Origin of the sequence: Agromyces sp. C10, assembly GCF_023217995.1 — a bacterium.
Taxonomy (GTDB): domain Bacteria; phylum Actinomycetota; class Actinomycetes; order Actinomycetales; family Microbacteriaceae; genus Agromyces; species Agromyces indicus.
In genome coordinates this window covers 1-57671 of record NZ_JALPSX010000015.1, presented here as the reverse complement: position 1 = coordinate 57671, position 57671 = coordinate 1, and the positions used below count along the sequence as shown (strand labels likewise).

Annotated in this window: 52 protein-coding genes (1 of these 52 running past the window's edge); 48 read left to right on the top strand and 4 right to left on the bottom strand. The window is 72.1% G+C overall.

Going from position 1 to position 57671, the window contains the following annotated elements; translation table 11 throughout:
* The 5 genes from ruvB to M1L56_RS15620 all read left to right on the top strand — a co-directional run.
* Positions 1–535, top strand: partial view of a Holliday junction branch migration DNA helicase RuvB gene (gene ruvB, locus M1L56_RS15640; RefSeq protein WP_067947232.1) — the 3' portion only. 509 nt of this gene lie to the left of the window's left edge; the window shows 535 of its 1044 coding nt (coding positions 510–1044); its start codon lies off the left edge, out of view; the stop codon is at positions 533–535.
* Between the two features lie 67 nt (positions 536–602).
* Entirely contained in the window at positions 603–983 is a 381-nt protein-coding gene (yajC, locus tag M1L56_RS15635; RefSeq protein WP_248599937.1) for a preprotein translocase subunit YajC, read from the top strand.
* 66 nt (positions 984–1049) lie between these two features.
* Positions 1050–2792 carry a protein translocase subunit SecD gene (gene secD, locus M1L56_RS15630; RefSeq protein ID WP_067947236.1) on the top strand — a complete coding sequence of 581 codons (1743 nt, stop codon included), beginning with the start codon at positions 1050–1052 and terminating at the stop codon, positions 2790–2792.
* Positions 2792–3808: a protein translocase subunit SecF gene (secF, locus tag M1L56_RS15625; protein ID WP_248599936.1), complete on the top strand. Its 1017-nt coding sequence runs from the start codon at positions 2792–2794 to the stop codon at positions 3806–3808. The genes secD and secF overlap by 1 nt, the downstream gene beginning before the upstream one ends.
* 73 nt (positions 3809–3881) lie before the next feature.
* Positions 3882–6134, top strand: a complete 2253-nt coding sequence (locus tag M1L56_RS15620) for a bifunctional (p)ppGpp synthetase/guanosine-3',5'-bis(diphosphate) 3'-pyrophosphohydrolase (RefSeq protein WP_248599935.1) — start codon at positions 3882–3884, stop codon at positions 6132–6134.
* On the opposite strand, the gene M1L56_RS15615 is transcribed toward M1L56_RS15620, so the two are convergent.
* The 3 genes from M1L56_RS15615 to M1L56_RS15605 form a co-directional block, all read right to left on the bottom strand.
* Positions 6113–6676 (bottom strand): hypothetical protein, encoded by a 564-nt coding sequence (locus M1L56_RS15615; RefSeq protein ID WP_067947242.1) that lies wholly within the window; start codon positions 6674–6676, stop codon positions 6113–6115. The genes M1L56_RS15620 and M1L56_RS15615 overlap by 22 nt on opposite strands.
* Positions 6677–6767: 91 nt before the next feature.
* Positions 6768–8000: a DUF349 domain-containing protein gene (locus M1L56_RS15610; RefSeq protein WP_248599934.1), complete on the bottom strand. Its 1233-nt coding sequence runs from the start codon at positions 7998–8000 to the stop codon at positions 6768–6770.
* Between the two features lie 135 nt (positions 8001–8135).
* Positions 8136–8903 (bottom strand): peptidylprolyl isomerase, encoded by a 768-nt coding sequence (locus tag M1L56_RS15605; protein WP_248599933.1) that lies wholly within the window; start codon positions 8901–8903, stop codon positions 8136–8138.
* A gap of 126 nt (positions 8904–9029) precedes the next feature.
* On the opposite strand from M1L56_RS15605, the gene M1L56_RS15600 reads away from it, so the two are divergent.
* The 13 genes from M1L56_RS15600 to nusB all read left to right on the top strand — a co-directional run bounded on the left by M1L56_RS15600 (position 9030) and on the right by nusB (position 21540).
* Positions 9030–10412, top strand: a complete 1383-nt coding sequence (locus tag M1L56_RS15600; protein ID WP_248599932.1) for a replication-associated recombination protein A — start codon at positions 9030–9032, stop codon at positions 10410–10412.
* A 183-nt stretch (positions 10413–10595) separates the two neighbouring features.
* On the top strand, positions 10596–11219 hold the full coding sequence (gene rpsD / locus M1L56_RS15595) for a 30S ribosomal protein S4 (RefSeq protein WP_067947246.1): 624 nt from the start codon (positions 10596–10598) through the stop codon (positions 11217–11219).
* Between the two features lie 136 nt (positions 11220–11355).
* Positions 11356–11544 (top strand): hypothetical protein, encoded by a 189-nt coding sequence (locus tag M1L56_RS15590; RefSeq protein WP_067947248.1) that lies wholly within the window; start codon positions 11356–11358, stop codon positions 11542–11544.
* Between the two features lie 70 nt (positions 11545–11614).
* Positions 11615–14272, top strand: coding sequence for an alanine--tRNA ligase (gene alaS, locus M1L56_RS15585; RefSeq protein ID WP_248599931.1), 2658 nt, complete (start codon positions 11615–11617; stop codon positions 14270–14272).
* Positions 14273–14274: 2 nt separating this feature from the next.
* Entirely contained in the window at positions 14275–14742 is a 468-nt protein-coding gene (gene ruvX, locus M1L56_RS15580) for a Holliday junction resolvase RuvX (RefSeq protein WP_248599951.1), read from the top strand.
* A 109-nt stretch (positions 14743–14851) separates the two neighbouring features.
* Entirely contained in the window at positions 14852–16282 is a 1431-nt protein-coding gene (mltG, locus tag M1L56_RS15575) for an endolytic transglycosylase MltG (protein WP_248599930.1), read from the top strand.
* Positions 16283–17152: a shikimate dehydrogenase gene (locus M1L56_RS15570; RefSeq protein ID WP_248599929.1), complete on the top strand. Its 870-nt coding sequence runs from the start codon at positions 16283–16285 to the stop codon at positions 17150–17152.
* 24 nt (positions 17153–17176) lie between these two features.
* Complete coding sequence (aroC, locus tag M1L56_RS15565; protein WP_067947255.1) at positions 17177–18391, top strand: chorismate synthase; 1215 nt, start codon at positions 17177–17179, stop codon at positions 18389–18391.
* Complete coding sequence (locus M1L56_RS15560; RefSeq protein ID WP_248599928.1) at positions 18384–18923, top strand: shikimate kinase; 540 nt, start codon at positions 18384–18386, stop codon at positions 18921–18923. Before aroC ends, M1L56_RS15560 begins: the two co-directional genes overlap by 8 nt.
* Positions 18920–20008 (top strand): 3-dehydroquinate synthase, encoded by a 1089-nt coding sequence (gene aroB / locus M1L56_RS15555; RefSeq protein WP_067947257.1) that lies wholly within the window; start codon positions 18920–18922, stop codon positions 20006–20008. The genes M1L56_RS15560 and aroB overlap by 4 nt, the downstream gene beginning before the upstream one ends.
* Positions 20009–20048: 40 nt before the next feature.
* Positions 20049–20486 (top strand): type II 3-dehydroquinate dehydratase, encoded by a 438-nt coding sequence (locus tag M1L56_RS15550; protein WP_067947259.1) that lies wholly within the window; start codon positions 20049–20051, stop codon positions 20484–20486.
* Positions 20487–20563: 77 nt separating this feature from the next.
* On the top strand, positions 20564–21127 hold the full coding sequence (efp, locus tag M1L56_RS15545; protein ID WP_067947260.1) for an elongation factor P: 564 nt from the start codon (positions 20564–20566) through the stop codon (positions 21125–21127).
* Positions 21127–21540, top strand: a complete 414-nt coding sequence (nusB, locus tag M1L56_RS15540) for a transcription antitermination factor NusB (RefSeq protein WP_067947262.1) — start codon at positions 21127–21129, stop codon at positions 21538–21540. Before efp ends, nusB begins: the two co-directional genes overlap by 1 nt.
* On the opposite strand, the gene M1L56_RS15535 is transcribed toward nusB, so the two are convergent.
* Entirely contained in the window at positions 21541–22845 is a 1305-nt protein-coding gene (locus M1L56_RS15535; RefSeq protein ID WP_248599927.1) for a glycosyltransferase, read from the bottom strand.
* A gap of 228 nt (positions 22846–23073) precedes the next feature.
* Between M1L56_RS15535 and M1L56_RS15530 the strand changes: the two genes are divergently transcribed.
* The 30 genes from M1L56_RS15530 to pyk form a co-directional block, all read left to right on the top strand.
* Complete coding sequence (locus M1L56_RS15530) at positions 23074–23604, top strand: DoxX family membrane protein (RefSeq protein WP_248599926.1); 531 nt, start codon at positions 23074–23076, stop codon at positions 23602–23604.
* A 157-nt stretch (positions 23605–23761) separates the two neighbouring features.
* Positions 23762–24301, top strand: a complete 540-nt coding sequence (pyrR, locus tag M1L56_RS15525) for a bifunctional pyr operon transcriptional regulator/uracil phosphoribosyltransferase PyrR (protein WP_248599925.1) — start codon at positions 23762–23764, stop codon at positions 24299–24301.
* Positions 24298–25251 (top strand): aspartate carbamoyltransferase catalytic subunit, encoded by a 954-nt coding sequence (locus M1L56_RS15520; RefSeq protein ID WP_067947266.1) that lies wholly within the window; start codon positions 24298–24300, stop codon positions 25249–25251. Before pyrR ends, M1L56_RS15520 begins: the two co-directional genes overlap by 4 nt.
* Positions 25248–26621 (top strand): dihydroorotase, encoded by a 1374-nt coding sequence (locus M1L56_RS15515; RefSeq protein WP_248599924.1) that lies wholly within the window; start codon positions 25248–25250, stop codon positions 26619–26621. Before M1L56_RS15520 ends, M1L56_RS15515 begins: the two co-directional genes overlap by 4 nt.
* On the top strand, positions 26618–27181 hold the full coding sequence (locus M1L56_RS15510; protein ID WP_248599923.1) for a hypothetical protein: 564 nt from the start codon (positions 26618–26620) through the stop codon (positions 27179–27181). The genes M1L56_RS15515 and M1L56_RS15510 overlap by 4 nt, the downstream gene beginning before the upstream one ends.
* Positions 27174–28370 carry a glutamine-hydrolyzing carbamoyl-phosphate synthase small subunit gene (gene carA / locus M1L56_RS15505; RefSeq protein ID WP_248599922.1) on the top strand — a complete coding sequence of 399 codons (1197 nt, stop codon included), beginning with the start codon at positions 27174–27176 and terminating at the stop codon, positions 28368–28370. The genes M1L56_RS15510 and carA overlap by 8 nt, the downstream gene beginning before the upstream one ends.
* A complete protein-coding gene (gene carB / locus M1L56_RS15500) occupies positions 28370–31663 on the top strand; it encodes a carbamoyl-phosphate synthase large subunit (RefSeq protein ID WP_248599921.1) in 3294 nt (1097 codons plus the stop codon). Before carA ends, carB begins: the two co-directional genes overlap by 1 nt.
* Entirely contained in the window at positions 31660–32538 is an 879-nt protein-coding gene (gene pyrF / locus M1L56_RS15495) for an orotidine-5'-phosphate decarboxylase (RefSeq protein ID WP_248599920.1), read from the top strand. Before carB ends, pyrF begins: the two co-directional genes overlap by 4 nt.
* On the top strand, positions 32531–33499 hold the full coding sequence (gmk, locus tag M1L56_RS15490) for a guanylate kinase (protein ID WP_067947278.1): 969 nt from the start codon (positions 32531–32533) through the stop codon (positions 33497–33499). The genes pyrF and gmk overlap by 8 nt, the downstream gene beginning before the upstream one ends.
* Positions 33500–33508: 9 nt before the next feature.
* Positions 33509–33766, top strand: a complete 258-nt coding sequence (rpoZ, locus tag M1L56_RS15485) for a DNA-directed RNA polymerase subunit omega (RefSeq protein ID WP_067947279.1) — start codon at positions 33509–33511, stop codon at positions 33764–33766.
* A 13-nt stretch (positions 33767–33779) separates the two neighbouring features.
* The gene (coaBC, locus tag M1L56_RS15480; protein WP_374257016.1) at positions 33780–35057 is read left to right on the top strand and encodes a bifunctional phosphopantothenoylcysteine decarboxylase/phosphopantothenate--cysteine ligase CoaBC; all 1278 of its coding nucleotides are present in this window, start codon (positions 33780–33782) and stop codon (positions 35055–35057) included.
* Positions 35054–36247 (top strand): methionine adenosyltransferase, encoded by a 1194-nt coding sequence (metK, locus tag M1L56_RS15475; RefSeq protein WP_067947283.1) that lies wholly within the window; start codon positions 35054–35056, stop codon positions 36245–36247. The genes coaBC and metK overlap by 4 nt, the downstream gene beginning before the upstream one ends.
* A 16-nt stretch (positions 36248–36263) precedes the next feature.
* Complete coding sequence (locus M1L56_RS15470) at positions 36264–38204, top strand: primosomal protein N' (RefSeq protein ID WP_248599919.1); 1941 nt, start codon at positions 36264–36266, stop codon at positions 38202–38204.
* Positions 38205–38269: 65 nt separating this feature from the next.
* Positions 38270–39202, top strand: a complete 933-nt coding sequence (gene fmt, locus M1L56_RS15465; protein WP_248599918.1) for a methionyl-tRNA formyltransferase — start codon at positions 38270–38272, stop codon at positions 39200–39202.
* A complete protein-coding gene (locus M1L56_RS15460; protein ID WP_282573722.1) occupies positions 39199–40680 on the top strand; it encodes a transcription antitermination factor NusB in 1482 nt (493 codons plus the stop codon). Before fmt ends, M1L56_RS15460 begins: the two co-directional genes overlap by 4 nt.
* A 9-nt stretch (positions 40681–40689) precedes the next feature.
* Positions 40690–41385: a ribulose-phosphate 3-epimerase gene (rpe, locus tag M1L56_RS15455; RefSeq protein WP_248599916.1), complete on the top strand. Its 696-nt coding sequence runs from the start codon at positions 40690–40692 to the stop codon at positions 41383–41385.
* A 9-nt stretch (positions 41386–41394) separates the two neighbouring features.
* Complete coding sequence (locus M1L56_RS15450; RefSeq protein ID WP_248599915.1) at positions 41395–41658, top strand: phosphoribosyl-ATP diphosphatase; 264 nt, start codon at positions 41395–41397, stop codon at positions 41656–41658.
* 47 nt (positions 41659–41705) lie between these two features.
* Positions 41706–42545, top strand: coding sequence for an ATP phosphoribosyltransferase (gene hisG / locus M1L56_RS15445; RefSeq protein WP_248599914.1), 840 nt, complete (start codon positions 41706–41708; stop codon positions 42543–42545).
* Positions 42546–42554: 9 nt separating this feature from the next.
* Complete coding sequence (gene hisF / locus M1L56_RS15440; protein ID WP_248599913.1) at positions 42555–43316, top strand: imidazole glycerol phosphate synthase subunit HisF; 762 nt, start codon at positions 42555–42557, stop codon at positions 43314–43316.
* Positions 43313–43741, top strand: coding sequence for a phosphoribosyl-AMP cyclohydrolase (hisI, locus tag M1L56_RS15435; protein ID WP_082847050.1), 429 nt, complete (start codon positions 43313–43315; stop codon positions 43739–43741). Before hisF ends, hisI begins: the two co-directional genes overlap by 4 nt.
* Complete coding sequence (locus M1L56_RS15430) at positions 43738–45273, top strand: anthranilate synthase component I (protein WP_248599912.1); 1536 nt, start codon at positions 43738–43740, stop codon at positions 45271–45273. The genes hisI and M1L56_RS15430 overlap by 4 nt, the downstream gene beginning before the upstream one ends.
* A gap of 4 nt (positions 45274–45277) precedes the next feature.
* Entirely contained in the window at positions 45278–45964 is a 687-nt protein-coding gene (locus M1L56_RS15425) for a Trp biosynthesis-associated membrane protein (RefSeq protein ID WP_248599911.1), read from the top strand.
* Positions 45965–45999: 35 nt separating this feature from the next.
* Positions 46000–46230 carry a DUF6704 family protein gene (locus tag M1L56_RS15420; RefSeq protein WP_067947304.1) on the top strand — a complete coding sequence of 77 codons (231 nt, stop codon included), beginning with the start codon at positions 46000–46002 and terminating at the stop codon, positions 46228–46230.
* A gap of 3 nt (positions 46231–46233) precedes the next feature.
* Positions 46234–47004 (top strand): indole-3-glycerol phosphate synthase TrpC, encoded by a 771-nt coding sequence (trpC, locus tag M1L56_RS15415; protein WP_248599910.1) that lies wholly within the window; start codon positions 46234–46236, stop codon positions 47002–47004.
* 1 nt (position 47005) lies between these two features.
* On the top strand, positions 47006–48211 hold the full coding sequence (trpB, locus tag M1L56_RS15410) for a tryptophan synthase subunit beta (protein ID WP_067947308.1): 1206 nt from the start codon (positions 47006–47008) through the stop codon (positions 48209–48211).
* Entirely contained in the window at positions 48208–48993 is a 786-nt protein-coding gene (trpA, locus tag M1L56_RS15405) for a tryptophan synthase subunit alpha (protein ID WP_310520711.1), read from the top strand. The genes trpB and trpA overlap by 4 nt, the downstream gene beginning before the upstream one ends.
* Positions 48994–49057: 64 nt before the next feature.
* Entirely contained in the window at positions 49058–50047 is a 990-nt protein-coding gene (gene lgt, locus M1L56_RS15400) for a prolipoprotein diacylglyceryl transferase (RefSeq protein ID WP_248599908.1), read from the top strand.
* 167 nt (positions 50048–50214) lie between these two features.
* The gene (gltB, locus tag M1L56_RS15395; RefSeq protein WP_248599948.1) at positions 50215–54738 is read left to right on the top strand and encodes a glutamate synthase large subunit; all 4524 of its coding nucleotides are present in this window, start codon (positions 50215–50217) and stop codon (positions 54736–54738) included.
* The gene (locus M1L56_RS15390) at positions 54731–56188 is read left to right on the top strand and encodes a glutamate synthase subunit beta (RefSeq protein ID WP_067947317.1); all 1458 of its coding nucleotides are present in this window, start codon (positions 54731–54733) and stop codon (positions 56186–56188) included. The genes gltB and M1L56_RS15390 overlap by 8 nt, the downstream gene beginning before the upstream one ends.
* A 71-nt stretch (positions 56189–56259) precedes the next feature.
* Positions 56260–57671, top strand: a 1412-nt coding sequence (gene pyk, locus M1L56_RS15385) for a pyruvate kinase (protein ID WP_067947319.1), incomplete at its 3' end; no start/stop codon positions are given.

Here is a 57671-nt window from a genome sequence, read left to right as displayed (position 1 = left end):
GAATCCGCTCCGCGATCGCTTCGGGTTCACGGCGCACCTCGAGTTCTACGACGAGGCCGAGCTCGAGCAGGTGCTCGCCCGCGCGGCGACCATGCTCGGCCTGCCCATCGGCGCCGAGGCCGTCGCCGAGATCGCCGGACGGTGCCGCGGCACGCCCCGCATCGCGAACCGGCTGCTGCGCCGGGTGCGCGACTACGCGCTCGTGCACGGAGGTCACGCCGACGTGGACGCGGTCCGGGCCGCCCTCGAGCTCTACGACGTCGACCCGCTCGGGCTCGACCGTCTCGATCGCGCCGTAATGATGACGATCCTCACTCGATTCGGCGGTGGGCCGGTCGGCCTCAACACCCTTGCGGTCTCGGTGGGCGAGGAGGCCGAGACCATCGAAGCGGTCGTCGAGCCGTTCCTCGTCCGGATCGGCCTGATCACGCGGACTCCTCGCGGCCGGGTGGCGACGCCCCAGGCCTGGCGGCACTTCGGACTCGTCCGCGAGGGCGAGGACGCCGCCGCGACGCTCCCGATCGATGACCTATAATCCTTGGAGGCTCCAGCCTCCCCGCCCTTGACTGTGCGCACCGCGCACTCCGGAAGGTTCCCACCCCATGGTCTTCGATCCGTTCACCATCATCATGCTCGCCGTCCTGGCGGTCCTGATCTTCTTCATGTTCCGCAATTCGCGGAAGCGGCAGCAGGAGATGCGCGACCTCCAGTCGAAGGTCGTGCCGGGTGCGCAGGTGATGACGAACTTCGGGGTGTTCGGCACGATCCTCTCCATCGACGAAGACGAGAACAAGGTCGAGCTCGAGGCCGGCCCCGGCACGGTGCTCACCGTGCACCGCCAGACCATCGCGCGCGTCGTCGACGCGGTCGAGGCGCCCGTCGCCGGCTCGACGCCCGTCATCGAGACCGAGCCGGAGTTCGGCGAGCGCGCCGACGAGACGCCTCGCGACGACACCCCCGACACCAAGAAGTCCGAAGGCTGAGCGACCCGAAACCCGACGCTCGGCCCGCGCGATGCTGCGCGGACTCCTGCACAGAAAGCAGAACACGTGGCTGCACCATCCAAGCGGTCCTCGCGACCCACGCCCGTCCGTAAGGCCTGGCGCTCCCTCACCTGGCTCGGCGTCCTCATCGTCGCGCTCTTCGGCATCAATGCCGCAGGCGTGATCTGGGGCGACGGCTCGTGGACGCCGAAGCTCGCGCTCGACCTCGAGGGCGGTACGCAGATCATCCTCGAGCCGTCGGTCGCCGACGGGGAATCGGTCTCGCAGGAGCAGCTCGACCAGGCCGTGTCGATCATCCGCCAGCGCGTCGACGCGTCCGGCGTCTCCGAGGCGGAGATCAACACGCAGGGCGGCCAGAACGTCGTCGTCGCGATCCCGGGTGAGCTCGACGAGCAGACCCGAGCGCGGATCGAGTCGTCCGCGAAGCTCGAGCTGCGGCCCGTTCTGCTCGCCGACGCGGCGACCAACCAGTCGATCGACCCGAGCGCCAGCCCCGAGCCCGAGGATGGCGCCGAGGAGGAGCTCGAGTCCACGCCCACGGCCGAGCCGACCGACGCGAGCGACCCCGCCTGGGTCACGCCGGCGCTGCAGGACCAATTCAACACCTTCGACTGCGCCGCCGTCGACGAGAGCGGTGCGAACGTCGCCCCCGCCGACGAGCCGCTCGTCACCTGCGACGCGACGCGCACCATCAAGTACCTCCTCGGTCCGGTCGAGGTCGGCGGCGAGGACATCGTCGACGCGACGAACGGCATGGTGCAGACCCAGACCGGCGCCACGACCGGCCAGTGGGCCGTGAACATCGTCTTCAACGAGCGCGGCGCCGAGCAGTTCGCCGAGGTCAGCCAGCGGCTGTTCGCGCTGAACGGGCAGACCCCGCGCGACCAGTTCGCGTTCGTACTCGACGGCGCGGTGCTCTCCGCCCCCCAGATGAACGGCGTCATCACCGACGGCCGTCCGCAGGTGACCGGCAGCTTCACGCAGGAGTCGTCCAAGGCGCTCGCCGACCAGCTGAAGTTCGGCGCCCTGCCCATCAGCTTCGAGGTCCAGTCCTCCGACACGATCTCCGCCACGCTGGGCACGTCGCAGCTGCAGGCGGGTCTCGTCGCCGGCCTCATCGGCCTCGTCCTCGTCGTCATCTACACGCTGTTCCAGTACCGCCTCCTCGGGACGGTGACGATCGCCTCGCTCATTATCGCGGGCGTGATCACCTACCTCACGATCACGATCCTGTCGTGGCGCGAGGGATACCGGCTCTCGCTCGCGGGCATCGCCGGACTCATCGTCGCGATCGGCTTCACTGCCGACTCGTTCATCGTGTACTTCGAACGCGTGCGCGATGAGCTCCGCGACGGCCGGCCGCTCGTCGGCGCGGTCGAGGCCGGATGGAAGCGCGCGCTCCGCACGGTGCTCTCGTCGAAGGGCATGAACCTGCTCGCCGCGATCGTGCTGTTCATCCTCGCGGTCGGCAGCGTGCGCGGCTTCGCCTTCACCCTCGGTCTCACGACCGTGATCGACGTGATCGTCGTGATCCTCTTCACCCACCCGATGCTGCAGCTGCTCGCGCAGACCCGCTTCTTCTCGAGCGGCCACCCCTGGTCGGGCCTCGACCCGAAGGCGCTGGGCGCGGTCTACCGCGGTCGCGCCGAGTTCCGGAAGCCCGTCCAGGTTCCCGCGACGAAGGTCGCTTCGAGTTCGCGCGAGGCGCAGCGCCGACAGACGATCGCCGAGCGCAAGGCGGCACAGGTCGACGCCACCGTGGGCGCCGGCGAGAGCAAGGAGTCCTGATGGCCAACCGCCTCACCACCTTCGGCAACGACCTCTACACGGGCAAGCGCTCGTTCAACTTCATCGGCGGGCGTCGCAAGTGGTACACGATCGCCGCCGTGCTGCTGATCCTGTCGGCGCTCGTGATGGTCGTCCGCGGCTTCAACTTCGGCATCGAGTTCCGCGGAGGCTCGCAGTTCCAGATCACCGGCGTCGCCGAGGCGACGCAGGACCCGGCCGCCCAGGCGGTCGAGCAGGTCGCCCCCGGCAACGTGGCGCGCATCACGGTCGTCGGTGACTCGGGCGTGCGCGTCCAGACGGAGCAGCTCGAGAAGACCGAATCCGAGGAACTCGTCGTCGCCCTCGCCGACGCGTACGGCGTCGACCGCAGCGAGGTCACGTCGTCCTTCATCGGCGCGAGCTGGGGTGCCGACGTGACCCGTCAGGCGATCCTCGGCCTCCTGGCCTTCCTCATGCTCGCGGGCATCGTGATGGCGCTCTACTTCCGAACGTGGAAGATGTCCGTGGCGGCGATCCTGTCGCTCATCGGCGACCTCATCCTCACGGCCGGCGTCTACGCGGCCGTGGGCTTCGAGGTGACGCCCGCGGCGATGATCGGCATCCTGACGATCCTCAGCTACTCGCTGTACGACACGATCGTGGTGTTCGACAAGATCCGCGAGAACACCGCCGAACAGGGCGAGGAGTCCCGTAGCACGTTCGCCGAGTCGGTCAACCTCGCCGTGAACCAGACCCTGGTGCGCTCGATCAACACGAGCGTGGTCGCGGCCCTGCCGGTCGCCGCCATCCTCTTCATCGGCGCGGGTGCGCTCGGGGCCGACACGCTCCGCGACATCTCGCTCGCCCTGCTGATCGGCATCATCGTCGGAACGTGGTCGACGGTCTTCGTCGCCGCTCCGCTCTACTCGCAGCTCCGCGAGGGCGAGCCGGCGATCAAGCGCCACGACCAGCGCGTGCTGAAGGAGCGGGAGCGGGCCGGCATCGCCGGTGCGTCGACCGCCGTCGCCGCCTCCTGAGCGTCCGCTCGGAGCCCGTGGCGCGCACCCCGCTCTCGAGCAGTGATAATTGAGGTCTGGAGGTGCGGCGGCGATGACTGAGACCGGAGTCAACTCGACGGCATCGTTGCGCCGTCTGGTGCCTCGGATCTTCTCGAAGGCCGTCCCCTCCGGCGCCGTCGATGCGGTCATCCGAACGGTGCGCATGCACCATCCGAAGGCCGACCTCGCGGTCATCGAGCGGGCCTACACCGTCGCCGAGCGAGCGCACGAGGGACAGAAGCGTCGGAGCGGCGAGCCGTACATCACCCACCCGATCGCCGTCGCGCAGATCCTCGCCGACCTCGGCATCGGATCGAAGGCCGTGGCCGCGGCGCTGCTGCACGACACCGTCGAGGACACGGCGTACACGCTCGACCAGCTGCGAGCCGACTTCGGCGACGAGATCGCCATGCTCGTCGATGGCGTGACCAAGCTCGACAAGGTCAAGTACGGCGACTCCACACAGGCCGAGACCGTCCGCAAGATGATCGTGGCGATGTCCAAGGACATCCGCGTGCTCATCATCAAGCTCGCGGACCGGCTGCACAACGCCCGCACCTGGGGATTCGTTCCGGCTCAGTCGGCCGCGCGCAAGGCGACCGAGACGCTCGAGATCTACGCGCCGCTCGCGCACCGCCTCGGCATCCAGACGATCAAGTGGGAGCTCGAGGACCTGTCGTTCGCGGTGCTCTATCCGAAGCTCTACGCCGAGATCGAGAGCCTCGTGAAGCAGCGGACGCCGCAGCGCGAGGAGTACGTCCAGTCGGTCATTGACATGGTCTCCGACGACCTGAAGGCTGCGCGGATCCGCGGCAAGGTGGTCGGGCGTCCGAAGCAGTACTACTCGATCTACCAGAAGATGATCGTGCGCGGCCGCGACTTCGACGACATCTACGACCTCGTCGGGATCCGCGTCCTCGTGAACTCGGTGCGCGACTGCTATGCGGTGCTCGGGTCGATCCACGCGCGCTGGACCCCGGTGCCCGGGCGATTCAAGGACTACATCGCGACCCCGAAGTTCAACCTGTACCAGTCGCTCCACACCACCGTGATCGGCCCGAAGGGCCGCCCGGTCGAGATCCAGATCCGCACGCACGACATGCACCAGCGCGCTGAATTCGGTGTGGCGGCGCACTGGAAGTACAAGGAGCGGATGGCAGGCGGGCGCGCCGAGGTGGGCGGTCCGCAGGACGATGCCGACATGGCGTGGCTCGCGCACATCTCCGACTGGCAGGCCGAGACCGCCGACCCCGGCGAGTTCCTCGATTCCCTCCGCTTCGAGATCGGCGCCAAGGAGGTCTACGTCTTCACGCCGAAGGGCCGCGTGATCGGGCTTCCCTCGGGCGCGACGCCCGTCGACTTCGCGTACGCGGTGCACACCGAGGTCGGGCACCGCACCATGGGTGCGAAGGTCAACGGTCGCCTGGTCCCGCTCGAGAGCGTGCTCACGAGCGGCGACGTCGTCGAGGTCTTCACGTCGAAGAACCCGGACTCCGGGCCCAGCAAGGACTGGCTCAACTTCGTCAAGAGCCCGCGCGCCCGGAGCAAGATCCGCCAGTGGTTCACCAAGGAACGTCGCGACGAGGCCATCGAGCACGGTCGCGACGCGATCGCCCGAGCGATGCGCAAGCAGAACCTGCCGTTGCAGAAGCTGATGAGCCAGGACTCCTTCGCCGAGGTGGCCGCCCAGCTGCGCTATGAAGACGTCTCGGCGCTCTACGCCGCGGTCGGCGAGGGACACGTCTCCACGCAATCGGTGATCGAGAAGGTCCTCGCACTCGTCCAGGACGAGGACGACGTCGAGGAGCCCGCCCTCCCGCTGCCCACGCGGTCGCGCTCGCTGCCGCGCAACAGCGACTCCGGGGTGCTGGTCCGGGGCGCGCCCGACATCCTCGTCAAGCTCGCCCGCTGCTGCACGCCCGTCCCCGGCGACGAGATCGTCGGATTCATCACCCGCGGCTCAGGCGTCTCGGTCCACCAGGCGACGTGCCACAACGTGCACTCGCTGCTCCGCGAGCCCGAGCGCATGATCGACGTCGAGTGGGCACCGAGCTCGAAGAGCGTCTTCCTCGTGCAGATCCAGATCGAAGCCCTCGACCGGGCGGGCCTGCTGTCGGATGTCACCCGCGTGCTCTCCGAGCACCACGTCAACATCCTGTCGGCCAACGTCTCGACGTCGACGGACCGGCTGGCCATCAGCCGCTTCGTGTTCGAGATGGGCGACACGACGCATCTCGACCGGGTGCTGAACGCCGTGCGGCGCATCGACGCCGTCTACGACGTCTATCGCGTCAGCGACGGCTGACGCACGGCGGCCTCCAACCGCGCGAGCGCGCGGGACTTGTGGGGGAGTCGGTGCGCCGCCGCGACCCGAGTGCGCAGTCGCTCGTCGAGTCCGGGCGTCGTCTCGAGCAGTGCGCCGACGACCCACGCCACCTCCGCGTCGTCGGCCTCGGCATCGCGCAGCAGGTCGAATCCGGTGCGGGTCGGCGTCGTGCAGCGGATGCCGCCGATCTCGACGACCTCGGCGGCCTCGATCACCACCTCGCGGACGATGCACGACGGGTCGATCCAGGAGGAGCCGCGGTCGGCGTAGGGGATGCAGTACTCCGCGACGGCGGGCGGCGCGGGCAGGGCACCGTGCACCCATGCCGCCGAACGCCGCTCGACGATGAGCCGGCCCGGCGAGACGGGGGCGACCGCGGCGGCGCGCAGGGCGGGCAGGTCCGGTTCGTCGACCGGGCACCAGCCACCCCCGATGGCCATGAGCTCGCCGTCGAGACGCGCCGCGCACAACTCGGGGAGGGGGAGGTCATCGGTGCGCAGCACCGCGGGGAGTCGCGCCATGCCGCCATCGTGCCGCACCCGTCGCCCCACGCGACGGCGCCCGGTCCTCCCTGTGGAGAACCGGGCGCCGAGGCGATGCGTGGGGGAGTGGTCAGCCTCCGACGGCCTTGAGCCAGGCCCGGCGCGCCTCGAGCGCCTCGCGAGCCTCGGCCGCGGCCTTCGCGTCGCCGGCGGCCTCGGCGTCGGCGAGCTCCGACTCGAGCTTGGCGATGGCGTCGTGCAACTGACCGAGCATGCCCTCGGAGCGCGCCTTCTTCTCGGGGTCCTCGCGCTGCCAGCGCTCGTCCTCGAGCGCTCGGACGTGGTTCTCGACCTTGCGCAGGCGGTCCTCGATCGTGCGCACCTGGTCGCGCGGAACGCGACCGATCTCGTCCCAGCGGCGCTGGATGCCGTTCAGCGTGGTGCGGGCGGAACGCGGGTCCTTCGCCGTGAGCAACGCGTCGGCCTCGTCGAGCAGTGCGAGCTTCTGCTCGAGGTTCGCGCGGTACTCCTCGTCGTCCTTCGCGTCGATCTCGGCCTTCGCCTGGAAGAGCACGTCGCCGGCGGCCTTGAACTTCGCCCACAGGGCGTCGTCGACCTTCTTGCCCGCGCGACCCGCGAGCTTCCACTCGTCGAGCAGCGAGCGGTACTCCGCCACGCCGTCGGCACCGCGCGGGGCGAGCGCCTCGGCGCGCTCGATGAGCCGCTGCTTGCGCTGGCGCACGTCGCGGTGGGCGGCGTCGAGCTCGGCGAAGAACGCCTTGCGGTGCTGCTCGATCGTCGAGCGCGCGGTGCGGAACCGCTTCCAGAGGTCGTTGGCCTCGCCCTTGGGCAGGCGCGGGCCCTCCTGCTGGTGCTTCTGCCAGGCGGCGAACAGGGCGTCGAGTTCGGCGCTCGTCTGCTTCCACTGCGTCTTCGCGGGGTCCTGCGCGGCCAGCGCCTCAGCCTGCTCGACGATGCGGGTGCGCTCGGCGATCGCCGCCTCGACCGCGGCCTTCGCCTCCGCCTGCTGCTGGGCCGTGAGTTCCTGGGTCGTGCCGGAGAGCGCCTCGAGGCGGCGCTGGAGCGACTCGAGGTCGCCGACCGCGTGCGCATCGGCCACGTTGGCCTGCAGCGTGGCCACGGCCTTGGCGACATCCGCTGCCGGTGCACCGCGACGCACGCGCTGCTCGAGGAGCGCCACGGCGCCCGCCAGGTCGGAGTACTTGCGCTCGAAGTACGCGAGCGCCTCCTCCGGCGTGGCGTCGGGGTACTGCCCGACCTCGCGCTCGCCCTCGCTGGTCCGCACGAAGACGGTGCCCGTCTCGTCGACGCGGCCCCACGGTTGCTGTGCTGAATCGGTCACGGACTCACCCTGTCGTCGGTCGGATGCCGCATGCGCGGCGGATGACGGCATCAAGCCTATTGCACCCCGAGAATCGTCGGCGGCCGGTGGCGGGCGCCCGCGTCGAGGCGGCGCGGAGGGCGCTTCGCCGGTCGGTCACTCCACGTCGAAGGACGTGATGGTGACGGGTCGGACGGGCTGGCCGTCCGGTGCCTCGTCGACCGTGCCGAAGTCGACGATCTCGCTGCGGAGCGCGTCCAGGCCGTCGGTCACGCGCCCGATGACCGTGTAGCCGCCCGCCTCGTCCGCGGTCAGGGTCGTGTCCTCGTAGACGATGAAGAACTGGCTCCCCTGGCTCTCGGCGTCGCCCGCCTGACGGGCCATCGCGATGGTGCCGGCCGGGTAGACGCCGTCCTCGGGCGCGTTCTCGATGGGACCGTACGTGTAGCCCGGGCCGCCGGTGCCGTCGCCGTTCGGGTCGCCGCACTGCAGCACGAACAGGCCCTCGGTGGTGAGTCGATGGCACCCGAGGCCGTCGTAGAAGCCGGACTGCACGAGGCTGATCGTGCTGGAGACCGCCTGCGGGGCGGCCGCGCCGTCGAGCTCGATCGACAGGATGGTGTCGTTGAGCGTGAGCGCGCCCACCCACGTGCGGTCGCCCGCGAGCTCGGCGGAGGGCACCGGCTGGGGCGTCTCGGTCGCTGCGGGCGTGGCCGTGGGCTCGGCCTCGGGCGAGCCGGGGCCGCCGTCGAAGTAGAGGAGCTGCGCGGCGGTGGCGAGCGCCAGCACGACGACGAGGGCGATGCCCGCGATGACGTTGTCGCGCCGCCGACGGCGGACGGAGCGGGCGTGGACCTCCTGCCGTGCCTGGTAGGTGCGCAGTCTCGCGCGCGCCTCGCGCGCCTGACGGTCGTTCGTTGCCACGCTGCTCCTTCTCGGGATCCTGCGACGGAACTCTACGCAACGGCGGCGTCGGGGTGCCAATCGCCGCGGCCTCCGCCGAGCGGTGGCCGGGAAGCGCTGTCGGATGCCGCGGCTACGCTGGTCGGCATGGTGGATACGGCTGCGGGCCTGCGTTCGGGCGCGACGCCGCTCGCGGTGCGCATGCGGCCGCGGAGCCTCGACGAGGTGGCCGGTCAGCGCCACCTGCTCACGCCCGGTTCGCCCCTCGTCGCGCTCGCCGCCGACCGGACGGGCGAGTCCGGCGCGGTCTCCGTCATCCTCTGGGGGCCGCCCGGCACGGGCAAGACGACGCTCGCGCAGGCGATCGCGCGGTCGTCGGGGCGCAAGTTCGTCGAGCTCTCGGCCGTGACCGCCGGTGTGCGCGACGTCCGCCAGGTCATGGAGGAGGCGCGGGCCAACCGCGACCTCTACGGCGTCTCGACCGTGCTCTTCCTCGACGAGATCCACCGCTTCACCAAGGCGCAGCAGGACGCCCTGCTGCCCGGCGTCGAGAACGGCTGGGTCATCCTCGTCGCCGCGACGACCGAGAACCCCTCGTTCTCCGTGATCTCGCCGCTCCTGTCGCGGTCGCTGCTGCTCACCCTCGAGACGCTCGACGACGACGACCTCGGCATGCTCGTCGACCGAGCGGTCGCCGACCCCCGCGGCCTCGCCGGGCGGGTCGCGCTCGAGCCCGAGGCGCGTGCGGCGATCGTCCGGCTCGCCTCCGGCGACGCACGGCGCGCCCTGACGGCGCTCGAGGCCGCATCGCTGTCGGCGACGGCCGAGGCCGAGGCAGAACGGGCCGGGGGCTCGGGTGCCGCGTCGGTCGACGGCGACGAGCCCGCCGTTCCCGTGATCACGCCCGAGACGGTCGCCCGCGCGGTCGATCGCGCCCTCCTGCGGTACGACCGCGACGGCGACGAGCACTACGACGTGATCAGCGCCTTCATCAAGTCGGTCCGCGGCAGCGACGTCGACGCGGCCCTGCACTACCTCGCGCGCATGATCGAGGCAGGGGAGGACCCCCGCTTCATCGCGCGACGCATCATCGTCCTGGCCTCGGAGGACATCGGCATGGCCGATCCGACGGCCCTCGGGGTCGCGGTCGCGGCCGCCGACGCGGTGCAGTACATCGGGATGCCGGAGGGGCGCATCCCGCTCGCGCAGGCGGTCGTCCACCTCGCGACGGCGCCGAAGTCGAACGCGGCGTACGTGGGCATCGACCGCGCCATCGCCGACGTGCGCGCGGGCAAGGCCGGCAGGGTCCCGAAGCACCTCCGCGATGCGCACTACCCGGGCGCGAAGCGGCTGGGGCACGGCAAGGGCTACGTCTACCCGCATGACGACCCCATCGGCGTCGTCCCGCAGCAGTACCTACCCGACCCGCTGCGCGGGGCGGTGTACTACACGCCGACCGAGCACGGCAATGAGCGCGACGTGTCGTCCCGACTGGGCAAGCTGCGGCGCATCGTGCGCGGTGAACGCTGAGCCGGGCGTTCGTGGTAGCATTTCCGTTGGCCTGAAGCCAGATTCTCGCGTGCGGCTGCGCGGTTTCCACGGCGAAGGGCGCGACCTGTAGCCGGTCCGCCCGTGGCGAACCCCTCTGACAAGTCTTTCCGGCGCCTCGCGCGCCCGGAACCACACCGTTCGAGAATCCTCCGAAAGGACATCGTGACCAGCCAGTCCCGAAGCAAGACCCGCCTCTCCCGCGCGCTCGGCGTCGCCCTCACCCCGAAGGCCGCCAAGTACATGGAGAAGCGCCCGTACGCTCCCGGTGAGCACGGCCGCACCAAGCGCAAGCAGGACTCCGACTACGCGGTCCGCCTCCGCGAGAAGCAGCGCCTGCGCGCCCAGTACGGCATCCGCGAGAAGCAGCTCCGCATCGCGTTCAACGAGGCTCGCCGCACCGACGGCCTGACCGGTGAGAACCTGGTCGAGCTGCTCGAGATGCGCCTCGACGCGCTCGTGCTCCGCGCCGGCTTCGCCCGCACCATCTCGCAGGCCCGCCAGTTCGTGGTGCACCGCCACATCACCGTCGACGGCCGCATCGTCGACCGCCCCTCCTTCCGCGTGAAGCCGGGCCAGATCATCGGCGTCAAGCAGCGCTCCGAGGGCACCGAGCCCTTCCAGGTCGCCGCGGCCGGCGGCCACGTCGACGTGCTCCCCAAGGTCCCGGGCTACCTCGAGGTCGAGCTCGACAAGCTGCAGGCGAAGCTCGTGCGTCGCCCGAAGCGCGTCGAGGTGCCCGTCACCTGTGACGTGCAGCTCGTCGTCGAGTACTACGCCGCCCGCTAGTCGGCGGTTTCCGAACGGGGTCGCGGTTCGCCGCGGCCCCGTTCGTCGTCCCGGCGGGGAGTGCCGCGCACACCCTAGACTGGACGGACGCGTGCGCATCGCACGCCGCAACGCCCGACCTCTCGAGGAGTGAGACGTGAAGAGCATCCTGTGGTTCGCCGTCGGCGTCGCGACCGGCTTCGCCGTCGCGCACCAGGTCAACCGCACCGCGCAGGGCCGGGAGTTCTTCGCGGGCCTCGACGCGAAGGCGCGTGCCTTCGGCCGCGCGGTCGCCGAGGGCTACCACGCCCGAGAGGCCGAGCTCCGCGCCGCCGAGCAGTCCTGACGCTCGGGCGCGACGACGCCCTCGCCCGCCGTGCGGGCCGCTCCGCCACCTCCTGATCCAGAACGGAACCATGCAGACTGCCGAGATCCGCCAGCGCTGGCTCGACTTCTTCGCCGCTCGCGGCCACACGGTCGTGCCGTCGGCCTCCCTCGTGTCCGACGACCCCTCGCTGCTGTTCACCGTCGCCGGCATGGTGCCCTTCGTGCCCTACCTCACCGGCGTGGTGCCCGCGCCCTACGACCGGGCGACGAGCGTGCAGAAGTGCATCCGCACGAACGACATCGAAGAGGTCGGGAAGACGCCGCGCCACGGCACGTTCTTCCAGATGAACGGCAACTTCTCGTTCGGCGACTACTTCAAGGAGGGAGCGATCCAGTACGCCTGGGAGCTCCTCACGACGCCCGAGGCCGACGGCGGCTACGGCTTCGACCCGGCCGACCTGTGGGTCACGGTGTACGAGGACGACGACGAGGCGCGCGAGATCTGGCGCCGCGTCGCCGGGCTGCCCGACGACCGCATCCAGGGCCTCGGCAAGGACACGAACTACTGGCACACGGGTCAGCCCGGCCCCGCCGGCCCGTGTTCCGAGATCTTCTTCGATCGCGGGCCCGAGTACGGCGCCGACGGCGGCCCCGCGACCGACGACGACCGGTACGTCGAGATCTGGAATCTCGTGTTCATGCAGTACCTCATCGACGACGTGCGGTCGAAGACCGATTTCCGGATCGTCAAGGAACTGCCGAAGAAGAACATCGACACCGGCATGGGCCTCGAACGCGTCGCGTTCATCAAGCAGGGCGTCGACAACATGTACGAGATCGACCAGGTGCGCCCGGTCCTCGACGCTGCCGCCGACCTGTCCGGCCGACGCTACGGGGCCGACCACGACGACGACGTGCGCATGCGCGTCATCGCCGACCACATCCGGTCCGCGCTCATGCTCATGAGCGACGGCGTCACGCCGTCGAACGAGGGCCGCGGGTACATCCTGCGCCGCCTGCTCCGTCGCAGCATCCGCGCCATGCGCCTGCTGGGCGTCGAAGGACCGACCTTCGAGCGCCTCTTCGCGGCGTCGCGCGACGCGATGAAGGCCGCATACCCCGAGGTGGCCGAGAACTACCGCCAGATCGAGCAGCTCGCGCTCGGCGAGGAGGAGACGTTCCTTCGCACCCTGAGCGCCGGCACGTCGATCCTCGACCAGGCCGTGGCGAAGACCAAGGGCACGGGCTCCGACCTGCTCGCGGGCGACACCGCCTTCCTCCTGCACGACACCTACGGCTTCCCGATCGAGCTCACCCTCGAGATGGCCGAGGAGGCCGGGCTATCGGTCGACCGGCACGCCTTCGACTCGCTCATGGCCGACCAGCGATCGCGCGCGAAGGCGGACGCGAAGTCGAAGAAGAAGGTCCTCGCGGACCTCTCGGTCTACGCCGACCTGCGGGCTCGCGGTGAGACGGTCTTCACCGGGTACACCGACCTCCTGACCGACTCGACCGTGCTCGGCATCCTCGTCGACGGGCGGCCCGCCACGAAGGCCACCCAGGGCCAGACCGCCGAGGTCATCCTCGCCGAGACCTCCCTCTACGCCGAGTCCGGTGGCCAGGCGCCCGACCAGGGCCGCATCGTCGGCGACGGGTTCGACCTCGAGGTGCTCGACGTGCAGAAACCGGTCAAGGGCCTCATCAGCCACACGGTCAAGGTCACCTCGGGCGAGGTCGGCGTCGGCGTGCCCGCCACGACGGTGGTCGACGAGCATTATCGCCGCGGCGCGACCCAGGCGCACTCCGGCACCCACCTGGTGCACGCCGCGCTCCGGCAGGTGCTCGGTCCCAACGCGCATCAGTCCGGCTCGTTCAACAAGGCCGGCTACCTGCGGCTCGACTACGGCTGGAACCAGGCGCTGTCGACCGCCACGCGCAGCGAGATCGAGGAGATCGCCAACGACGCCGTGCGCGACAACCTCGAGGTCGTCACGCGTGAGATGCCGATCGATGAGGCCAAGGCGCTCGGCGCGATGGCGCTGTTCGGCGAGAAGTACGGCGACGTCGTGCGCGTCGTCGACATCGGCGGTCCGTGGTCGCGCGAGCTCTGCGCCGGCACGCACGTCGCGCGGAGCGCCGAGATCGGGATGATCAACATCATCGGCGAGTCGTCGGTCGGCGCCTCGAACCGTCGCGTCGAGTCGCTCGTCGGACAGGACGCGTTCCGTCGATTCGCGGCCGAGCGCGCCCTGGTGAACGAATTGACCTCGACGCTCAAGACGCGCCCCGAGCAGCTGGTCGACCGGATCGGCGAACTGGTGTCGAGCCTGAAGGCCGCCGAGAAGCGCATCCAGCAGTTCGAGGCGAAGGCGCTGAACGACCGCGTGCCCGACCTCGCGGGCAAGGCCGAGCGACTCGGCGACCTGCTCATGGTGGTCCAGCCCGTGGGCGCGCTCGGCTCGGGCGACGAGCTCCGGTCGCTCGCGACCGCGGTGCGCGGTCGACTCGGCGATGCGGCATCCGTCGTCGCGCTCGTCGGCGAGGTCGGCGGCAAGCCGCTCGCCATCGCGGCCACCTCGCCCGCCGCGCGCGAGGCCGGCGCGAACGCGGGCTCGATCGCGAAGGCGATGGCGGGCGCGCTCGGCGGAGGGGGCGGCGGCAAGCCCGACCTGGCCCAGGGCGGCGGCAACGACCTCTCGGCCGTGCCCGCGGCGCTCGAGGCGGCGCGGTCGGCGATCACGCGATGACGTTGCGGCCCGGCGCGCGACTCGGCATCGACGTGGGCCGGGCGCGCGTCGGCGTGTCCCGCTGCGACCCGTCGGCGATCCTCGCGGTCCCCGTCGAGACCGTGGCGCGCGACGCGGACGGCGACGACGACATCCGTCGCATCCTCGAACTCGCGACGGAGCACGAGGTGATCGAACTGGTGGTCGGCAATCCGCTGTCGCTGTCGGGCACCTCGACGGCCTCGACCGACGATGCGGTGGCGTTCGCCGAGCGGCTCGCGGCAGCCGGTGCAGCGGTCCGGCTCGTCGACGAGCGGATGTCGACGGTGAGCGCACAGCAGGCGCTGCGATCGGCCGGCAAGTCGTCGCGCAAGCAGCGTCCCATCATCGACCAAGCGGCAGCCGTTATCATTCTGCAACACGCCATCGATGCCGAGCGGGCATCCGGCACCGCTCCCGGACGAACGATCTCCGCCGACGAAGGGCTCTGACCCCGTGACCCAGCGCCCCCCAGAGCAACGACGCGGCTCCGACCAGCAGCCTCCCTCCGATTGGGATGCCATCCTGTCGGGCAGCGCTCCGCCCACGCCGCCGAGGGGGGTGCCAGAGCCTCCGCCGCAGCGCCGCCCGGAGCCCGCGGCGCCCGCGGCGTCCACGCCGGACGACGCGCCGCCGCCACGCAGCCGACGCGAACTCCGCGAGGCCGAGCAGCGGCGAGCCGCCGAGGCCGGGCAGCGGCGGACCGCCGAGCACGAGTTCGAGCGGGCGCCCGTGCCGGACGGCCGCGAGCCCCGCGAGCGCATGGTCTCCTCCGCAGAGCCCGACTCCCGCGTCCCGCGGGAACCGGTGCCGACGCGTCCGGAACCCGACCTCCTGAACCCCTGGGACGACGACCCGGCGCCGCGCTCCTCCCGAGCGGACCGGCGCGCCCTCGCCGACCTCGACCTCGACGAGCACGAGGTCGAGCAGCGCCGGCGCGGTCGCGGCGCGCTCGGATGCCTCGTGGCGTTCCTGGTGCTCGCCGGCCTCGTGGTCGCCGCGGTGTTCTTCCTGCAGGGGCCGATCAACTCGGTGCTCGACCGCTTCCAGCCACCGGAGGACTACAGCGGGTCCGGCTCGGGCGAGGTCGTCTTCATGATCGAGGACGGCGACGGCGGCGAGACCATCGCCGCGAACCTCGCCGAACAGGACATCGTGGCCTCCGCCGAGGCGTTCATCGACGAGATGAGCGCACGCGATGCCGCGCCGACGTTCTACCCGGGCGCGTACCGGATGGCGAACCAGATGAGCGCCGAAGCCGCGCTCGACGCCCTGCTCGACCCCGCGTCGAAGATGGAGAACACCTTCGTCATCCAGGAGGGCCTCTGGGCGCGCGACGCCCTCGAGGCGGCATCGGCGGCCACGGGCATCCCGCTCGAGGAGTTGCAGGCCGCCGCGGCCGACCCCCAGGCGCTCGGGCTGCCCGCCGAGGCGAAGTCCGTGGAGGGCTTCCTCTTCCCGGCCACCTACACCTTCGGGCCCGACGTCACGGCCGAGCAGCTGATCCAGACCCTGGTCGACCGGACCTTCCAGTCGCTCGACGCCGCCGGCGTGGCCCCGGAGGACCGTTGGGAGACCATCGTCATCGCCTCGCTCATCGAGCGCGAGTCCGGCTCGGAGGCCGACTCCTACAAGGTGTCGCGCGTCATCCAGAACCGCCTCGATCCGGCCCAGTTCGACAGCGGACTGCTGCAGTTCGACTCCACCGTGCACTACGGCACGGGTGACGACTCGGTCGTCACCACGACCGACGCGGAGCGCGCCGACGCGTCGAACCCGTACAACACCTACGTGCACCCGGGGCTGCCCCCGGGGCCGATCGGCAACCCGGGCGACGTCGCCATCGACGCCGCCCAGAACCCCGAGCCGGGGCCGTGGCTGTACTTCGTGACCGTGAACCTCGAGACCGGCGAGACCGTCTTCTCCGCGACGTTCGCCGAGCACGAGCAGGCGGTGCAGCGGTTCTACCAGTACCTCGAGGAGAACGGCTAGATGCCGACGGATGCCGCGACGCCGGCGCCCGGCGCCGGCGCCGGTGACGTCCGGCGCCGCCTCGCGGTGCTGGGCTCGCCCATCGCGCACTCGAAGAGCCCGGCCCTCCATCGCGCCGCCTACGAGCGGCTCGGGCTCCACTGGACCTACGACCGAATCGAGGTGGGCGAAGGCGGCCTCGCACGGTTCGTGGACGGTCTCGGTCCGGAATGGCGCGGGCTGTCGCTGACGATGCCCCTGAAGGGCGAGGCCCTCGCCCTCGCCGACGAGGTGGAGCGCCTCGCCGAGCGGGCCGGCGCGGTCAACACGCTGCTCCTCTCGCCCGACGGCCGGCGGCTCGGCTTCAACACCGACATCGGCGGGATCGTGCGCGCGCTCGGCGACGCCGGCGTCCACGCCATCCGACACGGCGTGCTCGTCGGCGGGGGAGCCACGGCCGCATCGGCCCTCGTGGCGATGGCCGAGCTCGGCGCCGTGAGCGTCGACGTGTGCGTGCGCGACGCCGGCCGGGCGGCATCCGTCGTCGACCTCGGCCACGCGCTCGGCCTCGTCGTCGACGTGCGGCGGCTCGACCACCTCGCTTCCCGCGCCGAAGCCGACCTCGTGATCAGCACCGTCCCGGGCGGGACCGACCTCGGCGTCGCGCCGTCGGACGACCTCGCCGCGGCCCCGCTCCTCGACGTCGCCTACGCGCCGTGGCCGACGGCGCTCGCGGCGGCGTGGACCGAGCGCGGCGGCGCCGTCGCCCACGGACTCGGCATGCTCATCCACCAGGCCCTGCTCCAGGTGCGGGTCTTCCTCACGGGCGATCCGCTCGCCGAGCTCCCCGACGAGGCGGCCGTGCTCGACGTCATGCGGCAGGCCGCCTGATCGGGCTGTGGGAGGATGGTGGGCATGCTCCGTTGGCTCACCGCGGGTGAATCGCACGGCCCCGAGCTGGTCGCGATCCTCGAAGGACTCCCCGCCGGCATCCCCGTCACCCTCGACGACATCCGCGCCGACCTGGCGCGCCGCAAGCTCGGCTACGGTCGTGGCGCCCGCATGAAGTTCGAACAGGACGAGCTCGCGATCTCCGGCGGCGTCCGGCACGGGCTCACGCTCGGCAGCCCCGTCGCGCTGCGCATCGGCAACACCGAGTGGCCGAAGTGGCAGCAGGTCATGAGCGCCGAACCGGTCGACCCCGCGACGCTCGGCAAGGGCCGCGGCGCGCCGCTGACCCGTCCGCGTCCCGGTCACGCCGACCTGGTGGGCATGCAGAAGTACGGCTTCGACGAGGCCCGCCCGGTGCTCGAGCGCGCGAGCGCCCGCGAGACCGCGGCCCGCGTCGCGCTCGGCGCCGTCGCGCGCGCGTTCCTCGCGGAACTCGGGATCCGACTAGTGTCGCACACCGTCGCGATCGGGCCCGTCCGCGTGCCCGAGGGCAGCGCGCTGCCGATGCCGTCCGACGTCGACGCGCTCGACGCCGACCCGCTGCGCTGCTTCGACCCGGCGACGAGCGAACGCATGGTCGCCGAGGTGGATGCCGCGCACAAGGACGGCGACACCCTCGGCGGCGTGGTCGAGGTGCTGGCCTACGGCCTGCCGCCGGGCCTCGGCTCGCACGTGCACTGGGATCGCCGCCTCGACGCGCGGCTCGCGGCCGCCCTCATGGGCATCCAGGCGATCAAGGGCGTGGAGGTCGGCGACGGCTTCCTCACCACGACGCGTCGCGGTTCCGCCGCGCACGACGAACTGCACCTCGCCGACGGGCGGATCGTCCGCGCGAGCGACCGCGCCGGAGGCACCGAGGGCGGCATGTCGACGGGCACCGTCCTGCGCGTGAGCGCCGGCATGAAGCCCATCGCCACCGTGCCGCACGCCCTTCCCACGGTCGACGTGGCGACGGGCGAGCCGGCGCCGGCACACCACCAGCGGTCGGATGTCTGCGCGGTCCCCGCGGCCGGCGTGGTCGCCGAGGCCATGGTCGCGCTGACGCTCGCCGACGCCGTGCTCGAGAAGTTCGGCGGCGACTCGGTCGCCGAGACCCGCCGCAACCTCGAGGCGTACCTCGCCGCGATCCCGGACTCGCTCGCGAGCCAGGTGGCGGCGTCCGATGCGGTCCGTGCCTGAGTCGACGCCGGGCACCGGCGCGCCGCGGGTCGTGCCGCTGCCGATCGTGCTCGTCGGGCCCATGGGCGCCGGCAAGTCGCGCGTGGGCGCCCGGCTCGCGGCATCCGTCGGTGCGCCGTTCGTCGACACCGACCAGCGGATCGTCGAGCGCTACGGACCCATCGACGAGATCTTCGCCCGCGAGGGCGAGGAGTACTTCCGCATCATCGAGCGCGAGGTCGTGGCGGAGGCGCTCCGCGAGGAGGCGATCGTCTCCCTCGGCGGCGGCGCCGTGCTCGACGCCGACACGCGCGACGACCTCGCGAGCCTGCCGGTCGTCTGGCTCCAGGTGTCGGCCGAGGCCGTCGCACCACGGCTCTCGGGAGGCACCCGACCGCTCCTGGCCGACGGCGGACTCGACCGCTGGATCCGCATCCGCGACGAGCGGCGCCCGCTGTACGAGCAGGTCGCGGGACTCACCATCGACACCTCGCGTCGCTCGGTCGCGCGGATCGTCGACCGCATCACCGAGTGGGCAGGGGCACGTGCATGAGCGAGACCGGAGCGACCACCATCCGAGTGGGCGGTGAGGGCGACGCCGGGTACGACGTCGTGATCGGCCGCGACCTGCTGGCCGGCGTGGGCGACGCGATCGGCTCGGCCGCGGCCAAGGTGCTGATCGTGCACCCGCCGACGCTCGGTGCGCGTGCCGCAGCGCTGCGCGAGTCGCTCGCCGGTCGCTACGAGGTGCTGCTCGCCGAGGTGCCCGACGCCGAACAGGCCAAGCGCGTCGAGGTCGCGGCGTTCTGCTGGCAGATCCTCGGTCAGGCCGACTTCACCCGCACCGACGTGATCGTCGGGTTCGGCGGAGGAGCGATCACCGACCTCGCGGGCTTCGTCGCGGCGACGTGGCTCCGCGGCGTCCGGATCGTGCAGCTGCCCACGACGGTCCTCGGCATGGTCGATGCGGCGATCGGCGGCAAGACCGGCATCAACACCAACGAGGGCAAGAACCTCGTCGGCGTCTTCCACGCCCCGGCGGCGGTGCTCTGCGACCTCGAACTGCTCGACACCCTGCCGCGCAACGAGATCCTCGCGGGCTTCGCCGAGGTGGTGAAGGCCGGGTTCATCCGCTACCCCGAGATCCTCGACGTCATCGAGGCCGACCCGGATGCCGCGACGGACCCGACGACGCCGGAGTTCCGCCGGGTGGTGGAGCTCGCGATCCGCATGAAGGCCGAGGTCGTCTCCGAGGACTTCCGGGAAGCAGGGCTCCGCGAGATCCTGAACTACGGCCACACCCTCGGCCACGCGGTCGAGCACGCCGAGCGGTACCAGTGGCGCCACGGCGCCGCCGTGGCGGTGGGCCTCGCGTTCGCCGCCGAGCTCGGCCGCCTCTCCGGGCGTCTGTCGGACGAGGTCGCCGACCGGCACAAGCGCGTGCTCGACCTGCTGAGCCTGCCCACCTCGTACCCGGCCGGCCGCTGGAACACCCTCCTCGCCACGATGCAGCGCGACAAGAAGGCGCGGGCCGGCCAGCTCCGGTTCATCGTGCTCGACGACCTCGCCAAGCCCACGGTCATGCTCGCGCCCGACCAGTCGCTGCTGTTCGCCGCCTACCAGGAGATCGCGTCCTGAGCGACCGGGGCGACGGATGCCGCGCCGCTAGGCTTCGAGCATGACGACGATCCTCGTGCTCAACGGGCCGAACCTCGGCCGACTCGGCTCGCGCGAGCCCGAGGTGTACGGCGCTGAGACGCTCGCCGACATCGGCGACCGGCTCGCGGCATCCGTGCCCGAGGGCGTCGAGATCGACCTGCGCCAGACCGACGACGAGGCCGAGCTGGTTCGCTGGATCCACGAGGCCGTCGACCGTCGCACGCCGGTCGTGCTGAACCCGGCCGCGTTCACGCACTACAGCTACGCGCTGCGGGATGCCGCGGCCCAGCTGAAGACCGCCGGGGTGCCGCTCGTCGAGGTGCACCTGTCGAATCCGCACGCGCGCGAGGCGTTCCGGCACACGAGCGTCATCTCCGGGGTCGCGACGGGCGTCATCGCGGGCTTCGGTGCCGAGTCGTACCGCCTCGCGATCGACTGGCTCCTGCGGCATCCGTAGCTCTCGACTAGACTCGATCGGTCGCACGCCGCGTCGTGCGCCTTCGACTTCCCCGTCCTCCACCGAACGGATCACCCATGGCAAGCACCGCTGACATCAAGAACGGCGTCGTCCTCAACATCGACGGCCAGCTCTGGAGCGTCGTCGAGTTCCAGCACGTCAAGCCCGGCAAGGGCGGTGCGTTCGTGCGCACCAAGCTGAAGAACGTCGTCACCGGCAAGGTCGTCGACAAGACCTACAACGCCGGCGCCAAGGTCGACATCGAGAACGTCGACCGTCGCGACTTCACGTACCTCTACAGCGACGGCGACGGCTTCGTGTTCATGGACCAGACCGACTACGACCAGCTGACGGTCCCCGCCACGGTCGTCGGCGACGCCAAGAACTTCATGCTCGAGAACCAGGCCGTGACCATCGCGCTGAACAACGGCAACCCGCTCTACATCGAGCTGCCCGCGTCCGTCGTGCTCGAGATCACGTACACCGAGCCAGGCCTGCAGGGCGACCGCTCCACCGGCGGCACCAAGCCCGCCACCGTCGAGACCGGCTACGAGATCCAGGTGCCGCTGTTCCTCGAGACCGGCACCAAGGTCAAGGTCGACACCCGCTCGGGCGACTACCTCGGCCGCGTGAACGACTAGTGAGCGCCCGTACGAAGGCGCGCAAGCGCGCCCTCGACCTGCTCTACGCCGCCGACATGCGCCAGGTGCCGGTCGAGCAGTTGCTCGCCGCCGAGGCGGAGCGCGCGGTGAACGAACCGGAGCGTCAGGCCTCCTGGCTGTACGCGCGCGAGATCGTCGACGGCGTCGTCGACCACCGCGACGAGATCGACGAGGTCATCACGACGAACTCGCGGGGCTGGACCCTCGAGCGCATGCCGGCCGTCGACCGGGCGCTGCTGCGCATCGGCGTGTGGGAGATCCTCTACAACGACGAGGTCCCCGACGCGGTGGCCATCTCCGAGGCGGTCGAGGCCGCGACGGTGCTCTCGACCGACGACTCCGCGGGCTTCGTCAACGGCCTGCTCGCGGCGATCTCCCACTCGAAGGGCTGATCACCCGCGGTCGCGTGCGCGCACGCGCTCGACGAGTGCGAGCGTGTGCGCGACCACCTCCGCCGGGCCGTCGTGCTCGGCGAACCGCGCGGCGAGCTCACGCGACCGGCCACGAATCGCGGCGTCCCGGGACACGCGGCGCCACGCGTCGAGGATGGCACGTGGTCGCGGTCGTCCCGTGCGCAGGTCGATCCCGGCGCCCGCCCAGGCGACGCGCGCCGCCGCTTCCGGCTTGTCGAGGTCGCCGCCGGCGACCACGAGCGGCACGCCGTGCGCGAGCGCGGCGAGCACGCCGCCCCATCCGCCGTTGGTGATCATCACGTCCACGTGCGGGAGGAGGGCCGCGTGCGGCACGAACCCCGCCACGCGCGCGTTCGGCGGCGTCGGGAAGGGCAGCGGCGCGTCATCGGGCCGCCCGGTGGTCGCCACGACCAGCACCGGCTGGCGGCCGAGCGCCGCGAACGTCGGAGCGATCAGGTCGGACGGGCCGAGGTTCTGCGTGCCCTGGGTGACATGCACCACGGGCACTGCGGACCGCACGACCTCCGACCACCACTCGGGGAGCGCCGGGAAGGCACCGGGCGTCGGGGAACGACTCGCGAGCTCGCCCACGAACACGATGCGACCGGTCGGATCCTCGCGCGGATACTCCAGTTCCGGAACCCCGACGGCGCACACCAGGTCCGGTGACGCGGTCGCCTCGTCGAACCGGGCCGTGCCCGGTCCGAGGCCGGCCCGGGTCCGCTCGTCGCGATAGGCGCGCTGGATGCCGCGGGTGGCCAACCGGCCTGCACGCCGGAGCGCTGCGTCGCGCAGTCGCTCGGCAGCGTTCCGGGCGGGTGCGATCCCGAGCCCGGGCGGCGGAAGCCGCCGACTCGGCAGCGCCAGCGGGGTGGTGCTCACCGAGACCCATGCAGTGCCCGTGCGTTCGGCGGCGAAGGCGGCACCGAGCGAGGTCGCATCGGCCACGACGGCGTCCCACGGGCGCACCCTCCACGCTTCGAGCAGGTCCGCGCACTGGCCGGCGCCCGACCGCACGAACAGGTGCTCCACGTTGGCGAGCATCTGCCTCGGCCCGCGCCGGCCCGCCAGTTCCGGATACGCCCCGGACGGGTCATGCTCGTCGAAATCGCGCGCTGGTCGCCAGCGGATCACGTCCGCGCCGACCGCCGCGAACGCCGCCTCGTAGGCGGCGCCGGTGTAGGCGCGAACGCGGTGGCCGTCCGCCACGAACGCGCCGGCGACGGCGGCGAGCGGACCCGCGTGCCCGTGGAACGGCATCGCCGCAACCATCACGTCGGCCATGTGCGATCGCACCACGACCGGGCGGCGTGCGGCGGCCCCCGAACGGGGTGGAACGCCGTGTCCGCCCTGAGCACCCACCGGGGCGTGCCCCGTCCGGCGGCCCGGATCAGCCCTCCCCGAAGACCCGCGCGAGCCCGGATCCACCGCCGTCCGGGCGTCGATTCACTGGAATGGTCGCCCGTTCGCGGCGGCCGCCACCGAAACGATCGCTCTGGAAGGAGCACCGCCATGTCCACCCTCTCCGCCCACACCGGGCTGCACCCGGTCCCGCACCGCCACCTGGCCGACCGTCTCGCGCCGGTACTCGCTCGGGCCTCGGCCGCCGAGGCCGCCCTCAAGGCGTTCCTGCTGCGCTGGAGCATCCCCGCGCTGCGCGTCGCCCTCGGCGCCGTGTTCGTCGCGTTCGGCGTCCTGAAGTTCATCCCGGGGGTGAGCCCCGTCGAGCCGCTCGTCCAGGCCACGTGGGGCGTCCTCACGTTCGGTCTCGTCGGCGGGCACCTCGCGATGGTCCTGACGGCCGTCATCGAGACCGTCGCCGGAGTCGCGCTCATCTCGGGCGTCTTCGCCCGCTTCGGGCTGGTCATGCTCGCCGTCGCGTTCGTCGGGATCTTCTCGCCCATCGTGTTCTTCACGAGCGAGCTCGTCACGGCCGCCGGTCCGACGCTGCTCGGCCAGTACATCGCGAAGAACGTGGTGCTCGTCGCCGCGGCGCTCGTCGTCGCCTCCCGGGTGCTCCGCGGTCCGCGCTCGACCGAGTGAGCCGGCGGTGCCGGCCGCCAGGCGGGGTGGGACGCGTCGCGTCCCGCCCCGTCCGCATGGTCGCGGCCCGGGTCGCGTCGCCGACCGCGTGGCGCTGGTAGCATCGATCGACCGACAACCTTGAAGTCCGTCCCGTGAGGCGGAGAAGGGAGTCCGCATGGCTGTGCGCACCGTGCTGCAGCAGGCTGACCTCGAACGGGCGCTGACCCGCATCGCACACGAGATCCTCGAAGCCAACAAGGGCCCCGACGATCTCGTCCTCCTCGGCATCCCCACGCGCGGCGTGGCACTCGCCGAACGCCTGGCGCGGATCATCACCCGCATCACCGGCGTCGACGTGCCGGCCGGCGCCCTCGACGTGACCATGTACCGCGACGACCTCGGCCGCAATCCGGTCCGCGCGACGCACCCGACCGAGGTGCCGGGCGACGGCGTCGACGGCCGCGTCGTCGTCCTCGTCGACGACGTGCTCTACTCCGGCCGCACCATCCGCGCCGCCCTCGATGCGCTCGCCGACCTCGGCCGCGCCCGCGCCGTGCGCCTCGCCGTGCTCGTCGACCGCGGCCACCGCGAGTTCCCGATCCGCGCCGACTACGTCGGCAAGAACCTGCCGAGCTCCACGCGCGAGCGCATCAACGTGCGCCTCGCGGAGGTCGACGGCGACGACGCCGTGACGATCGAGGGGAGCGACGCATGAGGCACCTGCTCAGCACGCGCGACCTCGCACGCGACGAGGCGATCGCGCTGCTCGACGTCGCGGAGGACATGGCGGCCGTCCAGGAGCGCGAGGTGAAGAAGCTGCCAACGCTCCGCGGCCGCACGGTCGTGAACCTCTTCTTCGAGGACAGCACGCGGACGCGCATCTCGTTCGAGGCGGCCGCCAAGCGGCTCTCGGCCGACGTGATCAACTTCAGCGCCAAGGGCTCGAGCGTGTCCAAGGGCGAGAGCCTGAAGGACACGGCGCAGACCCTGCAGGCGATGGGCGCGGACGGCGTCGTCATCCGCCACCACGCGTCCGGCGCCCCGCAGCGCCTCGCCACGAGCGGCTGGATCGACGCGGGCGTCGTCAACGCCGGCGACGGCACCCACGAGCACCCCACCCAGGCGCTCCTCGACGCGTTCACCATGCGGCGGCGCCTGCACGGCGCGGGCTCACGCGGTCGCGACCTCGACGGCGTGCGCGTGGTCATCGTCGGCGACATCCTGCACTCGCGCGTCGCGCGCTCGAACGTGTGGCTGCTCGCGACGCTCGGCGCGGAGGTCACCCTCGTCGCCCCGCCCACCCTCGTCCCGGTCGACGTCACCGGCTGGCCGGCATCCGTCGACTACGACCTCGACCACGCGCTCGCCGCCGCGCCCGACGTCGTCATGATGCTGCGCGTCCAGGCCGAGCGCATGCACGGCGCGTTCTTCCCGAACAGCCGCGAGTACGCACGCACCTGGGGACTCGACGACCTCAGGTTCGGGCGGTTGCCCACGACTACGATGGTGATGCATCCCGGCCCGATGAACCGCGGGTTCGAGATCGCCGCTCGCGTCGCCGATTCCCCCCAGTCCACGGTGCGCGAGCAGGTTGCGAACGGAGTATCAGTGAGAATGGCCGCCCTCTACCTGCTGCTGTCCGGCGAACGGGGTGAGGCCCGATGAGCGAGTCCTTCCTCATCCGCGGCGCCACCCTGCCCACGGGCGAGCGCGCCGACCTCCTGCTGCAGGGCGGTCGCATCGCCGACGTGGGCTCGGTGACGGATGCCGCGGGCGCGACCGTCGTCGACGCCGAGGGCCTCATCGCCCTGCCCGGCCTCGTCGACCTGCACACCCACCTCCGCGAGCCCGGATACGAGCAGAGCGAGACCGTGCTCACCGGCACGCAGGCCGCGGCCGCGGGCGGATTCACGGCCGTCTTCGCGATGGCGAACACCTCGCCCGTCGCCGACACCGCGGGCGTCGTCGAGCAGGAGCTCTCGCTCGGCGAGGCCGCGGGCTACGCCACCGTGCGGCCCATCGGCGCGGTCACGGTCGGACTCCGGGGCGAACAGCTCGCCGAACTCGGCGCGATGGCCGCCTCGCGCGCCCGCGTGCGCGTCTTCAGCGACGACGGCTTCTGCGTCTTCGACCCGCTCCTCATGCGGCGCGCCCTCGAGTATGTGAAGGCGTTCGACGGCGTCATCGCCCAGCACGCCCAGGAGCCCCGCCTCACGCAGGGCGCGCAGATGAACGAGGGAGCCCTGTCGGGCGAGCTCGGCCTGGCGGGGTGGCCCGCGGTCGCCGAGGAGTCGATCATCGCGCGCGATGTCCTCCTGGCCGAGCACGTCGGCTCGCGCCTGCACGTGTGCCACGTCTCCACCGCCGGATCCGTCGAGGTCATCCGCTGGGCCAAGGCGCGCGGCATCGACGTCACCGCCGAGGTCACCCCCCACCACCTGCTCCTCACCGAGGAGCTCATCGCCGGCCGCGGCGACGGGGCCGCTCCGGTCGCCGCGTACGACCCCCGGTTCAAGGTCAACCCGCCCCTGCGCCGCCGGGAGGACGTCGAGGCCCTGCGCGCGGCGCTCGCCGACGGCACGATCGACATCGTCGCGACCGACCACGCCCCGCACCCCGTCGAGGCGAAGGAGTGCGAGTGGGACGCCGCGGCCAACGGCATGGTCGGCCTCGAGTCCGCCCTCTCGGTCGTGCAGCACGCGATGGTCGACACGGGCCTCATCGGCTGGGCGGATGTCGCCCGGGTGCTCTCCGCGGCGCCCGCCCGCATCGGCCGCATCACCGGTCACGGCGAGCCCGTCGCGGCAGGCTCGGCGGCGGAGCTCACGCTGGTGGACCCGGCGGCGACCGAGGCGTTCGGCACGGAGCGGCTCGCGGGTCGCAGCGTGAACTCGCCGTACCTCGGCCGCACGCTGCCCGGCCGCGTGGTCGCGACCTTCCACCGCGGGGTGCCCACGGTCCTCGAGGGCGTCCTCCGGCCCGCCGACGAGGTGGCTGCGGCATCCGCTCGCGCCGCCCGAGGAGGCGTCGCGTGACCGAGTGGTGGGTCGGCGTGCTCGCCGCCGTGGCGGTCGTGGCCGTGATCGGACTGCTCATGCTGCGTTCGTGGCGACGGCGCGCGGTGCGCGACGAGTCGCTCGGGGCGTACGCGCCGCCGGCCGACCTCGGCGCACCCGTGCTCGAGGTCGAGGCGCTCTACGTCGCGACGACGCCCGAGGCCGAACCGCTCGAGCGACTCGCCGTCGACGGGCTCGCGTTCCGCGGCGCCGCGCACGTCGAGGTGCACCCGACCGGGGTCCTCCTCCGGATCGCCGGCGAGGTGCCGAGCTACGTGCCGGCCGATCGCATCGCGGGTGCCGGCACGGCCACCTACGCCATCGATCGCGGGGTCGAGCCCGAGGGGCTCGTCGCCCTCACCTGGATCGTGGACGACCGTTCGGACCCCGAGGTCCCGACGCGCGTCGACAGCTACCTGCGGTGCCGGTACCCGGGCGACAGCGCCCGGCTCGTCGCCGCCGTGAACGAGATCGCCGCGACGCCCGCCGCGTCGCGGCCCCCTGCAGACAACGAAGAGAGCGAGGCGTCGGATGACTGAGACCCCGACCCCGGTCGACGAGCAGGCCGCCCAGGCCGCCGTCGACCTCGACCGTGCCGTCCTGGTCCTGGAGGACGGCACCCGCTATGAGGGACGCGCGTACGGCGCCCGCGGCCGCACGCTCGGCGAGGCGGTCTTCGCGACCGGGATGACCGGCTATCAGGAGACGCTGACCGACCCGTCGTACGCCGGCCAGATCGTGCTCATGACGGCGCCGCACATCGGCAACACGGGCATGAACGACGACGACATGGAGTCGGCGAAGATCTGGGTCGCCGGGTTCGTGGTCCGCGACCCCTCCCGCGTCGTGTCGAACTTCCGCTCCCAGCGGAGCCTCGACGACGACCTCGCCGCCGCCGGCATCGTCGGCATCAGCCGGATCGACACGCGGGCGGTCACCCGGCACATCCGGTCGCTCGGCGCGATGCGCGCGGGCGTCTTCTCGGGCGAGGACGCGTACCTCTCACCCGGTGAGCAGCTCGAGCTCGTGCAGGGCGGCGAGCAGATGACCGGCCGCAACCTCTCCGGGTCGGTGTCGACGGGGGAGCGGTACACGCTCGACGCCGTCGGCGAGCGCGTCGGTTCGGTCGCCGTGCTCGACCTCGGCGTGAAGACGTCGACCCTGAAGTACCTCGCCGAGCGCGGCTTCGACGTGCACGTGCTCCCGCAGTCGGTCACGGCCGAGGAGGTGCTCGAACTGGCGCCCGACGCGCTGTTCTTCTCGAACGGTCCCGGCGACCCCGGGGCGTCCGACCGGCACGTCGACCTGCTCCGCACGACGCTGCGATCGGGCCTGCCGTACTTCGGCATCTGCTTCGGCAACCAGCTCCTCGGCCGCGCCCTCGGGTTCGAGACCTACAAGCTCCCGTTCGGCCACCGCGGCATCAACCAGCCCGTGCTCGACCGGGAGACCGGTCGCGTGGAGATCACGGCGCACAACCACGGCTTCGCCGTCGCCGCGCCGACCGATCGCGTGAGCGACTCGGCCGCGGGCTTCGGCCGCGTCGAGGTCAGCCACGTCGGCCTGAACGACAACGTCGTCGAGGGACTCAACTGCCTCGACATCCCCGCGTTCTCGGTGCAGTACCACCCCGAGTCGGCCGCAGGCCCGCACGACGCGAACTACCTCTTCGACCGCTTCCGCGACATGGTGATCGCGAGCAAGCAGAGCAAGGAGAACGGCGAGTAATGCCCAAGCGCGACGACATCAACTCCGTCCTCGTGATCGGCTCCGGGCCGATCGTCATCGGCCAGGCGGCCGAGTTCGACTATTCCGGCACCCAGGCGTGCCGCGTCCTCCGCGCCGAGGGCGTGCGGGTCATCCTCGTCAACCCCAACCCGGCGACGATCATGACCGACCCGGGCTTCGCGGATGCGACGTACGTCGAGCCGATCACGCCCGAGGTCATCGAGTCGATCATCGTGAAGGAGCGCCCCGACGCGGTGCTGCCCACGCTCGGCGGCCAGACCGCGCTGAATGCGGCCATCGCACTCCACGAGGCCGGGATCCTCGAGAAGCACGGCGTCGAGCTCATCGGCGCCAAGGTCGAGGCCATCCGCAAGGGCGAGGACCGGCAGCTCTTCAAGGACCTCGTGATCGCGGCCGGCGCGGATGTCGCCCGCTCGCACGTCGCGACGACCCTCGAGCAGGCGAAGGAGTTCGCACAGGACCTCGGCTATCCGCTCGTGGTCCGTCCGTCCTTCACGATGGGCGGCCTCGGCTCCGGCTTCGCGTACACGGAGCAGGACCTCGTCCGCATCGTGACGCAGGGCCTGCACGACTCGCCGACCACCGAGGTGCTCCTCGAGGAGTCCATCCTCGGCTGGAAGGAGTACGAGCTCGAGCTCATGCGCGACACGGCCGACAACACGGTCGTGGTCTGCTCGATCGAGAACGTCGACCCGGTCGGCGTGCACACGGGCGACTCGATCACCGTCGCGCCGGCGCTCACGCTCACGGACCGCGAGTACCAGAAGCTCCGTGACATCGGCATCGACATCATCCGCGCGGTGGGCGTGGACACCGGCGGCTGCAACATCCAGTTCGCCGTCGATCCCGCCGACGGGCGCGTCATCGTCATCGAGATGAACCCGCGCGTGTCGCGGTCGTCGGCGCTGGCCTCGAAGGCGACGGGCTTCCCGATCGCGAAGATCGCGGCGAAGCTCGCCATCGGCTACCGCCTCGACGAGATCCCGAACGACATCACGAAGGTGACGCCGGCGTCGTTCGAGCCGACGCTCGACTACGTCGTCGTGAAGGTGCCGCGGTTCGCGTTCGAGAAGTTCCCGGCGGCCGACCCGACCCTGACGACGACCATGAAGTCGGTCGGCGAGGCGATGGCGATCGGCCGCAACTTCACGACCGCGCTGCAGAAGTCGCTCCGCTCGCTCGAGAAGCGCGGATCGAGCTTCCACTGGGACGACGAGCCGCGATCCGTCGAGGAACTGCTCGAGGCCGCGGCGGTCCCGACCGACGGGCGCATCGTGCTCGTGCAGCAGGCGCTGCGGAAGGGCGCGACCGTCGAGCAGGCGTTCGAGGCGACGAAGATCGACCCGTGGTTCCTCGACCAGATCGTGCTGATCAACGAGGTCGCCGCGCAGGTCGCCGCCGCCGAGGCGCTCGACACCGACACCCTGCTGCTCGCCAAGGACCACGGCTTCTCCGACGCGCAGATCGGGCAGCTCCGCGGCTTCGGCGAGGCCGATGCGCGCGAGGTGCGCCACATCCTCGGCATCCGCCCGGTCTTCAAGACGGTCGACACGTGCGCGGGGGAGTTCCCGGCACTCACGCCGTACCACTACTCGAGCTACGACCTCGAGACCGAGGTGGCGCCGAGTGAGCGCCGCAAGGTCGTCATCCTCGGTTCGGGCCCGAACCGCATCGGCCAGGGCGTCGAGTTCGACTACTCGTGCGTGCACGCGTCGTTCGCGCTCTCGGACGCCGGGTTCGAGACGATCATGATCAACTGCAACCCGGAGACGGTCTCGACCGACTACGACACCAGCGACCGGCTCTACTTCGAGCCCCTCACGCTCGAGGACGTGCTCGAGGTGATCCACGCCGAGTCGCAGTCCGGCGAGCTCGTCGGCGTCGTGGTGCAGCTCGGCGGCCAGACCGCGCTCGGACTCGCGAAGGGCCTGGAGGCGGCCGGGGTCCCGATCCTCGGCACGAGCCCCGACGCCATCGACTCCGCCGAGGAGCGCGGCCAGTTCGCGGCGATCCTCGAGAGCGCGGGCCTCGTCGCGCCGCGCAACGGCACCGCGGTCGACCTGCAGGGCGCCGTGCAGGTGGCCGAGCAGATCGGCTACCCGGTGCTCGTGCGGCCGAGCTACGTGCTCGGCGGGCGCGGCATGGAGATCGTCTACGACACCCCGTCGCTCACCGATTACTTCGCCCGCATCGAGGGTCAGGGCATCGTCGGGCCGACGCATCCGCTGCTCGTCGACCGATTCCTCGACGACGCGATCGAGATCGACGTCGACGCGCTCTACGACGGCACCGAACTGTACGTCGGCGGCGTGATGGAGCACATCGAGGAGGCCGGCATCCACTCGGGCGACTCGAGCTGCACCCTGCCGCCCGTCACGCTCGGCCGCGCCGAGATCGACCGCGTGCGCGAGGCCACCCGCGCGATCGCCGAGGGCATCGGCGTCCAGGGACTGCTGAACGTGCAGTTCGCGGTCGGCGCGGGCGTGCTCTACGTGCTCGAGGCCAACCCGCGGGCGAGCCGCACGGTGCCCTTCGTCTCGAAGGCCCTCGGCATCCCCCTGGCGAAGGCCGCCTCGCGCATCATGGTCGGCGCGTCGATCCGCGAGCTCGTCGCCGAGGGCATGCTGCCCGAGGTCGACGGCTCCCGGGTGCCGCTCGATGCGCCCGTCGCGGTGAAGGAGGCCGTGCTGCCGTTCCACCGCTTCCGCACCGCCGAGGGCACCATGGTCGACTCGGTGCTCGGTCCCGAGATGCGCTCGACGGGCGAGGTCATGGGCATCGACAAGGACTTCCCGACCGCCTTCGCGAAGAGCCAGCTCGCGGCGTACGGCGGCATGCCGATCTCGGGGCGCGTGTTCGTGTCGGTCTCCGACCGCGACAAGCGCGCGATCATCCTGCCGGTGCTGCGACTGCAGCAGCTGGGCTACGAGATCGTCGCGACCGAGGGCACGGCCGAGGTGCTGCGCCGCAACGGCATCGGCACGGGCACCGTCCTGAAGTTCAGCGAGGCGCACGACGAGTCCGATCCGTCGGTCGTCGAGCTCATCCACCGGGGCGAGATCGACGTGGTCGTGAACACGCCGAGCGGTCGCTCGGCGCGCGCCGACGGCTACGAGATCCGGGCCGCGGCGGTGGCCGCCGACATCCCGCTGTTCACGACGATCGCCGAGCTCTCGGCTGCTGTCGCCTCCCTCGACGCGGTCAAGGGCGGGTTCGAGGTGACCAGCCTGCAGGAGTACGCGAGCCGACGCACGGCCGCGGTGGTCGCGTGACCGGCCCCGTCGCGTTCGGCGACCGCCTCCACGGCGCCTTCGAACGATACGGCCGACTCTGCGTCGGCATCGACCCGCACGCCTCGCTGCTCGACCAGTGGGGTCTCGACGACACGGCCGCGGGCGTCCGCGAGTTCGGCCTCCGCGTCGTGGGCGCGGCGGCCGGGCGCGCCGGCATCGTGAAGCCGCAGGTCGCGTTCTACGAGCGCCACGGCGCGGCCGGGTACATCGCACTCGAGCGGGTCCTCGCCGAGGCGCGCGACGCCGGCCTCCTCGTCATCGCCGACGTCAAGCGCGGCGACATCGGCACGAGCGTCGACGCGTACGGCGAGGCGTGGCTGCGCCCGGGTTCCGGCCTCGAGTCCGACGCCATGACGGTGAGCGCCTTCCAGGGGCTCGGGTCGATCGAGTCGGTGATGCGTCGAGCGGATGCCACGGGCAAGGGCCTCTTCGTGCTGTCGGCGACCTCCAACCCGGAGGCCGCCGCGATCCAACGCGCCGTGCTGCAGCAGTCGAGCCGTGAGGGCTCGACGGTGGCCGGTGCGATCTGCTCGGGCGTGGCGGCGTGGAACGCCGCCCGCGAGGATGCCGCCGACCGGCCGCTCGGGTCCGTCGGCGTCGTGCTCGGCGCGACCGTCGACCTCGCGGCGTCGGGCATCGACGTCTCGGCAGACCCCGCGGAGCCGGTGCTGCCCGTGCTCGCGCCGGGCTTCGGGCACCAGGGCGCCGACGTCCGCGACCTCGAGGCGATCTACGGCACGCTGTCGGCCGGCGTCATCGTGAGCGAGTCGCGCTCGCTGCTCGGCGCCGGACCCGACGGCATCGCCGAAGCCATCGTGCGCCGGGCCGACGAGATCGGAGCCGCACGTGTCTGACCGCGCCGTGGCATCCGCACCCCCCGAGGTCGACCGCGTCGCCGCCTCGCGCGCGGCGGTCGCCGCCCGTCGCGCGCGCGCCGCGGTGAAGCGCGAGATGGCCGCCGGCGGTCGGAGCCCGCTCGACGTGCTGCGGGCCGCCTACGAGGAGCCCGAGGGCGTGGAGGGCCGTCTCCGGGTGACCGAGTTCCTCACCGCCATCCCCGCGATCGGGCAGACGAAGTGCACCCGCATCATGGAGGAGCTCCAGATCGCCGCGTCGAAGCGGCTCGGCGGACTCGGCCGGCTGCAGCGGCGCCGGCTGCGGGAGTTCACGGCCGAGTGGATCGCCGACCACGGCGGCACCGGGGACCGGCTCGTGGTGCTCGCCGGGCCGACCGCGGTCGGCAAGGGCACCGTCGCCGGCTACATTCGGGAGCACCACCCCGAGGTGAAGCTGTCGGTGTCGGCGACCACCCGCGCGCCGCGTCCCGGCGAGGTCGAGGGGGAGCACTACTACTTCGTCTCCGACGAGGAGTTCGACCGGATGGTCGAGCGGGGCGAACTGCTGGAGTGGGCGACCGTCCACAACGCGTACCGGTACGGGACCCCGCGACGCCCGGTCGAGGAGGCCATCGCCGCGGGCAGCAGCGTGCTGCTCGAGATCGACATCCAGGGAGCCCGGTCGGTGCGACGCGCCATGCCCGAGGCGACACTGGTGTTCCTGCTGCCGCCGACGTGGGACGAGCTCGTGCGCCGCCTGGTGGGCCGCGGCACGGAGAGCCCCGCCGAACAGCAGCGCCGACTCGAGACCGCGAAGGTGGAGCTCGCGGCCGTCGAGGAGTTCGATCACCAGGTCGTGAACCACGAGGTCCGCGAGGCCGCGCAAAAGGTCGTAGACTTGATGCGGCCTCGAAAGGGTCGGCGTCATGCTGCCCTCCGCCAAGATCTTCCGCGCACCGAGGGTGCGCCTCACTCGTAAGGAGCCGCCATGGCCGAGAAGCTGTCCGGAATCATCGACCCGCCCATCGACGACCTGCTCTCGAAGGTCGACTCGAAGTACCAGCTCGTGATCTTCGCGTCCAAGCGCGCGCGCCAGATCAACGACTACTACGCCGACCTCCACGAGGGCAGCCTGTTCGACAACGTCGGACCGCTCGTCGACTCGTCGATCGACGACAAGCCGCTCTCGGTCGCCCTCCACGAGATCAACGAGGACAAGCTGCGCCTCCGCCCGATCGGCGAGTAGCCGGCAGGCGCGCATGGCGCTGAACATCGTCGTCGGCATCACCGGCGGCATCGCGGCGTACAAGGCCGTCTCGGTGGTGCGCTCGCTCGTGCTCGCCGGGCACGACGTCCACGTGGTGCCCACCGAGTCGGCGTTGCGCTTCGTCGGGCGACCGACGCTCGAGGCGATCTCCCGCAACCCGGTGCACACCGACCTCTTCGAGGGGGTCGCCGAGGTGCGGCACGTCGCCATCGGCCAGGCGGCCGATCTCATCGTTATCGCCCCGGCGACCGCGAACAGCATCGCGAAGCTCGCCGCCGGCCTGGCCGACGACCTGCTCGGCAACACCGTGCTGGCCAGCGAAGCCCCCGTGGTCATCGCGCCGGCCATGCACACCGAGATGTGGCGGCACCACGCCACGCAGGCCAACATCGCCACGCTCCGCGAGCGCGGCGTCACGATCGTGGGCCCGGCGGTCGGGCAGCTCACCGGGTCCGACAGCGGCCCCGGCCGGCTCGAGGAGCCCGACGTGATCGTGCGGGCGGCGCTCGAGGTCGCCGAACGGCGGGGGCTCGACGGGTCTGCTCCGGCCGACGCCGCTCGAGGCGCGCACGACCTGGCCGGACGACGCATCGTCGTCTCGGCCGGTGGCACGCGCGAGCCGCTCGACCCCGTGCGCTTCCTCGGCAACCGCTCGAGCGGCAAGCAGGGGGTCGCGATCGCCGAGGCCGCTGCGGCACGCGGCGCCGAGGTGACGCTGGTCGCCGCGAACCTCGAGGTCGCCGAGCCCGGCGGATGCCGCATCCGCCACGTCTCGAGTGCGCTCGAGCTGCGCGACGCCGTCCGCGAGGCGGCCGTGGGAGCAGACGCGGTCGTCATGGCCGCGGCGGTCGCGGACTACCGTCCGGCCACCGTGAGCGAGGCGAAGATCAAGAAGGTCGACGGCCAGGACCACCTGACCCTCGAACTCGTCCGCAACCCCGACATCCTGGCCGAGCTCGGCGCGAGCGACCATGACGGCACGCTGCTCGTCGGCTTCGCGGCCGAGACCGAGGCCGACCGCGATCGGCTCCTCGAGCTCGCGCGGGCCAAGCGCCGGGCCAAGGGCGCCGACCTCCTCGTCGTGAACCGGGTCGGCTGGTCGGAGGGCTTCGCGGCCGACGAGAACACGGTCGCGGTCGTCGGCCCCGACGACGCGATCGTCGCCGAGGCGTCCGGCAGCAAGATGTCGGTGGCCCACGGCATCCTCGACGTCATCGCCGGTCGGCTCGCGCCCGGCGTCGCAAGCACGAAGGAACCCCACCCCGCATGAGCGCACTGCGCCAGTTCACGTCCGAGTCCGTCACCGAGGGGCACCCCGACAAGATCTGCGACCAGGTCTCCGACGCGATCCTCGACGCGCTGCTCTCGGTCGACCCGCACGCGCGCGTGGCGGTCGAGACCCTCGTCACGACGGGCCTCGTGCACGTGGCCGGCGAGGTGTCGACGTCGGGCTACGTCGAGATTCCGGCGATCGTCCGCGATCGCATCACGTCGATCGGCTACGACTCCTCCGACGTCTGGTTCGACGGACGGTCGTGCGGCGTGTCGGTGTCGATCGGCGGGCAGTCGCCCGACATCGCGCAGGGCGTCGACCACGCCTACGAGTCGCGCGAGGGCGCGAGCATCGACGAGCTCGACCGGCAGGGCGCCGGCGACCAGGGCATCATGTTCGGCTACGCGGTCCGCGAGACGCCCGAGCTGATGCCGGTGCCGATCTGGCTCGCGCACCGCCTCGCCGAGCGGCTGGCGCGCGTGCGCAAGCAGGGCGAGCTCGACTACCTGCGTCCCGACGGCAAGACGCAGGTGACCATCGGCTACGAGGGGCAGACGGCCCGCACGATCGAGACGGTAGTGCTGTCGACGCAGCACTCGCCGAGCGTCTCCACCGAGCAGCTCCGCGCCGAGGTCGAGGAACTCGTGATCCGGCCCGTGCTCGACACCGTCGAACTGGCCCGGCCCGACCTGAAAGTGCTCATCAACCCGACCGGTCGATTCGAGATCGGCGGTCCGCAGGGCGATGCCGGGCTCACCGGCCGCAAGATCATCATCGACACGTACGGCGGCGCGAGCCGCCACGGCGGCGGCGCCTTCAGCGGCAAGGACCCGTCGAAGGTGGACCGTTCGGCCGCGTACGCCATGCGCTGGGTCGCGAAGAACGCCGTCGCGGCGGGGCTCGCCGACCGCCTCGAGCTGCAGGTGGCCTACGCGATCGGCGCCGCCGCGCCCGTCGGGCTCTACGTCGAGACGTTCGGCACCGGGCACGTGCCCGAGGACCGCATCATCGAGTCGATCCGCGAGGTCTTCGACCTGCGGCCCGCGGCGATCATCCGCGACCTCGACCTGCTGCGCCCGATCTACGCCGACACCGCGACGTACGGTCACTTCGGCCGCGAGCTGCCCGCCTTCACGTGGGAGCGCCTCGACCGCGTCGACGACCTCCGCGCCGCCGCCGGGCTCTGACGTGGCCGGGGGGTCGGTGGCGAGGGTCCTCGTCGACTCGCCCCTGCCGCAGCTGGACCAGCTGCTGGACTACCGGGTGCCCGACCGGCTCGCGCCGTCCGCCGTCCCGGGAGTGCGCGTCCGCGTGCCGCTCCGGTCGGGCGGACGCATCGCCCAGGGCTGGATCGTGGAGCTCGCCGACCGGAGCGAGTTCCGCGGCGAGCTGAGCGAGGTCGAGGGCGTCGTCGGCGACGTACCCCTGCTCACGCCCGAGCTGTGGCGCCTGGCGCGAGCTGCGGCCGATCGCGCCGCGGGCAACGCGAGCGACATCCTGCGGCTGGCGATCCCCGCTCGCTACGTCCGCGCCGAGAAGGCCTGGCTGGCCGACCCGGGCGACCCGGGGCCGCTTCCCGAGCGTCCCGCGCCGTTCGCCCAGTACGAGCCGGGTCGCCTCGAACGCGGCCTGGCCGGGGGCGAGCGGATGGCGCTCATCGCCGATGCGCGCCCGGTCCGCCTCGCGTCCGGTACCTGGGTGGGCGCGTGGGCGGCCACGCTCGCGACGGCCGCCGCGCACGTCCTCGCCGACGATCGCTCGGCGGTGCTGGCGGTGCCCGACTACCGCGACCAGGAGCAGCTCCAGGCGGCCCTCGCCGAGGTCGTCGATCCTCGCCGGATCCTGCGGACCGACGCCCGGCAGACCGGGCAGGAGCGGTACCGCGCGTTCCTCGACTCGACGGGCGATGCGGCCCGCGTGGTCGTCGGCAACCGGTCGACGGTCTACGCGCCCGCGGCGCGGCTCGGCCTCATGGCGGTCTACGACGACGGCGACCCGCTGCACGCGGAGCCGCTGGCACCCGGCGTGCACGCGCGCGACGCCGCGCTCATCCGGCAGGAGCAGTCGGACGCCGCGCTCGTCTTCCTCGGCCACAGCCGGAGCGTCGAGGTGCAGCGGCTGGTGGGGCTCGGGTGGGTGCACGAGGTGCCCCTGCGCCGCGGCATCCGACCCCGGATCGTGCTCACCGAGCAGCAGCCCGCCGCCGCGAGCGGCGGTGCCCGCATCCCCTCGACCGCGTGGCGCGACGCCCAGGAGGCGGTAGCGCAGGGGCCGGTGCTCGTGCAGGTGGCCCGCCCCGGCCACACGCCGATGCTCGTGTGCGACCGCTGCCGCGAGCCGGCGCGATGCACGGCGTGCGGCGGCGCGATCGTCGTGTCGCGAGCGGGCGGAGGTCCGGCATGCACGCTCTGCGGCACGAGCGCCGCCGGGCGGAGCTGCCCGGTCTGCGAGTCGACCGCGCTCCGCGCGGCCGTGGTCGGCGCGAGCCGCACCGCGGAGGAGCTCGGCCGCGCCTTCCCGCGTTCGCGCGTGGTGGTCTCCGACGGAGATCGCCCGATGCTCCGGGTCGGTCCCGAGCCGCAACTCGTGGTGGCGACGCGCGGGGCCGAACCGGTCGCCGACGGCGGCTACCGGGCGGTCCTGCTCCTCGACGGTGAGCGGATGCTGCTGCGCGAATCCCTCCGCGTCGCCGAGGACTGCCTGCGGTGGTGGTCCGATGCGGCGGCCCTCGCGGCCCCGGGCGCACCCGTCCACCTCGTCGGCGTGGGCGGCGCGCTCGGCACCGCGCTCGCGACCTGGTCGCAGCCGGGCTGGGCGGCCGGCGAACTGGAGGCCCGGCGGGCCCTGCGGTTCCCCCCAGCGGTCCGGATGGCGTCGGTGTCGTCGTCGCCCGAGCGTCTCGCCCGGGCGCTCGAGCGCATCGGCGCGATCGACGGCGTCGACGTGCTCGGTCCCGTGCCGGCAGAGGAGGGCCTCGAGCGCGCGATCGTCCGGTTCGGGTACGGCGCGGGTGCGGAGGTGGCGGCGGCCCTGAAGGCCGAGGCGATCCGCGCCGCGACCGAGCGGCGGCGACCCGTCGCCGGGCGCCGCCCGGGTCGTTCACCGACGCTGCGGGTGCGGATGGACGATCCCGACCTGCCGTGACCGGGCGGCGACCCGGCTGCCGGACCGGCCGGCGCGGGCCCGCCCGACGGCTGGGATGATGGAGTGTGCCCCAGCTCCGCATCGTCTTCGCGGGAACCCCCGCCGCCGCCGTCCCCTCGCTCGAACGGCTCGCCGCCTCCGCGCACGAGGTGGTGGGCGTGGTCACCCGGCCGCCCGCGCCGCTCGGCCGCAAGCGCGTCCTCACGCCGTCGCCCGTCGCGGCGACCGCGACCCGCCTCGGCATACCGGTGATCGACGCGGCGCGCCTCGACGACGAGGCCACGGCGCGGATCGCCGCCCTCCGTCCGGACCTCGGCGTCATCGTCGCGTACGGCGGGCTGGTGCGCGAGCCCCTGCTCTCCACGCCCGCGCACGGCTGGATCAACCTGCACTTCTCCGCGCTGCCCGCCTGGCGCGGCGCGGCCCCCGTCCAGCGCGCGCTCATCGCCGGCGACGCGGAGCTCGGCGCCTCCGTGTTCCGGCTCGTGCCCGAGCTCGACGCCGGCGACGTCTACGCGGTGCGGACCCGGCCCGTCGAGCCGGGTGAGACGGCCGGGGCGGCGCTCGAGTCGCTCGCGGCATCCGGTGCCGACCTCGTCGCCGACGTCGTCGAGGCGATCGCGGACGGCTCGGCGGTCGCCGGCCCGCAGCGGGGCGACGCCACGTTCGCGCCGAAGCTCACCATCGACGACGGCCGCCTCGACTGGACGCGCCCGACCGTGGAGGTCGACGCGCGGTACCGCGGCGTCACCCCGGAACCGGGCGCGCACACCGAGGTCGACGGGATCCGGCTGAAGGTGCTCGAGGCGGGGCCCGCGGCATCCGTCGACCCGCCGCGCCTCGCACCGGGGGAGGTGCGCGGCGAGCGGCGCCGCGTGCTCGTGGGCACGGCCGACGGGGCGCTGGAGCTGCGGCGCGTCCAGCCCGCGGGCCGGACCGCGATGGCCGCGGCCGACTGGTGGCGCGGCCTCGGGGTCGACCGGGCGGTGGCCCGATGAGCGCACCGGGCAGCGGTCGCAGCGATCGTCGACCGGCCGGCGGCGCCCGCGGAGGCGGCACGGGTCGGGGCGCACGACCCGATCGCGTGGCGCGCTCCCGCATCGTCGCGTACGAGGTGCTCGAGGCCGTGCGCGACTCCGACGCCTACGCCAACCTGCTCCTGCCGACGCGCATCGAGCGGGCGCGCCTGAGCGAAGCGGATGCCGCGTTCGCCACCGAGCTCACGTACGGCACGCTGCGCATGCAGGGCTTCTACGACGCCGTGATCGCGCTCGCCGCCGGCCGGCCCACGGCGCAGGTGGACCCGCCGGTGCTCGACGTCCTGCGACTCGGCGTGCACCAGTTGCTCGCTACCCGGGTTGCGACGCACGCCGCCGTGAACGAGTCGGTCGCACTCGCGCGGCGCGTCGCTCCGGCGGCGGCCGGGTTCGTGAACGCGGTCCTCCGCACGGTCTCGCGGCGCGAGGCAGACGACTGGCGGAGCCTGGTCGCGGACGAGGCGGGGTCGCCGGACGAAGCGCTCGCGGCGGTCCACTCCCATCCGGTCTGGATGGTGCGCGCCCTGCGCACGGCGCTCGAGCGGGAGGGACGCGGCGAGGAGCTCGTCGCGCTGCTGGAGGCCGACAACGCCGCACCGCGCGTGAACCTCGTCTCGCTGCCCGGACTGGCGGAGCCGCCCGCCGAACTCGGCGAGCCGGACCGGTACTCGCCCGTCGGCCTGACGGCGCCCGAGCCGCTCCGCCTGGTCGCCGAGCACGAGGGCCGCGTGCGCGTGCAGGACGAGGGTTCGCAGCTCGCCGCGCTCGCGCTCAGCCGAGTCGCGCCCGTCCGCCCGGGGGAGCGGTGGCTCGACCTGTGCGCGGGTCCCGGCGGGAAGACCGCGCTGCTCGCCGCCGAGGCGATCGCCGGCGGCGCGTCGGTCGTCGCGAACGAGGTGGTGCCCGCCCGCGCCGAGCTCGTGCGCCGCGCGGTGGCCGCGGTGCCCGCGGAGGTTCCGGTCGACGTCGCCGACGGCCGCGACCTCGATCCGGCCGAGCGCGGTGCTCCGGACGGATTCGACCGCATCCTCCTCGACGCGCCCTGCACCGGCCTCGGCGCGCTGCGTCGGCGGCCCGAGGCCAGGTGGCGCAAGGCGCCCGCGGATGTCGCCGAGCTGACCGAGCTGCAGGGCGAACTGGCCGACTCGGCGTTCCGGGCGCTCGCTCCGGGCGGCGTGCTCGCGTACGTGACGTGCTCGCCGCACGCCTCCGAGACGCACGGAACCCTGGGGCGCGCGCTCGCGCGGTGGGGTGCCGAGGCCGAGCTGCTCGACACGGCCGACGTGGTGCAGTCGCTGTCGCGGCATCCGCTCGATCTCGCGGGCGACGGCCGGACGGTGCAGCTCTGGCCGCATCGCCACGGAACCGACGCCATGTTCATCGCCCTCGTGCGTCGCGCCGGGTCCGACCGGCCGTCCGGCGACGAGCCCGCTCGGTAGGCTGGCGGCATGACGACGCGGATCAACCCGAGCATCCTCGCTGCCGACTTCGCCAACCTCGAACGCGAGCTCGGGCGCATCGCGACCGCCGACCTCGTGCACGTCGACGTCATGGACAACCACTTCGTGCCGAACCTCACGTTCGGCCTGCAGATGGTGACCCGCCTGCAGGAGGTCTCGCCCATCCCGCTCGACGTGCACCTCATGATCGACGACCCGGACCGCTGGGCGCCGGCGTACGCCGAGGCGGGCGCGTTCTCGGTCACGTTCCACGCCGAGGCGGCGGGGGAGCCCGTCGCGCTCGCGCGGAAGCTCCGCTCCATCGGCGCACGCGCGGGCATCGCACTGAAGCCGGGCACGGATGCCGCGCCCTACCTCGACCTCCTGCCGGAGTTCGACCAGGTGCTCGTGATGACGGTCGAGCCGGGATTCGGCGGCCAGTCGTTCATCCACGAGACGATGCCGAAGCTCACCCGCGTCGCCGACGCCGTGCACGCCGCGGGTCTCGACATCTGGTTGCAGGTCGACGGCGGCATCACGGAGGAGACGATCGGCATCGCCGCGGAGGCGGGCGCCGACACGTTCGTCGCCGGATCGCACGTCTTCAACGGCGACGTGCCCGCCGAGCGCATCGAGGCGCTGCGCGCCGCGGTGGCCGCGCACCCGCACGAGCACCCGCGCGGGGACGGCGCGGCGCACCGGTAGTCTGGACGGGTGAAGACCTTCGACGACCTCTTCGTCGAGCTCAGCGACAAGGCCAGGACCCGCCCGGCGGGCTCCGGCACCGTGCGCCAGCTCGACGCCGGCGTGCACGCCATCGGCAAGAAGATCGTCGAGGAGGCCGCCGAGGTGTGGATGGCGGCCGAGTACCAGTCCGACGCCGAGACGGCCGAGGAGATCTCGCAGCTGCTGTACCACCTGCAGGTGATGATGCTCGCGAAGGGGCTCACGCCGGCCGACGTGTACCGACATCTCTGATCACGTCCATGACCGCAGATCAGTTCCGTCGACACGAAAGCCAGGGAATGCTCCGAATCGCCGTGCCCAACAAGGGCTCGCTCTCCGACACCGCCGCGCAGATGCTCTACGAGGCCGGGTACACCGGTCGCCGCGACTCGCGTGAGCTCATCGTCGCCGACCCCCGCAACGGGGTCGAGTTCTTCTACCTCCGTCCGCGCGACATCGCCACCTACGTCGGTTCCGGCGCGCTCGACGTGGGCATCACGGGGCGCGACCTGCTCCTCGACTCGGGTTCCGAGGCGGGTGAGATCGCCTCCCTCGGGTTCGGCGACTCGACGTTCCGGTTCGCCGGCCCGCCCGGCGCCTTCGACACGCTCGCCGACCTCGAGGGCGTGCGCGTGGCCACGAGCTACCCGGGCCTCGTGGGCGACTTCCTCGCCCGGCACGGCGTGACCGCGAAGCTCGTCAAGCTCGACGGCGCCGTCGAATCCGCGGTGCGGCTCGGCGTGGCCGACGCGGTGGCCGACGTGGTCTCCACGGGATCGACCCTGCGCAAGGCCGGGCTCGACATCTTCGGTCCCGTCATCCTCGAGTCCGAGGCCGTGCTCATCGGCTCGGGCGTCGAGCGGCCCGGCACCCAGACCCTCGTCCGGCGCCTCCAGGGCGTGCTCGTCGCGCGCCAGTACGTGCTCGTCGACTACGACGTCCCGGTGACCCACCTCGAGGCGGCCACGGCGGTCGCGCCGGGCTTCGAGTCGCCCACGGTCTCGCCGCTGCACGACCCCGAGTGGGTCGCCGTCCGCGTCATGATCCCGCGCGTCGACGTGAACCACGTCATGGACGAACTGTACGAGCTGGGCGCGCGCGCGATCCTCGTGAGCGCCATCCACGCGGCACGTCTGTGAGGTGAGCGGATGTCGCTGGCCGTCCGTGTGATCCCGTGCCTCGACGTGGCCGCCGGCCGCGTCGTCAAGGGCGTGAACTTCCTCAACCTGCGCGACGCGGGCGACCCCGTGGAGCTCGCGGCGAAGTACGCCGCGCAGGGCGCCGATGAGCTGACCTTCCTCGACGTCACCGCGACGGTGGACGACCGGTCGACGACGTACGACATGGTGCAGCGCGTCGCCGAGCAGGTGTTCATCCCGCTCACCGTGGGCGGCGGCGTGCGCTCGACCGACGACGTCGCGCGGCTGCTCGGCCACGGTGCCGACAAGATCGGCGTGAACAGCGCCGCGATCGCGCGGCCGGAGCTCATCGCCGAGATCGCCGACCGGTTCGGCGCGCAGGTGTGCGTGCTCTCGCTCGACGTCAAGCGATCCGACCGCACTGCGTCGGGCTTCGTCGTCACGACGCACGGCGGCCGCTCCGAGACCGACCTCGACGCGCTCGAGTGGGCCCGCCGGGCGATCGAGCTCGGCGCGGGCGAACTGCTCGTGAACTCGATCGACGCCGACGGCACCAAGGCCGGCTTCGACCTCGAGCTCGTCGGGCTGATGCACGAGTTGTCCTCCGTGCCCGTGATCGCCTCCGGCGGCGCCGGCGCGCTCGAACACTTCGCTCCGGCGATCGCGGCGGGAGCCGACGCCGTGCTCGCGGCATCCGTGTTCCACAACGGCGAGCTCACCATCGGCGAGGTGAAGCGCGCCCTCGAGGCCGACGGGAGGACCGTCCGATGACCTACGCAGGCGACGAGGAGCTCGAGTCGGAGACCGAGCGCTGGGCGCCGGATGCCACCGCGGTGGACCGGGCCGCGTTCGACCGCGACGGACTGCTGCCCGCGATCATCCAGCAGTGGGACACCGGCGAGGTGCTCATGCTCGGCTGGATGGACCGCGAGGCGATGCGCCGCACGCTCACCGAGGGCCGGGTCACCTTCTGGTCGCGGTCGCGGCAGGAGTACTGGCGCAAGGGCGACACCTCCGGACACGCGCAGTACGTCAGGTCCGCGGCGCTCGACTGCGACGCCGACGTGCTGCTGGTCAAGGTCGAGCAGGTCGGCGTGGCCTGCCACACCGGAACCCGCACCTGCTGGGACGGCGACCCGCTCGACGTCGTCGTCGGCCACCCCGACGGACCCGCCCGCGACGGAGGAACCCCATGACGGCCGCCCGAACCGCGACCACGCGCCTCGACGACTTCACCGCCCTGCTGCAGGGACGCCGTGTCGTGCCGGTCGTGCGCGAGCTCTTCGCCGACGGCGAGACGCCGGTCGGCATCTACCGCAAGCTGGCGGGGGGCCGGCCCGGCACGTTCCTCCTCGAGTCGGCCGAGCAGGGCGGCATCTGGTCGCGCTACTCGTTCGTCGGCGCGGGCTCGTACGGCGTGCTCACGGAGCGCGACGGTGCGGTCGAGTGGCTCGACTACGGCATGTCGCGCGAGCGCGCCCTGGGCGAGGCGTCCGGGGACCGGGCCCCGCTCGCCGCCCTCGAAGCGGTCCACGAGCGCTGGGCGACCGAGGACGTGCCCGGTGCGCCGCCCCTCACCGGCGGGCTCGTCGGCTTCATCGGCTGGGAGGCGATCCGGCAGATCGAGCACCTGCCGAACCGGCCGCCGGCGGACTACGCGATGCCCGGGCAGGCGTTCTCGTTCGTCTCCGAGCTCGTCGTCATCGACCACCGCACGGGCACCGTCCAGCTCGTGGCATCCGTCCTGAACGATCGCGAGGAGCCCGCCGAGACGCTGTGGGCGGACGCGCAGGCCCGCCTGGACCGCATGCAGGAGTCGCTCGCGACGCCCGCCGAGGCCCACCTCGCCGAGATCGACCTGGCGCGCGCGCCGGAACCGCGTCACCGCACCGAGAAGGTCGACTTCCTCGCGGCGGTCGAGCGCTCGAAGCACTACATCCACGAGGGCGACATCTTCCAGGTCGTGGTGTCGCAGCGGTTCGAGCAGGATGCCACGGCGGACCCGATCGACGTCTACCGGGTGCTGCGCAGCCTCAACCCGAGTCCGTACATGTACCTGCTGCACCTCGAGGCCCCGACCGGCGAACCGTACTGGATCGTCGGCTCGTCGCCCGAGGCGCTCGTCAAGGTCGAGGACGGCCGGGTGTACACCCACCCGATCGCCGGGTCGAAGCCGCGCGGCGGGACGCCCGAGGACGACGCCGACCTCGAGGCCGAGCTCATCGCCGATCCGAAGGAGCAGGCCGAGCACCTCATGCTCGTCGACCTCGCCCGCAACGACCTCGCCAAGGTGTGCACCGCCGGCAGCGTCGAGGTGACCGAGTTCATGCGTGTCGAGCGGTTCAGCCACATCATGCACCTCGTCTCGTCGGTCGAGGGCGACCTCCGCGACGACGCGAACGCGGTCGACGTGTTCCGCGCGACCTTCCCCGCGGGCACGCTCTCCGGCGCGCCGAAGCCGCGAGCCCTCGAGATCATCGACGAGCTCGAACCGGCCCAACGGGGCCTGTACGGGGGCGTCGTCGGCTACTTCGGCTTCGGCGGCGATGCCGACCTCGCCATCGCGATCCGCACCGCGACCATCTCGGGCGGCATCGCACGCGTGCAGGCCGGCGGCGGCCTCGTCGCCGACTCCGACCCCGAGTCGGAGTACCAGGAGTCGGTCAACAAGGCGGCGGCGCCGCTGCGCGCCGTCGCCGTCGCGAACGCGATGCGGCGGGTGGGCTGAGCGCATGCGCCCCGAGCGGATGAAGCTGCCCGCGATCCTCGGCCTGCTGGCCGGATCGGGCCTCGCCCTGCTCGCGTGGAGCCAGACCTGGTTCACCGCGCGGCTCGTCGACGGCCAGGCCACCGCCGGCGGAGCGACCGCACTCGAGGTCGGGGGAGCGGTCGCCTCGCCGGCGCTCGCCGCGCTCGCGCTGGCGGGGCTCGCACTGGCCGGAGCCCTCGCGATCGCGGGGCCCGTGATCCGGGTGGTGCTCGGCCTGCTCGCCCTCGCCCTCGGCGGAAGCGTCGTCCTCGCGTCCGCCCTCGCACTCGGCGACCCGGTCCGGGCCGTGGCCCCCGCCGTCGCCGAGGCCACGGGCGTGGCGGGCGCGGAGCCGACCGCCGAGCTCGTCGCCGGCGTCGCCGCCTCGGCGTGGCCGTTCGCCGCGATCCTCGGCGGCGTCCTCATCGCCGTGGCGGGCCTCGTGGTGATCGTCACGGGCCGCACCTGGCCGACGTCGCGCCGATACGGCGGCGGCGCGCGACTGACGCCCGACGCCCCGCGCGGCGGAGTGCCCGCCTCGGACCGGGCCGTCGACGACTGGGACGGGCTCAGCCGCGGCGACGACCCCACCGCCGGCGAGACGGAGCCGACTCCCGACGACGCCGAGGGCACGGGCGACGGCCACGAGGCACCCGGCCGCACCCGGTAGACTCTCCACGACCCCCATCGCACAGAAGGAGCACCATGAGCACTGAGCACGCTGAGCCCGGCCACGGACACTCGCCCGCGGCATGGACCGCCGTGACGATCATGCTCATCGCGTTCGCGATCGGCACCGTCGCGTTCTTCCTCGACGTGCAGTGGCTCGTGTGGGCGGCCGCCGGCCTGCTCGTGCTCGGAGCGATCGTCGGCTGGGCGCTCGCGAAGGCGGGCTACGGCGTCGACGGCGCCAAGGTCGCGCCCAAGGCGCACTGACGCGTGCTCGCCGAGCTCACTGCGAACGCGGTCGCCGACGCCGAGTCCCGGCGCGCCGAACGGCCCCTCGCCGAGGTCGAGGCGGCCGCGCTGGCCCGTCCCGCGGCAATCGACGCCCTCGCCGCGCTCCGTCCGGCGCAGCACGTGAAGGTCATCGCCGAGATCAAGCGGTCGAGCCCCTCGCGCGGTTCGCTCGCGGCCATCGACGACCCCGCCGCGCTCGCCCGCACGTACGAACTGGGCGGCGCGAGCGCGATCAGCGTGCTGACCGAGGGGCGCAAGTTCGGCGGCTCGCTCGCCGACCTCGAGTCGGTGCGGCAGGCGGTCTCGCTGCCCGTGCTGCGCAAGGACTTCATCGCCACCCCGTACCAGGTCTTCGAAGCCCGCGCGGCCGGTGCCGACCTGGTGCTGCTCATCGTCGCCGCGCTCGACGACGACACGCTGCGCGAACTGTACGCGCTGATCACCGAGCTCGGCATGACCGCGCTCGTCGAGACGCACTCCGCCGACGAACTCGACCGCGCCGCGCAGCTCGGCGCCCGGCTCATCGGCGTCAACGCGCGCGACCTGACCACCTTCGAGCTCGACCGCGACCTGTTCGGGCGACTCGCCGATCGGTTCCCCGAGGGGGCGATCCGGGTGGCCGAGTCGGCGGTGCTGACGGCGGCGGATGTCGCGCACTATCGTGCCGCGGGCGCCGATGCCGTGCTCGTGGGCGAGGCGCTCGTCACGGGCGACCCCATCTCGAACCTCTCTGCATTCATGGCGGTGTGACATGGCCCTTCGTGCCCAGACCGGGCCGTACTTCGGCGAGTTCGGCGGACGCTTCGTCCCCGAGTCGCTGGTGGCGGCACTCGACGAGCTGTCCGAGGCGTACACCCTCGCGAAGCTCGACCCGGCCTTCGGCGAGGAGCTCGCCGAGCTCGGCCGGAGCTACACCGGCCGGCCCTCGATCATCACCGAGGTGCCCCGCTTCGCGGAGCACGCGGGCGGTGCCCGGATCATCCTCAAGCGCGAGGACCTGAACCACACCGGATCCCACAAGATCAACAACGTGCTCGGCCAGGCGCTGCTCACGCGCCGCATCGGCAAGAAGCGCGTCATCGCCGAGACGGGTGCGGGCCAGCACGGCGTGGCGACCGCGACGGCGGCGGCGCTGTTCGGCCTGGAGTGCACGATCTACATGGGCGAGGTCGACACCGAGCGCCAGGCGCTGAACGTCGCGCGCATGCGCCTCCTCGGCGCCGAGGTCATCCCCGTCAAGACCGGTTCGCGCACCCTGAAGGACGCGATCAACGACGCGATGCGCGACTGGGTCACGAACGTCGAGACCACCAACTACATCTTCGGCACGGTGGCGGGTCCGCACCCGTTCCCCGAGATGGTCCGCGACTTCCAGGCGATCGTCGGCGAGGAGGCGCGCCAGCAGGTCATCGACCTGACGGGCGGCCTGCCCACCGCCGTCGCGGCCTGCGTGGGCGGCGGATCCAACGCGATCGGCATCTTCCACGCGTTCCTCGACGACGCCGACGTCGCGCTGTACGGCTTCGAGGCCGGCGGCGACGGCGTCGACACGCCCCGACACGCGGCGACCATCTCGAAGGGGCGTCCGGGCGTGCTCCACGGCGCGCGCAGCTACCTCCTGCAGGACGAGGACGGCCAGACCATCGAGTCGCACTCGATCTCCGCCGGTCTCGACTACCCGGGCGTCGGCCCCGAGCACTCCTGGCTCGCCGCACTCGGCCGGGCCACCTACCTGCCGATCACCGATGACGCGGCGATGCAGGCCCTTCGCCTCCTCTCCCGTACCGAGGGCATCATCCCGGCCATCGAGTCGGCCCACGCCCTCGCCGGCGCGCTCGACCTCGGTCGTGAGCTCGGCCGCGACGCCACGATCCTCGTGAACCTCTCCGGGCGCGGCGACAAGGACATGGAGACCGCCGCGCGCTACTTCGAGCTGCTCGACGGGAGCGCCGAATGAGGAACGTGGGCGCCGTCATCCGTCGCCGCAACGAGGAGGCCGCCGGCGCGCTCATCGGCTACCTCCCGGTCGGCTTCCCCACGCTGGACGAGAGCGTCGAGGCGGCCGTCGCCCTGGTCGAGAACGGCGTCGACGTGCTCGAGCTCGGACTCCCGTACTCCGACCCGGTCATGGACGGCACGGTCATCCAGGCCGCGACCGTGCAGGCGCTCGCGAACGGCTTCCGCCTCGCGCACGGGTTCGAGGCGGTGCGCCGGGTCACCGAGCGGGTCGACGCACCCGTCCTCGTGATGACCTACTGGAACCCCGTCGTGCAGTACGGCGTCGACCGGTTCGCCGACGACCTCGCCGCCGCCGGTGGAGCCGGGCTGATCACGCCCGACCTCATCCCCGACGAGGCCGGCGACTGGCTCGCCGCCTCCGAGCGCACCGGCCTGGACCGGGTGTTCCTCGCGGCGCCCTCGTCGACCGACGCCCGGATCCGCCAGGCGGTCGAGGCGAGCCGCGGCTTCGTGTACGCGGTCTCGACCATGGGCATCACCGGCGCCCGGACCGACGTCGACCAGGCCGCCCGCGGCCTCGTCGGGCGACTCCGCGAGGCGGGCGCCGAGGCGAGCTGCGTGGGTCTCGGCATCTCGACCGCCGAGCAGGTGGCCGAGGTGCTCGAGTACGCGGAGGGCGCGATCGTGGGATCCGCGCTCGTGAAGGCCCTCGCCGACGGCGGGGTCGAGGCGGCCGGCGCGCTCGCGGCCGAGCTCGCGCGCGGCACCGCCCGGAAGTGAAGTAGTCTCGACGGGGCCGCCGCGCGCGGCGCCCCCGCACCATCGACGAAAGGCAGACGCCGGCGTGTTCGCACCGCTCAGCATCCCGACTCCAGACCCGGAGTGGCGCACCCTCGAGATCCCGGTCCCGTGGGGCACGCTGAACATCCAGATGTACGCGCTGTTCATCCTCGCGGGCATCATCATCGCGACGATCATGACCTCGCGCCGCCTCACCAAGCGCGGCGCCGAACCGGGCATCGTGCTCGATGTCGTGCTGTGGGCCGTGCCGCTCGGCATCGTCGGCGCTCGCCTGTACCACGTCCTCACCCACCCCGACGACTACTTCGCGGGCCAGGAACTGTGGCGCATCATCGCGATCTGGGAGGGCGGCAACGCGATCTACGGTTCGCTCATCGGCGGTGCCGTCGGCGTCATCATCGCCTGCCGCCTGACCGGCCTCCGCTTCTGGTCCTTCGCCGACGCGCTCGCGCCGGGTCTCCTCGTCGCCCAGGCGATCGGCCGGCTCGGCAACTGGTTCAACGCCGAGCTCTACGGCTGGCCGACCGACCTGCCCTGGGGCCTCGAGATCCCTTCCGACAACCCGGCGTGGCCGCAGGGCCTCGCCGAGGGCACCCTGTTCCACCCGACGTTCCTCTACGAGATCGTGTGGAACCTCGTCGGCGTCGCCGTGCTCCTCGGGCTCGAGCGCTTCTTCCGCCTCCGCTGGGGCATGATGTTCGGCGCCTACCTCATCTGGTACGGCGCGGGACGCGCGGTGTTCGAGACCATCCGCGTCGACCCGAGCGAGATGTTCCTCGGCATCCGGTCGAACGTCTGGGCGTCGTTCGCGGCGATCATCATCGGCCTCGTCATCATCCTCGTGCAGCGACGCCGGCACCCCGGCATCGAGCCGAGCGTCTACCGCCCGGGCCGTGAATGGAGGCCCGCGGATGCTGAGGTAGACTCGGACGACACCGAGTCCGACTCCGACTCTCTCGACGAAGGCGTCGAGGGTGAGAACGCACCCGGCGAGCCGGCAGCCACAAGCTCGAGCCGCTCGGCCTCCGCGTAGGCCACGCCACCACACCGCGTTCTCCGACTCGGCGCCGCACCTCGCGCCGTGAACCTCCCTCCGTGGGCCGACGTCGTCCCCGCTGCCTAACGAGATACCGAGGACGGTCCAACGTGTCGCTTTCCCCTCCCCACTCCCGGTTCGGTCTGACGCCGCCCGCCCAGGGCATGTACGACCCCGCCGACGAGAAGGACGCCTGCGGGCTCGCCATGGTGGCGACGCTGCGCGGCACCGCCGGTCACGACATCATCCAGGCGGCGCTCGACAGCCTGCGCAACCTCGAGCACCGCGGTGCGGTCGGCTCCGACGCGGGTACGGGCGACGGCGCCGGCATCATCACCCAGGTGCCCGACGCGTTCCTCCGCGAGGTCGTCGACTTTCCGCTGCCCCCCGCGGGCGCGTACGCCGTGGGCAACGCGTTCCTGCCCGTCGACCCCACCGCGCGGTCGACGGTGAAGCAGCAGCTGCAGCGCATCGCGGCATCCGAGGGCCTCGAGGTGCTCGGATGGCGCGAGGTGCCGGTGCGCCCCGAGGAACTCGGCACGCTGGCCCGCGCGGCGATGCCCGTCGTGCAGCAGCTCTACGTGCGGAGCTCGGCGAACACGGCCGAGGGCGAGCACCTCGCCGGGATCGCGCTCGACCGTCTCACCTTCCGTCTGCGCAAGCGCGCCGAGCGCGAGCTCGAGCTCTACTTCGCGTCCCTCTCCAGCCGCACGCTCGTCTACAAGGGCATGGTCACCACGCTCCAGCTCGAGCCGTTCTATCCCGACCTCTCCGACGAGCGGTTCGCCTCCAAGCTTGCCCTGGTCCACTCCCGGTACTCCACGAACACGTTCCCCTCGTGGCCGCTCGCACAGCCGTTCCGGATGATCGCGCACAACGGCGAGATCAACACCATCCAGGGCAACCGCAACTGGATGCGCGCCCGGCAGTCGCAGCTGGAGTCGGAGCTGCTCGGCGAGCTCGACCCGCTCATGCCGATCGTGACGCCCGGCGCGAGCGACTCGGCCTCGTTCGACGAGGTCGTCGAGCTGCTCACCCTCGCCGGCCGCAGCCTGCCGCACGCGGTGATGATGATGGTCCCCGAGGCGTGGGAGAAGCAGGCCGAGATCGATCCGGCGCGCCGGGCGTTCTACGAGTACCACTCGATGCTCATGGAGCCGTGGGACGGCCCCGCCGCGATCGTGTTCACCGACGGCAGCCTCGTCGGCGCGACGCTCGACCGCAACGGCCTCCGGCCCGGCCGGTACGTCGTGACCGACGACGGGCTCGTCGTGCTGGCGAGCGAGATCGGCGTGCTCGACCTGCCGCAGAAGCGCATCGTGCGGAAGGGCCGCCTGCAGCCCGGCCGCATGTTCCTCGTCGACACCGAGGCCGGCCGCCTCATCGAGGACGACGAGATCAAGTCCGAGCTCGCGGCATCCGCACCCTGGGGGGAGTGGCTCGACGAGGGCCGCATCCGCCTCTCCGACCTGCCCGAGCGCGAGCACATCGTGCACCCGCCGGCATCCGTCAACCGCCGTCAGCGCACCTTCGGCTACACGGAAGAGGAGGTGAAGATCCTCCTCGCGCCGATGGCGGCGACCGGTCAGGAGCCGCTCGGCGCGATGGGATCCGACACCCCGATCGCGGTGCTCTCCGAGCGTCCGCGGCTGCTCTTCGACTACTTCACGCAGCAGTTCGCCCAGGTCACCAATCCGCCGCTCGACTCGATCCGCGAGCAGGTCGTGACCTCGCTGTCGACGTCGCTCGGACCCGAGCGGAACCTGCTCGCCGCGGGCGCCGAGCACGCGCGTCAGGTCTCGCTCGACTTCCCGGTGATCGACAACGACCAGCTGGCGAAGATCGTGCACATGACCTCGCCGTCGGGCGCGCGCGCCACCCGGACGCTGCGCGGGCTGTACCGCGTCGACGACGGACCCGACGGCCTGCGCGCGCGCCTCGAGGAGCTCGCTCGCGAGGTCGACGAGGCCATCGACGAGGGCGCCTCGTTCATCGTGCTGAGCGACCGCGACTCGACCAAGGACCTCGCGCCGATCCCGTCGCTGCTCATGCTGTCGGCGGTGCACCACCACCTCATCCGCTCCGAGACCCGCATGAAGGTCGGTCTCGTGGTCGAGGCCGGCGACGTGCGCGAGGTGCACCACGTGGCGCTCCTCGTCGGCTACGGCGCCTCCGCCGTGAACCCGTACCTCGCCATGGAGTCCTGCGAGGACCTCGTCCGCTCGGGCACGCTCGCGGGCGTCACGCCCGAGCAGGCGGTGCGGAACGTCATCACCGCGCTCGGCAAGGGCGTGCTGAAGATCATGTCGAAGATGGGCATCTCGACGATCTCGTCGTACGCGGGCGCGCAGGCGTTCGAGGCAGTCGGGCTCTCGCAGGAGTTCATCGACGAGTACTTCACCGGGACCACCTCGAAGCTCGGCGGCGTCGGCATCGAGGTCATCGCTCGGGAGAACCTCGCCCGGCACCAGGTGGCCTACCCGGCGGATGCCGCGGTCCGCGCCCACGAGCGGCTGCAGACCGGTGGCGAGTACCAGTGGCGCCGCGACGGGTCGCCGCACCTGTTCAACCCCGAGACGGTCTTCCGCCTGCAGCACTCGACGCGCAATCGCCGCTACGACATCTTCCGCGAGTACACGCACATGGTCGACTCGCAGGCCGAGCAGCTCATGACCCTGCGCGGCATGTTCGCGCTCCGCACGGGCGTCCGCCCGCCGGTGCCGATCGACGAGGTCGAGCCGGTCGAGTCGATCGTGAAGCGGTTCTCCACGGGCGCGATGAGCTACGGCTCCATCTCGAAGGAGGCGCACGAGACGCTCGCGATCGCCATGAACCGGCTCGGCGCGAAGTCGAACACCGGCGAGGGCGGCGAGGACCTGGAGCGACTCCTCGACCCGGAGCGGCGCAGCGCGATCAAGCAGGTGGCCTCCGGCCGCTTCGGCGTGACGAGCATGTACCTCACGAACGCCGACGACATCCAGATCAAGCTCGCACAGGGCGCCAAGCCCGGCGAGGGCGGGCAGCTCCCGCCGACCAAGGTCTACCCGTGGGTGGCCCGGACCCGCCACGCGACCGCGGGCGTCGGCCTCATCTCGCCGCCGCCGCACCACGACATCTACTCGATCGAAGACCTCAAGCAGCTGATCTTCGACCTGAAGCGCGCGAACCCGAAGGCCCGCATCCACGTGAAGCTGGTCAGCCAGTCGGGCATCGGCGCGGTCGCGGCGGGTACGGCGAAGGCGCTGGCGGATGTCATCCTCGTCTCCGGCCACGACGGCGGCACGGGCGCGAGCCCGCTGAACTCGCTGAAGCACGCGGGCACCCCGTGGGAGCTCGGCCTCGCCGAGACGCAGCAGACGCTCATGCTGAACGGCATGCGCGACCGCGTGGTCGTGCAGGTCGACGGGCAGCTGAAGACCGGTCGCGACGTCGTCATCGGCGCCCTGCTCGGCGCCGAGGAGTTCGGCTTCGCGACGGCTCCGCTCATCGTCGAGGGCTGCGTCATGATGCGCGTCTGCCACCTCGACACGTGCCCGGTCGGCGTCGCGACGCAGAACCCCGAGCTGCGCAAGCGGTTCACGGGCAAGCCCGAGTTCGTCGTGAACTTCTTCGAGTTCATCGCGCAGGAGGTGCGGGAGTACCTCGCGGAGCTCGGCTACCGCTCGCTCGACGAGGTCATCGGCCGGCGCGAGCTGCTCGACGTCGACCGCGCCGTCGCCCACTGGAAGGCGTCGGGACTCGACCTCACGCCCGTGCTCGTGGGTCCGGACTTCTCCGGCTCCGAGCCGCGTCGCAACTTCCGTGCGCAGGACCACGAGCTCGAGGAGCACTTCGACAACGAGCTCATCCGGCGCAGCGCCCTCGTCCTCGAGCAGGGCGGTCGCGTTGAGATCACCCTGCCGATCAAGAACACCGAGCGGGCGGTCGGCACCATGCTCGGCCACGAGGTCACCGTCCGGCACGGCGCGGAGGGCCTGCCCACCGGCTCGATCGACGTCACGCTGACCGGTTCGGCCGGGCAGTCGTTCGGCGCGTTCCTGCCGAGCGGCATCACCCTCCGACTCGAGGGCGACTCGAACGACTACGTCGGCAAGGGCCTGTCCGGCGGTCAGGTGATCGTGCGTCCGTCGCGCGAGGCCGGCTTCGTCGCCGAGCGGAACGTCATCGCCGGCAACGTCATCGGCTACGGCGCGACCCGGGGCAGCATGTTCATCCGCGGCATCGTGGGGGAGCGCTTCCTCGTCCGGAACTCCGGCGCCACGGCGGTCGTCGAGGGCGTGGGCGACCACGCGCTCGAGTACATGACCGGCGGCCTCGCGCTCATCCTCGGCGGCACCGGCCGCAACCTGGGCGCGGGCATGTCGGGCGGCACGGCGTACGTGCTCGACCTCGCCGAGGCGCGCGTGAACCGCGAAGCGCTCTCGAGCGGCGAACTCGAGCTGCACCCCCTGGGCAGCGCCGACCACGAGATCGTCCGCGACCTGCTCGAGCAGCACCTCGAGCACACCGACTCCGCAGTCGCCGCGGCGCTCCTCGCCGAGGGTGCCGTCGCGTTCGACCGCTTCACCAAGGTGCTTCCGCGCGACTACGCCGCGGTCCTCCGCACCCGCCAAGCGGCGGTCGACGAGGGGCTGGACCCCGACGGCGACGTCGTCTGGACGCGAATCCTGGAGGTGACGGGTGGCTGACCCGAAGGGCTTTCTGAAGGTCACCGAGCGCGAACTGCCCAAGCGGCGGCCCGTGCCGGTGCGGATCATGGACTGGAAAGAGGTCTACGAGCAGGGCGACCCCGCCCAGGTGCGGCGGCAGGCCGGACGCTGCATGGACTGCGGCATCCCGTTCTGCCACCAGGGCTGCCCGCTCGGCAACCTCATCCCCGAGTGGAACGACCTGATGTGGCGCGGCGAGGGCCGCGCGGCCATCGAGCGGCTGCACGCCACGAACAACTTCCCGGAGTTCACCGGACGCCTCTGCCCGGCCCCGTGCGAGTCCGCCTGCGTGCTCGGCATCAACCAGCCTGCGGTGACGATCAAGCAGGTCGAGGTCTCGATCATCGACCAGGCGTTCGGCAACGGCTGGGTGCAGCCGCAGCCGCCCGGTCGCCTCACCGGCAAGACCGTGGCTGTCGTCGGGTCGGGCCCGGCGGGACTCGCCGCCGCCCAGCAGCTCACCCGGGCCGGTCACACGGTCGCCGTGTACGAGCGCGACGACCGCATCGGCGGCCTGCTGCGCTACGGCATCCCCGACTTCAAGATGGAGAAGAAGCACCTCGACGCCCGCCTCGCGCAGATGACGGCCGAGGGCACGCGCTTCCGTGCCGGCGTCGAGATCGGCGTCGACCTCTCGTGGGACGAGCTCCGGCGCCGCTACGACGCCGTCGTGGTCGCCACGGGTGCGCTCGTGCCGCGCGACCTGCCGATCCCGGGCCGCGACCTGCCCGGCGTCCACTTCGCCATGGAGTACCTGACCCAGGCGAACCGCCGGGTCGCCGGCGAGGACGTCTTCGACCAGATCACGGCCGAGGGCAAGCACGTCGTCGTCCTCGGCGGCGGTGACACGGGCGCCGACTGCATCGGCACCGCGCACCGGCAGGGCGCCCTCTCGGTCACGAACCTCGCGATCGGCAAGCAGCCCAGCCCGACGCGGCCCGCGGAGCAGCCGTGGCCGATGCACCCGACGCTGTTCGAGGTGCAGAGCGCCCACGAGGAGGGCGGCCAGCGCCAGTACCTCGCGTCGACCGTCGAGTTCCTCGCGAACGACGCCGGCGAGGTCCGTGCGATCCGCGTGGCGGAGACCGAGTACCTCGACGGCCGCCGGGTCCCGAAGGCCGGCACCGAGCGCGAGATCCCGGCCGACCTCGTGCTGCTGGCCCTCGGCTTCACCGGCCCCGAGACGGATGCCGCGCACGACCAGCTCGGCCTGCAGGCCTCCGACCGAGGCAACTTCGCGCGCGACGCCGACTACGCCACGGCCGAGCCGGGCGTGTTCGTCGCGGGCGATGCCGGTCGCGGCCAGTCGCTGATCGTCTGGGCGATCGCCGAGGGACGCGCTGCGGCGGCATCCGTCGACCGGTACCTTGAAGGTGAGACGCAGCTGCCGAGTCCCATTCCCGCGACGGCGCGAGCCTTCGCCGTCTGACCGGCGCCGCGGGCGCCTGACGAGTCCGTATCCAGCGCTACGGCGCGCGAACCCCCTGGAGCACACACCACATGAGAAGAGCGAAGATCGTCGCCACGCTCGGGCCGGCAACGTCCAGCTACGAGCAGATCCGCGCGATCATCGACGCCGGCATCGACGTCGCCCGGATGAACCTCAGCCACGGCAGCTACGACGTGCACGAGGGCGTCTACCAGAACGTCCGGAAGGCGGCGAACGACTCGGGGCGCGCCGTGGCCGTGCTGGTCGACCTCCAGGGGCCGAAGATCCGCCTGGGCAAGTTCGCCGACGGCCCGCACGAGCTCGCCGAGGGCGACATCTTCAAGATCACGACCGAGGAGATCCTCGGCACGAAGGAGATCGTCGGCACCACCTTCAAGGGCCTGCCGCACGACGTCGAGGCGGGCGACCACCTGCTGATCGACGACGGCAAGGTGCGGGTCGAGGTGCTCGAGACCGACGGCACGGTCGTCACCACGAAGGTCGTCGTCGCGGGTCCGGTGTCGAACAACAAGGGCATCAACCTCCCCGGCGTGGCCGTGAACGTGCCGGCGCTGTCCGAGAAGGACGAGGCCGACCTGCGCTGGGCCCTGAAGCTCGGCGCCGACCTCATCGCGCTGTCGTTCGTGCGCAACGCCGCCGACATCGACCGGGTGCACGAGATCATGTCCGAGGAGGGCCGCCGCCTCCCGGTCATCGCCAAGATCGAGAAGCCGCAGGCCGTCGACGCCCTCGAGGGCATCGTCGAGGCGTTCGACGGCGTGATGGTGGCCCGTGGCGACCTCGGCGTCGAACTGCCCCTCGAGGCGGTGCCGATCGTGCAGAAGCGCGCCATCGAGATCGCCCGCCGGCTCGCGAAGCCGGTGATCGTGGCCACGCAGATGCTCGAGTCGATGACCCACTCGCCGGTCCCCACGCGCGCCGAGACCTCGGACGTCGCGAACGCCATCCTCGACGGCGCCGACGCGGTCATGCTCTCGGGCGAGACGAGCGTGGGCGAGTACCCGGTGCAGACCGTCAAGACCATGGCCCGCATCATCGAGTCCACCGAGAAGCACGGACTCGAGCGCATCCCGCCGCTCGGCACGAAGCCGCGCACCCAGGCCGGCGCGATCACGCTGGCCGCGGTCGAGGTCGCCGACTTCGTCGAGGCGAAGTACCTGTGCGTGTTCACCGAGTCGGGCGAGTCGGTGCGACGGATGACGCGACTCCGGTCGAACATCCCGATCCTCGCGTTCACGCCCTATCCCGCCATCCGTCGCCGCATGGCCCTCAACTGGGGCGTCGAGTCGTTCGTGGTCGAGCGCGTCACCCACACGGACCAGATGGTCGGCCAGGTCGACGAGGTGCTCGCGAAGACCGGCAAGGCCGAGGCGGGCGAGAAGGTCGTCATCATCTCGGGTTCGCCTCCCGGAATCCCCGGCACCACGAACGACGTGCGCGTGCACGTCGTCGGCGAGGTGCT

What these genes read in the sequence shown, in the direction of transcription:
- yajC (WP_248599937.1), top strand. Translation starts at nt 603, where the DNA reads ATGGTCTTCGATCCGTTCACCATCATCATGCTCGCCGTCCTGGCGGTC.
- secF (WP_248599936.1), top strand. Translation starts at nt 2,792, where the DNA reads ATGGCCAACCGCCTCACCACCTTCGGCAACGACCTCTACACGGGCAAG.
- M1L56_RS15620 (WP_248599935.1), top strand. Translation starts at nt 3,882, where the DNA reads ATGACTGAGACCGGAGTCAACTCGACGGCATCGTTGCGCCGTCTGGTG.
- M1L56_RS15615 (WP_067947242.1), bottom strand. Translation starts at nt 6,676, where the DNA reads ATGGCGCGACTCCCCGCGGTGCTGCGCACCGATGACCTCCCCCTCCCC.
- M1L56_RS15600 (WP_248599932.1), top strand. Translation starts at nt 9,030, where the DNA reads ATGGTGGATACGGCTGCGGGCCTGCGTTCGGGCGCGACGCCGCTCGCG.
- alaS (WP_248599931.1), top strand. Translation starts at nt 11,615, where the DNA reads ATGCAGACTGCCGAGATCCGCCAGCGCTGGCTCGACTTCTTCGCCGCT.
- M1L56_RS15570 (WP_248599929.1), top strand. Translation starts at nt 16,283, where the DNA reads ATGCCGACGGATGCCGCGACGCCGGCGCCCGGCGCCGGCGCCGGTGAC.
- aroC (WP_067947255.1), top strand. Translation starts at nt 17,177, where the DNA reads ATGCTCCGTTGGCTCACCGCGGGTGAATCGCACGGCCCCGAGCTGGTC.
- aroB (WP_067947257.1), top strand. Translation starts at nt 18,920, where the DNA reads ATGAGCGAGACCGGAGCGACCACCATCCGAGTGGGCGGTGAGGGCGAC.
- M1L56_RS15550 (WP_067947259.1), top strand. Translation starts at nt 20,049, where the DNA reads ATGACGACGATCCTCGTGCTCAACGGGCCGAACCTCGGCCGACTCGGC.
- efp (WP_067947260.1), top strand. Translation starts at nt 20,564, where the DNA reads ATGGCAAGCACCGCTGACATCAAGAACGGCGTCGTCCTCAACATCGAC.
- M1L56_RS15535 (WP_248599927.1), bottom strand. Translation starts at nt 22,845, where the DNA reads ATGGCCGACGTGATGGTTGCGGCGATGCCGTTCCACGGGCACGCGGGT.
- M1L56_RS15530 (WP_248599926.1), top strand. Translation starts at nt 23,074, where the DNA reads ATGTCCACCCTCTCCGCCCACACCGGGCTGCACCCGGTCCCGCACCGC.
- pyrR (WP_248599925.1), top strand. Translation starts at nt 23,762, where the DNA reads ATGGCTGTGCGCACCGTGCTGCAGCAGGCTGACCTCGAACGGGCGCTG.
- M1L56_RS15520 (WP_067947266.1), top strand. Translation starts at nt 24,298, where the DNA reads ATGAGGCACCTGCTCAGCACGCGCGACCTCGCACGCGACGAGGCGATC.
- M1L56_RS15515 (WP_248599924.1), top strand. Translation starts at nt 25,248, where the DNA reads ATGAGCGAGTCCTTCCTCATCCGCGGCGCCACCCTGCCCACGGGCGAG.
- carA (WP_248599922.1), top strand. Translation starts at nt 27,174, where the DNA reads ATGACTGAGACCCCGACCCCGGTCGACGAGCAGGCCGCCCAGGCCGCC.
- carB (WP_248599921.1), top strand. Translation starts at nt 28,370, where the DNA reads ATGCCCAAGCGCGACGACATCAACTCCGTCCTCGTGATCGGCTCCGGG.
- rpoZ (WP_067947279.1), top strand. Translation starts at nt 33,509, where the DNA reads ATGGCCGAGAAGCTGTCCGGAATCATCGACCCGCCCATCGACGACCTG.
- coaBC (WP_374257016.1), top strand. Translation starts at nt 33,780, where the DNA reads ATGGCGCTGAACATCGTCGTCGGCATCACCGGCGGCATCGCGGCGTAC.
- metK (WP_067947283.1), top strand. Translation starts at nt 35,054, where the DNA reads ATGAGCGCACTGCGCCAGTTCACGTCCGAGTCCGTCACCGAGGGGCAC.
- M1L56_RS15460 (WP_282573722.1), top strand. Translation starts at nt 39,199, where the DNA reads ATGAGCGCACCGGGCAGCGGTCGCAGCGATCGTCGACCGGCCGGCGGC.
- rpe (WP_248599916.1), top strand. Translation starts at nt 40,690, where the DNA reads ATGACGACGCGGATCAACCCGAGCATCCTCGCTGCCGACTTCGCCAAC.
- hisG (WP_248599914.1), top strand. Translation starts at nt 41,706, where the DNA reads ATGCTCCGAATCGCCGTGCCCAACAAGGGCTCGCTCTCCGACACCGCC.
- hisF (WP_248599913.1), top strand. Translation starts at nt 42,555, where the DNA reads ATGTCGCTGGCCGTCCGTGTGATCCCGTGCCTCGACGTGGCCGCCGGC.
- hisI (WP_082847050.1), top strand. Translation starts at nt 43,313, where the DNA reads ATGACCTACGCAGGCGACGAGGAGCTCGAGTCGGAGACCGAGCGCTGG.
- M1L56_RS15430 (WP_248599912.1), top strand. Translation starts at nt 43,738, where the DNA reads ATGACGGCCGCCCGAACCGCGACCACGCGCCTCGACGACTTCACCGCC.
- M1L56_RS15425 (WP_248599911.1), top strand. Translation starts at nt 45,278, where the DNA reads ATGCGCCCCGAGCGGATGAAGCTGCCCGCGATCCTCGGCCTGCTGGCC.
- M1L56_RS15420 (WP_067947304.1), top strand. Translation starts at nt 46,000, where the DNA reads ATGAGCACTGAGCACGCTGAGCCCGGCCACGGACACTCGCCCGCGGCA.
- trpB (WP_067947308.1), top strand. Translation starts at nt 47,006, where the DNA reads ATGGCCCTTCGTGCCCAGACCGGGCCGTACTTCGGCGAGTTCGGCGGA.
- trpA (WP_310520711.1), top strand. Translation starts at nt 48,208, where the DNA reads ATGAGGAACGTGGGCGCCGTCATCCGTCGCCGCAACGAGGAGGCCGCC.
- gltB (WP_248599948.1), top strand. Translation starts at nt 50,215, where the DNA reads ATGTACGACCCCGCCGACGAGAAGGACGCCTGCGGGCTCGCCATGGTG.